At 67.4% G+C, this 57,104-nt stretch carries 49 protein-coding genes (2 of these 49 running past the window's edge); 18 read left to right on the top strand and 31 right to left on the bottom strand.

Annotated elements, in window-relative coordinates; translation table 11 throughout:
• From EV147_RS10900 to clsB, 5 genes are all read right to left on the bottom strand, one after another.
• Positions 1-583, bottom strand: the 5' portion of a protein-coding gene (locus tag EV147_RS10900; RefSeq protein ID WP_130391086.1) for an acetyl-CoA C-acyltransferase. Its footprint begins 617 nt before the window's first position; the window shows 583 of its 1,200 coding nt (coding positions 1-583); the start codon lies at positions 581-583; its stop codon lies beyond the left edge, outside the window.
• A 21-nt stretch (positions 584-604) separates the two neighbouring features.
• The gene (locus EV147_RS10905; RefSeq protein ID WP_130391087.1) at positions 605-3,031 is read right to left on the bottom strand and encodes a 3-hydroxyacyl-CoA dehydrogenase/enoyl-CoA hydratase family protein; all 2,427 of its coding nucleotides are present in this window, start codon (positions 3,029-3,031) and stop codon (positions 605-607) included.
• A gap of 109 nt (positions 3,032-3,140) precedes the next feature.
• Positions 3,141-4,928: an acyl-CoA dehydrogenase C-terminal domain-containing protein gene (locus tag EV147_RS10910; protein WP_130391088.1), complete on the bottom strand. Its 1,788-nt coding sequence runs from the start codon at positions 4,926-4,928 to the stop codon at positions 3,141-3,143.
• Between the two features lie 88 nt (positions 4,929-5,016).
• The gene (locus tag EV147_RS10915; RefSeq protein WP_130391262.1) at positions 5,017-5,607 is read right to left on the bottom strand and encodes a TetR/AcrR family transcriptional regulator; all 591 of its coding nucleotides are present in this window, start codon (positions 5,605-5,607) and stop codon (positions 5,017-5,019) included.
• Positions 5,608-5,973: 366 nt separating this feature from the next.
• Entirely contained in the window at positions 5,974-7,356 is a 1,383-nt protein-coding gene (gene clsB, locus EV147_RS10920) for a cardiolipin synthase ClsB (protein ID WP_130391089.1), read from the bottom strand.
• 93 nt (positions 7,357-7,449) lie between these two features.
• Between clsB and mobB the strand changes: the two genes are divergently transcribed.
• Complete coding sequence (mobB, locus tag EV147_RS10925) at positions 7,450-7,962, top strand: molybdopterin-guanine dinucleotide biosynthesis protein B (RefSeq protein WP_130391090.1); 513 nt, start codon at positions 7,450-7,452, stop codon at positions 7,960-7,962.
• A 22-nt stretch (positions 7,963-7,984) separates the two neighbouring features.
• Here mobB and EV147_RS10930 read toward each other — a convergent pair whose 3' ends face one another.
• From EV147_RS10930 to EV147_RS11005, 16 genes are all read right to left on the bottom strand, one after another.
• A complete protein-coding gene (locus EV147_RS10930; protein ID WP_130391091.1) occupies positions 7,985-8,740 on the bottom strand; it encodes an endonuclease/exonuclease/phosphatase family protein in 756 nt (251 codons plus the stop codon).
• The gene (gene nudB / locus EV147_RS10935; RefSeq protein WP_130391092.1) at positions 8,737-9,222 is read right to left on the bottom strand and encodes a dihydroneopterin triphosphate diphosphatase; all 486 of its coding nucleotides are present in this window, start codon (positions 9,220-9,222) and stop codon (positions 8,737-8,739) included. Before nudB ends, EV147_RS10930 begins: the two co-directional genes overlap by 4 nt.
• Before the next feature lie 86 nt (positions 9,223-9,308).
• Complete coding sequence (locus tag EV147_RS10940; RefSeq protein WP_235844650.1) at positions 9,309-10,283, bottom strand: hypothetical protein; 975 nt, start codon at positions 10,281-10,283, stop codon at positions 9,309-9,311.
• A gap of 180 nt (positions 10,284-10,463) precedes the next feature.
• Positions 10,464-12,272, bottom strand: coding sequence for an aspartate--tRNA ligase (gene aspS, locus EV147_RS10945; protein WP_130391093.1), 1,809 nt, complete (start codon positions 12,270-12,272; stop codon positions 10,464-10,466).
• Positions 12,273-12,322: 50 nt separating this feature from the next.
• Positions 12,323-13,018, bottom strand: a complete 696-nt coding sequence (locus tag EV147_RS10950) for a DUF502 domain-containing protein (protein WP_130391094.1) — start codon at positions 13,016-13,018, stop codon at positions 12,323-12,325.
• A gap of 13 nt (positions 13,019-13,031) precedes the next feature.
• Entirely contained in the window at positions 13,032-13,352 is a 321-nt protein-coding gene (locus EV147_RS10955) for an FmdB family zinc ribbon protein (RefSeq protein ID WP_130391095.1), read from the bottom strand.
• 201 nt (positions 13,353-13,553) lie between these two features.
• Positions 13,554-14,990, bottom strand: coding sequence for a sodium:solute symporter family protein (locus tag EV147_RS10960; protein WP_130391096.1), 1,437 nt, complete (start codon positions 14,988-14,990; stop codon positions 13,554-13,556).
• 270 nt (positions 14,991-15,260) lie between these two features.
• Entirely contained in the window at positions 15,261-16,838 is a 1,578-nt protein-coding gene (gene ubiB, locus EV147_RS10965; RefSeq protein WP_130391097.1) for a ubiquinone biosynthesis regulatory protein kinase UbiB, read from the bottom strand.
• 82 nt (positions 16,839-16,920) lie between these two features.
• Entirely contained in the window at positions 16,921-17,592 is a 672-nt protein-coding gene (locus EV147_RS10970) for a ubiquinone biosynthesis accessory factor UbiJ (protein WP_130391098.1), read from the bottom strand.
• A 118-nt stretch (positions 17,593-17,710) separates the two neighbouring features.
• Positions 17,711-18,718, bottom strand: coding sequence for a Tim44 domain-containing protein (locus EV147_RS10975; protein WP_130391099.1), 1,008 nt, complete (start codon positions 18,716-18,718; stop codon positions 17,711-17,713).
• 51 nt (positions 18,719-18,769) lie between these two features.
• Positions 18,770-19,501, bottom strand: a complete 732-nt coding sequence (ubiE, locus tag EV147_RS10980) for a bifunctional demethylmenaquinone methyltransferase/2-methoxy-6-polyprenyl-1,4-benzoquinol methylase UbiE (RefSeq protein ID WP_130391100.1) — start codon at positions 19,499-19,501, stop codon at positions 18,770-18,772.
• Between the two features lie 22 nt (positions 19,502-19,523).
• On the bottom strand, positions 19,524-19,940 hold the full coding sequence (locus EV147_RS10985; RefSeq protein WP_130391101.1) for a gamma-butyrobetaine hydroxylase-like domain-containing protein: 417 nt from the start codon (positions 19,938-19,940) through the stop codon (positions 19,524-19,526).
• A 21-nt stretch (positions 19,941-19,961) separates the two neighbouring features.
• Positions 19,962-21,839, bottom strand: coding sequence for an ABC transporter ATP-binding protein/permease (locus EV147_RS10990; protein ID WP_130391102.1), 1,878 nt, complete (start codon positions 21,837-21,839; stop codon positions 19,962-19,964).
• A 175-nt stretch (positions 21,840-22,014) separates the two neighbouring features.
• Entirely contained in the window at positions 22,015-22,458 is a 444-nt protein-coding gene (locus EV147_RS10995) for an HIT family protein (protein ID WP_130391103.1), read from the bottom strand.
• Positions 22,459-22,469: 11 nt separating this feature from the next.
• Entirely contained in the window at positions 22,470-26,444 is a 3,975-nt protein-coding gene (locus tag EV147_RS11000; protein ID WP_130391104.1) for a DUF3683 domain-containing protein, read from the bottom strand.
• 184 nt (positions 26,445-26,628) lie between these two features.
• Positions 26,629-27,207, bottom strand: coding sequence for a YqaA family protein (locus tag EV147_RS11005; protein WP_130391105.1), 579 nt, complete (start codon positions 27,205-27,207; stop codon positions 26,629-26,631).
• Between the two features lie 262 nt (positions 27,208-27,469).
• Between EV147_RS11005 and EV147_RS11010 the strand changes: the two genes are divergently transcribed.
• From EV147_RS11010 to EV147_RS11045, 8 genes are all read left to right on the top strand, one after another.
• On the top strand, positions 27,470-27,985 hold the full coding sequence (locus EV147_RS11010; protein WP_130391106.1) for a (2Fe-2S)-binding protein: 516 nt from the start codon (positions 27,470-27,472) through the stop codon (positions 27,983-27,985).
• A 12-nt stretch (positions 27,986-27,997) separates the two neighbouring features.
• Complete coding sequence (locus EV147_RS11015; protein ID WP_130391107.1) at positions 27,998-30,391, top strand: xanthine dehydrogenase family protein molybdopterin-binding subunit; 2,394 nt, start codon at positions 27,998-28,000, stop codon at positions 30,389-30,391.
• 10 nt (positions 30,392-30,401) lie between these two features.
• A complete protein-coding gene (locus EV147_RS11020) occupies positions 30,402-31,202 on the top strand; it encodes an FAD binding domain-containing protein (protein WP_130391108.1) in 801 nt (266 codons plus the stop codon).
• A gap of 78 nt (positions 31,203-31,280) precedes the next feature.
• Entirely contained in the window at positions 31,281-32,174 is an 894-nt protein-coding gene (locus EV147_RS11025; protein ID WP_130391109.1) for an AAA family ATPase, read from the top strand.
• A gap of 1 nt (position 32,175) precedes the next feature.
• Positions 32,176-33,483 carry a vWA domain-containing protein gene (locus EV147_RS11030; RefSeq protein ID WP_130391110.1) on the top strand — a complete coding sequence of 436 codons (1,308 nt, stop codon included), beginning with the start codon at positions 32,176-32,178 and terminating at the stop codon, positions 33,481-33,483.
• Positions 33,383-33,940: a CoxG family protein gene (locus tag EV147_RS11035; RefSeq protein ID WP_130391111.1), complete on the top strand. Its 558-nt coding sequence runs from the start codon at positions 33,383-33,385 to the stop codon at positions 33,938-33,940. Before EV147_RS11030 ends, EV147_RS11035 begins: the two co-directional genes overlap by 101 nt.
• Positions 33,913-34,968, top strand: coding sequence for an XdhC family protein (locus EV147_RS11040; RefSeq protein ID WP_130391112.1), 1,056 nt, complete (start codon positions 33,913-33,915; stop codon positions 34,966-34,968). Before EV147_RS11035 ends, EV147_RS11040 begins: the two co-directional genes overlap by 28 nt.
• On the top strand, positions 34,965-35,570 hold the full coding sequence (locus EV147_RS11045; RefSeq protein ID WP_130391113.1) for a nucleotidyltransferase family protein: 606 nt from the start codon (positions 34,965-34,967) through the stop codon (positions 35,568-35,570). Before EV147_RS11040 ends, EV147_RS11045 begins: the two co-directional genes overlap by 4 nt.
• A 65-nt stretch (positions 35,571-35,635) precedes the next feature.
• Here EV147_RS11045 and otsA read toward each other — a convergent pair whose 3' ends face one another.
• The 3 genes from otsA to otsB all read right to left on the bottom strand — a co-directional run bounded on the left by otsA (position 35,636) and on the right by otsB (position 39,724).
• Positions 35,636-37,030, bottom strand: coding sequence for an alpha,alpha-trehalose-phosphate synthase (UDP-forming) (otsA, locus tag EV147_RS11050; protein ID WP_130391114.1), 1,395 nt, complete (start codon positions 37,028-37,030; stop codon positions 35,636-35,638).
• Positions 37,031-37,061: 31 nt separating this feature from the next.
• On the bottom strand, positions 37,062-38,819 hold the full coding sequence (locus EV147_RS11055) for a glycoside hydrolase family 15 protein (protein ID WP_130391263.1): 1,758 nt from the start codon (positions 38,817-38,819) through the stop codon (positions 37,062-37,064).
• Positions 38,820-38,932: 113 nt separating this feature from the next.
• Positions 38,933-39,724, bottom strand: coding sequence for a trehalose-phosphatase (gene otsB, locus EV147_RS11060; protein ID WP_130391115.1), 792 nt, complete (start codon positions 39,722-39,724; stop codon positions 38,933-38,935).
• A gap of 189 nt (positions 39,725-39,913) precedes the next feature.
• Here otsB and ilvA point away from each other — a divergent pair, with 189 nt between their 5' ends.
• Positions 39,914-41,449 (top strand): threonine ammonia-lyase, biosynthetic, encoded by a 1,536-nt coding sequence (gene ilvA / locus EV147_RS11065; RefSeq protein WP_130391116.1) that lies wholly within the window; start codon positions 39,914-39,916, stop codon positions 41,447-41,449.
• A gap of 14 nt (positions 41,450-41,463) precedes the next feature.
• Positions 41,464-42,297 (top strand): NADPH-dependent 7-cyano-7-deazaguanine reductase QueF, encoded by an 834-nt coding sequence (gene queF, locus EV147_RS11070; RefSeq protein WP_130391117.1) that lies wholly within the window; start codon positions 41,464-41,466, stop codon positions 42,295-42,297.
• A 60-nt stretch (positions 42,298-42,357) separates the two neighbouring features.
• On the opposite strand, the gene EV147_RS11075 is transcribed toward queF, so the two are convergent.
• On the bottom strand, positions 42,358-43,722 hold the full coding sequence (locus tag EV147_RS11075; RefSeq protein WP_130391118.1) for a carbohydrate porin: 1,365 nt from the start codon (positions 43,720-43,722) through the stop codon (positions 42,358-42,360).
• Between the two features lie 194 nt (positions 43,723-43,916).
• Between EV147_RS11075 and EV147_RS11080 the strand changes: the two genes are divergently transcribed.
• The 6 genes from EV147_RS11080 to EV147_RS11105 all read left to right on the top strand — a co-directional run bounded on the left by EV147_RS11080 (position 43,917) and on the right by EV147_RS11105 (position 50,066).
• Entirely contained in the window at positions 43,917-44,591 is a 675-nt protein-coding gene (locus EV147_RS11080) for a TetR/AcrR family transcriptional regulator (RefSeq protein ID WP_130391119.1), read from the top strand.
• Positions 44,592-44,605: 14 nt separating this feature from the next.
• On the top strand, positions 44,606-45,565 hold the full coding sequence (locus EV147_RS11085) for an HlyD family secretion protein (protein WP_130391120.1): 960 nt from the start codon (positions 44,606-44,608) through the stop codon (positions 45,563-45,565).
• On the top strand, positions 45,562-46,527 hold the full coding sequence (locus EV147_RS11090; protein ID WP_130391121.1) for an ABC transporter ATP-binding protein: 966 nt from the start codon (positions 45,562-45,564) through the stop codon (positions 46,525-46,527). The genes EV147_RS11085 and EV147_RS11090 overlap by 4 nt, the downstream gene beginning before the upstream one ends.
• Complete coding sequence (locus tag EV147_RS11095; RefSeq protein ID WP_130391122.1) at positions 46,524-47,687, top strand: ABC transporter permease; 1,164 nt, start codon at positions 46,524-46,526, stop codon at positions 47,685-47,687. Before EV147_RS11090 ends, EV147_RS11095 begins: the two co-directional genes overlap by 4 nt.
• A 14-nt stretch (positions 47,688-47,701) precedes the next feature.
• Positions 47,702-49,159 carry an efflux transporter outer membrane subunit gene (locus tag EV147_RS11100; protein ID WP_130391123.1) on the top strand — a complete coding sequence of 486 codons (1,458 nt, stop codon included), beginning with the start codon at positions 47,702-47,704 and terminating at the stop codon, positions 49,157-49,159.
• A 211-nt stretch (positions 49,160-49,370) separates the two neighbouring features.
• Positions 49,371-50,066: a DUF3800 domain-containing protein gene (locus tag EV147_RS11105; RefSeq protein WP_130391124.1), complete on the top strand. Its 696-nt coding sequence runs from the start codon at positions 49,371-49,373 to the stop codon at positions 50,064-50,066.
• A 19-nt stretch (positions 50,067-50,085) separates the two neighbouring features.
• Here EV147_RS11105 and EV147_RS11110 read toward each other — a convergent pair whose 3' ends face one another.
• Together EV147_RS11110 and EV147_RS11115 are read right to left on the bottom strand one after the other, a co-directional pair.
• Positions 50,086-50,931 (bottom strand): BKACE family enzyme, encoded by an 846-nt coding sequence (locus EV147_RS11110; RefSeq protein ID WP_235844651.1) that lies wholly within the window; start codon positions 50,929-50,931, stop codon positions 50,086-50,088.
• Positions 50,932-50,944: 13 nt separating this feature from the next.
• Positions 50,945-52,270: an aspartate aminotransferase family protein gene (locus tag EV147_RS11115; RefSeq protein WP_130391125.1), complete on the bottom strand. Its 1,326-nt coding sequence runs from the start codon at positions 52,268-52,270 to the stop codon at positions 50,945-50,947.
• Between the two features lie 180 nt (positions 52,271-52,450).
• Between EV147_RS11115 and EV147_RS11120 the strand changes: the two genes are divergently transcribed.
• A complete protein-coding gene (locus EV147_RS11120; protein ID WP_130391126.1) occupies positions 52,451-53,359 on the top strand; it encodes a MurR/RpiR family transcriptional regulator in 909 nt (302 codons plus the stop codon).
• A 15-nt stretch (positions 53,360-53,374) separates the two neighbouring features.
• On the opposite strand, the gene EV147_RS11125 is transcribed toward EV147_RS11120, so the two are convergent.
• The 4 genes from EV147_RS11125 to EV147_RS11140 form a co-directional block, all read right to left on the bottom strand.
• Positions 53,375-54,289: a glutamate/aspartate ABC transporter substrate-binding protein gene (locus EV147_RS11125; protein WP_130391127.1), complete on the bottom strand. Its 915-nt coding sequence runs from the start codon at positions 54,287-54,289 to the stop codon at positions 53,375-53,377.
• 183 nt (positions 54,290-54,472) lie between these two features.
• Positions 54,473-54,670 carry a DUF2783 domain-containing protein gene (locus EV147_RS11130; protein WP_130391128.1) on the bottom strand — a complete coding sequence of 66 codons (198 nt, stop codon included), beginning with the start codon at positions 54,668-54,670 and terminating at the stop codon, positions 54,473-54,475.
• Between the two features lie 19 nt (positions 54,671-54,689).
• Positions 54,690-56,429 (bottom strand): FAD-dependent oxidoreductase, encoded by a 1,740-nt coding sequence (locus EV147_RS11135; RefSeq protein ID WP_130391129.1) that lies wholly within the window; start codon positions 56,427-56,429, stop codon positions 54,690-54,692.
• A 61-nt stretch (positions 56,430-56,490) separates the two neighbouring features.
• Positions 56,491-57,104, bottom strand: the 3' portion of a protein-coding gene (locus tag EV147_RS11140) for an MBL fold metallo-hydrolase (RefSeq protein ID WP_130391130.1). 346 nt of this gene lie beyond the right edge of the window; the window shows 614 of its 960 coding nt (coding positions 347-960); its start codon lies beyond the right edge, outside the window — the gene reads right to left on this strand; the stop codon is at positions 56,491-56,493.

The following is a 57,104-nucleotide window of genomic DNA, read 5'->3' on the forward strand; positions in this document are numbered from 1 at the left end:
CGTCGTTGAACTCGCCGGCCTGCTGCGCGGCGATGGCCTTCTGGTGCGATGCCAGCGAGAACGCGTCCTGATCTTCGCGGCTCACCTTCCACTGCGTCGCCACCTTCTCGGCGGTCAGGCCCATGCCATAGGCGATGCCCACGTTTTCGTCGCGCTCGAAGATCGACGGCGACATCGACGGCGAGTTGCCCATCATCGGCACCATGCTCATCGACTCCACCCCGGCGGCGATCATCACGTCTGACTCACCCACGCGGATGCGGTCGGCGGCCATCGCCACGGCCGACAGGCCCGAGGCGCAGAAGCGGTTCACGGTGATGCCGCCCACGGTATTCGGCAGGCCGGCCAGCAGCGCGCCGATACGGGCCACGTTCAGGCCCTGCTGCGCTTCGGGAATCGCGCAGCCAACGATGGCGTCTTCGATCAGCGCCGGGTCCAGGCTCGGCACCTGGGCCACGGCGGCCTTCAGGATGGTAGCCAGCAGATCATCGGGGCGGGTGTTGCGGAAGGCGCCCTTGGGAGCCTTGCCAATCGGCGAACGGGTAGCCGCAACGATATACGCGTCTTGCAGTTGTTTCATGATGTCGGTTCCTCGTTGGCGGGATTAGTTGCGCACCGGCTTGCCGGTCTGCAGCATGCGCATGACGCGCTCCTGCGTCTTGCCCGTGCCCAGCAGGTCGATGAACGCCTTGCGTTCCAGCGCCAGCAGCCATTCCTCGCTGACCAGCGAGCCCGCTTCCACGTCACCGCCGCACACCACTTCCGCGATGCGCGAGGCAATCAGGAAATCATGCGCCGAGATGAAGTTGCCGTCGCGCATGTTCACCAGCGACGCCTTGATCGTGGCGATTCCCGAACGGCCGGCCACCGGAATCAGCTGGCCCGGCAGCGGCGCGCGGTACCCGGCATTCGACAGCGCCCGCACCTCGCTCTGCGCCACGTAAAGCAGTTCGTGAACGTTGTAGACGATGGTGTCCGTGGGTTGCACGTAGCCGATCTTCTGTGCGTCCAGCGCCGAGGTCGACACCTTGGCCATCGCCGCCGCCTGGAAGCGGTTGGTCAGGAAGTTCAGGTAGTTCGTGCTGCCTGCCGCCTGCGCGGCCTTGGCCGCGGCAATCGCCGCTTCCTTGAGGCCACCGCCGGCCGGCACCAGGCCCACGCCCACTTCCACGAGGCCGATATAGCTTTCCAGCGCCACCACGCGCTTGGCCGAATGCAGCATCAGTTCGCAACCGCCGCCGAGCGCGATGCCCGACACGGCCGGGATCACCGGCACCGCCGCGTACTTCACGCGCATCAGCGTGTCCTGGAACTTCTTCACGAACGGCTCGATGCCCTTGGCGCCGCCCATCATGAACTGCGGCATGGCCGATTCGAGGTTGGCACCGGCCGAGAACGGACCGCCCGGCGCGCCAAGCTGCAGCGACGTCGGCTGCCACACCACCAGGCCCTTGTACTCGGCTTCGGCCAGTTCCACGGCACGCACGAGCGAGTCGAGTACGTCCGGGCCAATCGTGTTCATCTTGCTCTTGAACGAGATGACCAGCACGTCGTCGGCACCGTCGCTGGTCCAGATGCGCGCACCGTCGTTCTCTTCGATCGTCTTGCCCGACTTGCGCGGGTCGGCCGCGTCCGTGCCCTTGAGCGCGGCGCGGAACACCTGGCGCTCATACACGGGCAGCGCGGCGCGCTTGACGAAGCTGCTGGTCGCCGGCGACCACGAACCCTGCGCGCCATGCACACCGCCGTTGTCGGCCACGGCACCCTCGAACACCCATGCGGGCAGCGGCACGTTGGCCAGTGCCTTGCCGGCGTCGATATCTTCCTTGACCCACTCGGCCACCTGCTTCCAGCCGGCAGCCTGCCAGTCTTCAAACGGACCCGAGTTCCAGCCGAAGCCCCAGCGGATGGCCAGGTCCACATCGGCTGCCGAGCCGGCGATCTGCTCCAGGTAGACGGCGATGTACTGGAACACGTCGCGGAACACGCTCCACAGGAACTGCGCCTGCGGATTGGTGGATTCGCGCAGCAGCCTGATGCGCTCTGCCGGCTCCTTCTTGAGCATGCGCACGACGATCTCGTCGGCCTTCTTGCCCGATTCCACATACTGGCCGGTCTTGGCGTCGAGCACCTTGATGGCCTTGCCTTCCTTCTTGTAGAAGCCCGCGCCGCTCTTCTGGCCCAGCGCGCCTGCATCCACCAGACCCTTCAGCACGGCCGGCGTCTTGTAGACCGAGGCGAACGGATCGCCGCCCAGGCCGTCCTGCATCGTCTTGATCACGTGCGCCATCGTGTCCAGGCCCACCACATCGGCGGTGCGGAACGTGGCTGACTTGGCGCGACCCAGCTTGGTGCCGGTCAGGTCATCGACGATGTCGAACGGAATGCCGAACTTCTCGGCTTCGGCAAACACGGCCAGGATCGAGAAGATGCCGACGCGGTTGGCGATGAAGTTGGGCGTGTCCTTGGCACGCACCACACCCTTGCCGAGCGTGGTGGTCAGGAACGATTCCAGGCGGTCCAGGATGGCCGGCTGCGTCGTCGCAGTCGGGATCAGTTCCACCAGATGCATGTAGCGCGGCGGGTTGAAGAAGTGCACGCCGCAGAAGCGCGCCTTCAGCTCGGCGTCGAAGCCATCGGACAGCGCCGTGATCGACAGGCCCGACGTGTTCGTGGCGAAAATCGCGTGCGGCGCCAGATGGGCCGCCACCTTCTTGTAGAGGTCGTGCTTCCAGTCCATGCGTTCGGCGATCGCCTCGATCACCACGTCGCATTCCTTGAGCAGCTCGATATCTTCCTCGTAGTTGGCCGCGCGGATCAGGCCCGCCTCGTCCTTGATGCCGAGCGGCGCCGGCGACAGCTTCTTGAGGTTCTCGATGGCGCGAAGGGCAATGCCGCTCTTGGGGCCTTCCTTGGCGGGCAGGTCGAACAGCACCACGGGCACGCGGGCGTTGACCAGATGGGCCGCAATCTGTGCGCCCATGACGCCGGCGCCGAGCACGGCAACCTTCTTGACGATGAAATTGGACATGCGCGCTCCTTGGGTATCGTGAGCGTTTTGAGGAGAGAGAGTATCTATTTGCTACCGGTTTGCTCCCCTCTCCCGTGAAACGGGAGAGGGGAGCAAACCCACTGCAATATCAGAACAAATCCGCGTCCAGCGCCATCAGCGTGGCCGAGCCGGCGCGTGCCTTGCGGATTTCGCCGGCGGTTTCAGGCAGCAGCTTGGCGAAGTAGAAGCGCGCCGTGGCCAGCTTGGTCACGTAGAACTTGTCGCCGCTGTCCTGCTTTTCCAGCGCGATCTTGGCCATGCGGGCCCAGAAGTACGAGAACACCAGGTGACCCACCACGCGCAGGTACGGCACGGCTGCCGCGCCCACCTCGTCGGGGTTGCCCATGGCCTTCATGCCGATTTCCATCGTCAGCTTCTGCACCTTGTCGCCGATGTCGGCCAGCGGGTTCACGAACTCCTGCATCGCCTCGTTCGTGCCCTCCTCCTCAACGAACTGCTGCACGATCTTGCCGAACGCCTTCATCTTGGCGCCCATGTCGCCCAGGATCTTGCGGCCCAGCAGGTCCAGCGCCTGGATCGTGTTGGTGCCTTCGTAGATCATGTTGATGCGGGCGTCACGCACGTACTGCTCCATGCCCCACTCGGCGATATAGCCATGGCCGCCAAATACCTGCATGCCCTCGTTGGTCGACGTGAATGCGTTGTCGGTCAGGAAGGCCTTGATGACCGGCGTCAGCAGCGCCACGAGGTCGCCGGCTTCCTTGCGCACGGCGGCGTCGGGGTGCGACAGTTCGCGGTCGATCTGCAGCGCGGTCCAGTAGCTGAACGCGCGGCCGCCTTCGGCATAGGCCTTCTGCGTCAGCAGCATGCGGCGCACGTCCGGATGGACGATGATCGGGTCAGCGGCCTTCTCGGGCGCCTTCGGGCCGGTCAGCGCGCGCATCTGCAGGCGGTCCTTGGCGTAGGCCAGCGAGTTCTGGTAGGCCACTTCGGTCAGGCCCAGGCCCTGCGCGCCCACGCCCAGGCGTGCGGCGTTCATCATCACGAACATCGCGTTCAGGCCCTTGTTGGCTTCGCCAACCAGCCAGCCGCGCGCGCCATCCAGGTTCATCACGCAGGTGGCGTTGCCGTGGATGCCCATCTTGTGCTCGATCGAGCCGCACTTGATACCGTTGCGCTCGCCCGGGTTGCCGCTGGCATCGGGAATGAACTTCGGCACGACGAACAGCGAGATGCCCTTGGTGCCTTGCGGCGCGTCCGGCAGGCGGGCCAGCACCAGGTGGATGATGTTCTCGGCCAGGTCATGTTCGCCGGCCGAAATGAAGATCTTGGTGCCCGAGATCGCGTACGAGCCATCGGCCTGCGGCTCGGCCTTCGAGCGCAGCATGCCCAGGTCCGTACCGCAATGCGGCTCGGTCAGGCACATCGTTCCCGTCCATACGCCCGAGACGAGCTTGGTCAGGTAGGTCTGCTTCAGTTCCGGCGTGCCGTGCGCGTGCAGGGCCTCGTAGGCGCCGTGCGACAGGCCCGGGTACATCGTCCACGCCTGGCCGGCCGAGTTCAGCATCTCGTACAGCGCGTTGTTGATGATGATCGGCAGGCCCTGGCCGCCGTATTCCGGATCGCAGGCCAGTGCAGGCCAGCCGGCCTCCACGTACTGCTGGTAGGCTTCCTTGAAGCCCTTGGGCGCGCGCACCACGCCGTCGCCCTCGTACGTGCAGCCTTCGCGGTCGCCCGGCTGGTTCAGCGGGAACACCACGTCGGCGCAGAACTTGCCGGCTTCCTCGATGACCTGGTTGATGGTGTCCGCGTCGATGTCCGCGTGCTGCGGCATCGCCTTGAGTTCGGCTTCGGCGCCGAGCAGTTCATGGAGCACGAACTGCATGTCGCGCAACGGTGCGGTGTACTGGCCCATCAAAGACTCCTTGGAGGTTTTCAATGCCGCCACACGCGCATGCCGCACGCCCTGGAGGGGACGCGTGCGACCGTTGCCGGGGGGCGGCTCAGGTTCGGTAGGACTGAATCAGTTTGTTGAGCGCAACCATGGCAAGCTCGGCACTGTCCGGCAGGCGCAGGAAGCGGGCATCGTGATGCAAGCCTAGTTCAAGGCTGTACATCTCGAACAGCATCAGGCGCGGATCGCAGTCCGCGCGCAGGTGCCCTTCTTCCCTCGCCTGGTCGATCGCCCGCATCAGCGCGGCCCGCCAGATCGTGACGCTCTTGACGAGTTCGTCACGCACCGGGCTTTCCGCGCGATCGTCGTACTCGACCGCACCGCTGATGTAGATGCATCCCGTGGTCACTTCCTGGATGCGCTTTTCCATCCAGCGACGCACCATCGACCACAGGCGAGGCAGGCCGCGCGGCTCCAGCAGCGAGGGATAGAACACCTCCTGCTCGAACCGGCGGTGATACTCGCGCACCACTTCCACCTGCAGGTCTTCGCGCGAACCAAAATGCGCGAACACGCCGCTCTTGCTCATCTGCATGCGTTCCGCGAGCAGGCCGATGGTCAGCCCTTCCAGCCCGTCGCGGGACGACAGTTCCAGTGCGGCATCGAGAATCGCCACGCGCGTCATCTCGCCCTTGCGCAAGGGCGCGGGCGCGGCGGCGGATTCAAGACGAACTGACTGGTGTCGCATGGTTATCTCTCCATTCTCGGCAGCACCCACCTGGGTGCCGTTTTCAGCCCGACCCTGCCTGAGGCGAGCACCACGAACGCCACGGACGGCGTCGTAAATGCACGAAGTCTAAGCCAAAAAAGAACGGTCGTTCAGATTATTCTGGCGCGGCGGACTGGCATCAAGCTTTTAATTAGATCGCGGTTTCTAAACAGCCGGGGCGTTGCGCCCGGTCATCGCGGCGCAATGCAACATCGTGCTGGAAACCCCGCCCCGCGGGTGCGGCGCGGGGGTAGCCCGACCTCGCGTGCGGCAGGGCAGCATGTTACCGCGCGGCCCTCAATAACGCCCCGTCACGCCGGCAATCACGACGCCCAGACGCAACACGTAGTAGGCCGCCCAATTGGCAAACCGGCGCAGGCGCGGCAGGCTCGCGTGCGCCTCGGGCACCACGCGCGCGCTGCGCTGGGCCATCGCGCGCTCCAGCCGCTCGCGTAGCTCGCCCGCAAACCCGGCGTCGTAGACCGCCACATTGGCCTCGCGCGCCAGCAGCAGGCTGAACGGGTCCATGTTGCTCGACCCCACGGTGGCCCAGATATCGTCCACCACGGCCACCTTGGCATGCAGGAAGCTTTCCTCGTACTCGTAGATCTCCACCCCGGCCTCCAGCAACGTGGCGTAGAGCGCATGGGTGGCATAGTGCTGCAGCTTGTACTCGACCATGCCCTGCAGCAGCAGCCGCACCCGCACGCCGCGCTTGCGGCACGCCAGCAGCGCGCGGCGCATCTTGTTGCCGGGCAGGAAGTAGGCGTTGGCCAGGATCACGTCGCGGCGGGCGGCGCCGAGTGCGTACAGGTATTCGCGTTCGATGGTGCGGCGGTTGCGCAGGTTGTCGCGCATCAGCAGCGCGGCCGGCACGCCATCGGGCTGTACGTCGCCGCGCGCCTGGCGTGCCGCCTTCGTCAGCGTCTCCACTTCGGCAAACGCGCTCGCGGTCTCGCGCAGGCCACGGCGCTGGGCGATGCGGAACCAGAGCCGCGCCGCGGCCAGCGCGATCTGCGCCACCAGCGGGCCGCGCACGCGCACGGCGAAGTCGTAGCGGGGGCCAAGCTCGGGCAGGTCGAGCGGGCCGTGGTTGAAGTCGTCGATGATGTTGATGCCGCCCACGAAGGCCACGCGGCCATCGATCACGGCGAGCTTGCGATGCAGGCGCCGCAGGTGGCGGCGGGCCAGCTTGAAGCCCCGCAACGGACCGTAGACTTCCAGGTTCACGCCGCCGTCGCGCAGCCGCTGGATCAGTGCGGCTGGCATGTCGCCGGCCCCGAAGCCATCGACCACGAGCCGGGTATCGACGCCGCGCTGCGCCGCGGCAATCAGCGCGTCGCTGAGGCGCGCCCCGATCGCGTCATCGGCATAGATATAGGTCTCTACCACCACGTGCACCTCGGCCGCGTCGATGGCTTCGACCAGGGCGGGGAAGAAATCCGTGCCATTGCAGAGCAGGTCGACCTTGTTGCCCGGCACCGGACTGCCGCGCCGGCTGACCCAGTGCAGCAGCCGCGCCTTGGCGCGCGCACCGGCGGCGCCAATCTCCTGGACGGACGTGGGGATACCCGCCGGGGCCGGCGAGCCGGGAGCCTGCGCGTCGGGCAACGCGGGCGAGGTGGGCGGGGCCGCCGTCTCCGGGGAGCCGGGCTCGGCGCGATCGTAGATCCGTGACATGGCTCGATTATCGGCCAACGGGCGGCTCCTGCACATGGCCCGTGCCAACTCTGCTATTGTCAGCGCATTCTGACGCCCAAAAGAGAACGCATTGTGAAGGTATTCGGTATCGCCGGTTCCTCGGGCAGCGGCAAGACCACGCTGCTGGACCAGTTGATTCCCCGGTTCGTCGCGGACGGCCTGCGCGTGGCCGGTATCAAGCACACGCACCATGGTTTCGATCCTGATACACCTGGCAAGGATTCGTGGCGCATGCGCCAGGGCGGTTGCGAGAATGTCGTGCTCGTGGGGGCGCGCCATCTGACGCTGATGCGGCATTATCCCGAGGGCAAGCCGTCTCCCGAGATCGGCGAGGCGCTGGCCGTGCTCCCGCCCGACACCGACCTCGTAATGGTCGAGGGCTACAAGTGGAGCGATTTCCCCAAGCTGGAGATCTACCGGCCCGCCAACGGCAAGCCGCCGCTCTGGACCGATGTACCGGGTGTGGTGGCCGTAGCCACCGATGCGAAGGACCAGGTCATCGGGCAGACGTCGCTACCCGTGCTCGATCTGGCCGACGCGGACGCCATCTACCGCTGGGTCCGCGACTACCTGGCATCGCACTGACCGCAGGCGCCCCGGTGGGGCGCTATGCCTCCGGAATGGCCACGCGATGTGCCAGTTCCGCCATCAGCGGCACATGGTCCGACCGTTCGGCCCACTCGCGGCCGGTCAGCGCCTGTGTGCGCTCGATCTGGAAGCCACGCACATAGATGCGGTCGAGTTGCCACCACGGCATATGGCTCGGAAACGTGTGGATGCGCCCGTTCTTGGCATGGGCCGATTCCACCGCATTGAGCGTGTTGCAGATCTTGGCATCGAGCCGATGGTTCCAGTCGTTGAAATCGCCCGCGATCACCAGCGGCGCGTTGTCCGGCACCACGGCGCGCACCCGTTCCACCAGCGCGCTGGCCTGCCGCACCCGGCTGCGGGCGAACAACCCGAAATGCACGCAGATCAGGTGCGCCTCCACGCCATTGATCTCGGCCACCGCGTGCAGCAGGCCGCGCTGCTCGAAACGATGGTCCGAAATATCAAGATTTTCCGACATCAGGATCGGATGGCGCGACAGGATCGCGTTGCCATGATGGCCGTGCTCGTACACCGCGTTCCGGCCATAGACCGAATGCGGATAGGCATCGGTGGCCAGGTAGTTGAGCTGGGTATGATCGGGATCGAACAGTTCGGCGGCAATCAGGCGGTCGTTGCGGTCCTGCACTTCCTGAAGGAACACGATGTCGGCGTCCATGGCCTGCAGGCCGGAGCGCACGCTGTGGATGCGCGGCTTGCCCGAGAACCCCTTCACGCCCTTGTGGATGTTGTAGGTGACCACGCGCAGTTTCATCGTGCCACCCCGCCTGCCAGCGTCCGGTCCAACTGTCCGGCCTGGGTCCGCCAGGCCAGTTGCCGTACCGCCTCGGCATTGCTGCTGGAAAAACAGCGCTCGGCGGCGGCCTGCCACGGCAGCCACTCGAACCGGGTATGCTCGCGCGGCGCCAGCGTCACCGGCACCGGCTCTGGCACACACAGGCCGAACCAGTGCTCGGTATTGCGCGTGATGCCGGCCGCATAGCGGTGGCGCCACTGGGGGTAGATCTCGTAGTCGATCGTGTGTTGCCAGTCGGTCAGTTCGAAGCTGGCCGCCAGGATGCCCGTTTCCTCGGCCACCTCGCGGGCGGCCGTGACGGCCAGCGGTTCGTCATCGGCGTCGAGACTGCCCGTCACCGATTGCCAGAAGCCTGGCCGGTCGGCGCGCTCGATCAACAGGACTTGCAGGTCTGGCGTGTGGATCACGACCAGTACCGATTCAGGAATCTTGTAGCGCATGGGGCGGCGGTAGGAACAGACCCCAAGCATAGCGCAGCGGCGCCAGGCCGGTGTGTCGGAGCCCGTCCGATTACCGCGATGTGGAATCAGGCGACGGTCTGCTCGCCCGGCTGGCGCGGCGACAGGTAGTGATCGCGGGAAGATGCCTTATTCTGCACTTGCGAATCATCCTGCGCGGGGTGTCCGTCCGGCGCGCCGCGCAGCCAGGTATCGAAGACTTCCGGCGAATCGCCGTGGCCCCAGGCCGCACGCAACTGCTGCATCAGCGGGGTCAGGGTGCGCGTGTAGCGCTGCGCGGCCACATGGGCATGCTCGGCCAGCGCGTCAGTGCTCTCGCGGACCTGCGCGGCCAGTTCCTGGCGCTCCTGGGCGATTTCCTTCTCGCGCTGCCCAAGCTGGTTGTACTTCTGGATCAGAAAACGCTGGTAGTCACCCGCTTCCACGCCCTGCGCCGCCTGGGCGTTGACCTGCTCGAACCGCATCACGATGCTCGCCGTCTCGTGCTCCACGCGGGCCGCCTCGGTGTTCAGATCCTGCAGCACGTCGTTCAGGCGCAGCGCCTCGCGGCGATGGGTCTGCAGGCGCGTGGCTTCGTCGTCGAAGGTACGCTGGGCGTCGAGGTAGGCTTGCACCACGGGCTGGGGTGCCACCACCAGCAGCGGATCGGCGCCCCCGGCGCGGCGGCCGGAGATCAGCGCGTCCTCGGGCAGGCGGAGGTTGCCGACGTCTTCCAGCCAGCGGCCTCGCGCCATGACCGTGGCAACTGTTTCCAGTGCAAGCTTGCGCACGGCCTCGGCGCGCTGCGCCGCCACCGCGTCGCCATCGGCCGCAATCCCGGCCACGCCGGCTGGCTGGGCCTGGGCCGCATGGGCGATATCGGGCACGCAGGCGGCCACGGTGGTGGCCACCGATTCCGACATTGCCGTCACGGAGCGCCGCACCGCGCGGCGCAGTTCGAAGCGCGCCACCAGCATGACCAGCAGGCCGGCCACGAGCCAGGTCAGGATCGTCTCGGCGTGGGCCAGCAGGAAGGCCCGGATCAGTTCGGTATCGAGTTGCATTGGTGTTGTCCTCCCACGTCACGGCTGGCCTTTCGGGTGGGCCCGCTTCGCGCGTATCCGTGGAAAGACATTTCCGGCACCTGCTTCGTTCCGGCCGGTAACAAATCGAAACGCATCCTTGCGCCGGAAACAAAAAAGCCGCGCGTTGGCGCGGCTTTCCTGCTGACGGAAGAAACGACCTCAGGCCGTGGTCTTCGGCTCCTGGGCGCGCAGGCGGATATGCAGCTCGCGCAGTTGCTTCTCGTCGACCGAGCTCGGGGCCTGCGTCAGCAGATCCTGGGCGCGTTGGGTCTTCGGGAAGGCGATCACGTCACGGATCGAGTCGGCACCAGCCATCATCGTCACGATACGGTCCAGGCCGAAGGCCAGGCCGCCATGCGGCGGCGCGCCATATTGCAGCGCGTCGAGCAGGTAGCCGAACTTGGCGCGGGCTTCCTCGGCACCGATCTTCAGCGCGCGGAACACCTTGCTCTGCACGTCCTCGCGGTAGATACGGACCGAACCGCCACCCATTTCCCAGCCGTTCAGCACCATGTCGTAGGCCTTGGCGATGCACTTGCCCGGATCAGTTTCCAGGTACTGCATGTGCTCGTCCTTCGGGCTCGTGAACGGGTGGTGCATGGCCACCCAGCGCGCGTCTTCCTCGTCGTACTCGAACATCGGGAAGTCGATCACCCACAGCGGCTTCCAGGTGTCCTCGAACAGGCCCGTGCTCTTGCCGAATTCCGAATGGCCGATCTTCAGGCGCAGCGCGCCGATGGCGTCATTGACCACCTTGGCCTTGTCGGCGCCGAAGAAGATGATGTCGCCATCCTGGGCGCCGGTGCGCTTCAGGATCTCGGCAATCGCGGCGTCGTGCAGGTTCTTCACGATCGGCGATTGCAGGCCATCGCGGCCCTTGGCCACTTCGTTGACCTTGATCCAGGCCAGGCCCTTGGCGCCATAGATCGCCACGAACTGGGTGTAGGCATCGATTTCACCACGCGAGATGGCATGGCCACCCGGCACGCGCAGACCCACCACGCGGCCGTTCTCGCTGTTGGCCGGGCCCGAGAACACCTTGAAATCGACGTCCTTCATGACCTCGGTCAGCTCGGTGAACTCAAGCTTGACGCGCAGGTCCGGCTTGTCCGAGCCGAAGCGGGCCATGGCCTCGCGGAACTCCATGACCGGGAACCGGGCGTCCAGATCCACGTCGATGGCGTTCTTGAACACCGTGCGCATCATGTCCTCGAACAGGTCGCGGATCTCCTGCTCGGTCAGGAACGACGTCTCGCAGTCGATCTGCGTGAACTCGGGTTGGCGATCGGCGCGCAGGTCTTCGTCACGGAAGCACTTGGTGATCTGGTAGTAGCGGTCGAAGCCGGAGACCATCAGCATCTGCTTGAAGATCTGCGGCGACTGCGGCAGCGCGAAGAAGTGGCCCGGGTTCACGCGCGACGGCACGAGGTAGTCGCGGGCGCCTTCCGGCGTGCTCTTGCCCAGCATCGGCGTCTCGATGTCGATGAAGCCCTGGGCGTCCAGGTACTTGCGCACTTCCATCGCCACCTTGTAGCGCAGGCGCAGGTTGTACTGCATCTGCGGGCGGCGCAAGTCCAGCACGCGGTGCGTCAGGCGGGTGGTTTCCGACAGGTTGTCGTCGTCGAGCTGGAACGGCGGCGTGACCGACGGGTTCAGCACCGACAGCTCATGGCACAGCACCTCGATCTTGCCCGAGGTCAGGTTGCTGTTCTCGGTGCCGGCCGGGCGCGGGCGCACCTTGCCCACCACGCGGATGCAGAACTCGTTGCGGATTTCCTCGGCGGCCTTGAACATTTCCGGACGGTCCGGATCGCACACCACCTGCACCAGGCCCTCGCGGTCGCGCAGGTCGACGAAGATCACGCCACCGTGGTCGCGGCGGCGCTGCACCCAGCCGGTCAGGGCCACTTCCTGGCCGATCAGTTGTTCGGTCACCAGACCGCAGTAGTGAGTACGCATGGAGGACATAGGAGGAATTCCCTGTAAAGCACGGCCGCAAGGTGCGGGCCGCGCGCAATTCAATTGGTTTGCGTGTCGGCGATTTCGCCGCTGGCCGCTTCGGCATGCGCCACGCGCGCCTCGTCGGGGGCCTTGCGCGGCAGTTCCGTCGGCGCCACCACGCCCATCGACACGATGTACTTGAGCGCCGCGTCCACGGTCATGTCGAGCTCGATGGTGTCGGCCTTCGGCATCATCAGGAAGAAGCCCGAGGTCGGATTCGGCGTCGTGGGCACGTAGACGCTGACATATTCGCCCTGGAGGTGATTCTGCACGTCTCCGCCCGGCCTGCCGGTCAGAAACGCGATGGTCCACGAGCCCTCGCGCGGATACTGCACCAGCAGCGCCTTGCGGAACGCGTTGCCCGACGACGACAGCAGCGTGTCCGAGACCTGCTTCACGCTGGTGTAGATCGGGCCGACCACCGGGATATGGCCCAGCAGCGCCTCCCACCAGCGTACCAGCCGCTGGCCGATGAAGTTATGCGTCAGCACACCCACCAGCAGGATAAACAGCAGGGTGAGGATCGCACCGAGCCCCGGGATGCGACGGCCGAACAGGTTTTCGGGCTGCCATGCCACGGGCAGCAGCGCCATGCTCTGGTCCATCGTGCCGATGATCAGGTTGAGCACCCACAGCGTGATGCCCAGCGGCACGAGGACGAGCAGGCCGGTCAGGAACCAGGTCTTGACGGCGGAGGTTTTCTTGGCGACCACGTCTTGCCCGCGCTTATTGGCTGGCGGACGAGCCGGCGGCGGGGGCCGCCGGGGCTGCGGCCGGTGCCGGGGCAGGAGCGGCCGCGGGCGCCGCCGTGGCGGTCTCGCCCGAGGCGGACGACGCAGCCGGCGCGCTCGCGCCGCCGCTACCGCCACGGAAGTCCGTGACGTACCAGCCCGAGCCCTTGAGCTGGAAGCCGGCGGCCGTTACCTGCTTCTTGTAGGTTCCGGTGGCACCGCAGGACGGGCAGTCCGTGAGCGGGGCATCGCTCATCTTCTGCAGCACATCGCGCCCGTGGCCGCAGGCGTCGCAACGGTAGGCATAGATCGGCATGGTTCTTTCGTGGAATCGGGTACGTAAAGCGGGTAGATGGCACCGCCGCCGGAAACAGCAAGGGGCGGGAGGCCGAAATGGAGCCACGGCCCTGCGACGATGCAAAACCCCGGATTATAAACCGACGCCAGCACCGGCACCGGCCGGAATTGCGGTCATTCGGCGGCCTATTCGTGGCAAAGGGCTTTGCCGCCGCTTATGTTACGCAATATGCACTTCTTGCGTGGGCGGCCGGTCGCTGATCAGTTGCGGCAGCAGCGACCCGAACACCATGCCGCCGATCGAGAACAGCAGGCCCACCATCTGGGGCGGCACGGCGGCGTCGGCGAAGGCCACTTCGCAGGTCAGCCAGGACACCAGGCCTAGCACGATGGCCAGCAGGCCGCCCTGGCGCGTGGCCGGCTTCCAGAACAGCCCGAACGCCAGCGGCACGAACGACGACACCAGCGTCACCTTGTACGCGTTTTCCACCATGTGGAAAATGGACAGGTGCGAGTTCAGCGCGAACAGCGTGACCAGCACCGTGAACACCAGCACCACCGCCTGCATCACGCGCAGGAACTGCTTGTCGGTCAAATGGCGGAAATACGGTCTCAGGATGTTCTCGGCAAACGTGACCGACGGCGCCAGCAGCGTAGCCGACGCGCAGCTCTTGATGGCCGACAGCAGCGCGCCAAAGAACATTACCTGCGCGAACATCGGCGCGTGGGTCAGGATCAGTTGCGGCAGAATCAGTTGCGAATCGGTATTGATGTACTTTTCGACCATCTGCGGGTCGATCATCGTGGCCGAGTAGGCCAGGAACATCGGGATGAACGCGAAGAAGAAGTACAGCACGCCGCCCAGCACCGAGGCGCGGCCGGCAATCTGCTCGGTCTTCGACGAGGTCACGCGCTGGAACACGTCCTGCTGCGGGATCGACCCGAGCATCATCGTAAACAGCGCCGCCGCGAAGCCGATGATCTGCACGAGGTCCAGCGCCGGCCAGAACTCGAACTTGCCGGCTGCCGCCGCGTGCGACACCACCGCCGTGACGCCGCCGGCCTGGCCGCTGACCTCGTAGCCGATGTACAGCATGCCGATCACGATGATGATCATCTGGATGAAGTCGGTGACCGCCACCGACCACATGCCGCCGAACAGCGTGTAGACCAGCACGCTGGCCGCGCCGATCATCATGCCGGCGTCCTGCGACAGCGCGCCGTCGGATACCGTGTAGAACACCAGCCCCAGCGCCTTGATCTGCGCCGCCACCCAGCCCAGGTACGACACCACGATACACAGCGTGGTCAGCACCTCGGCCAGCCGGCCATAACGGTTATGGTAGTAGTCGCCGATCGTGAGCAGGTTCATCCGGTACAGCGGCCGGGCAAAGAACAGACCCACGAGAATCAGGCAGAGGGAGGAGCCAAACGGGTCGGACACCACACCCGACAGGCCCTCCTTGAGGAACACGGCCGGGATGCCAAGCACGGTTTCGGAGCCGAACCATGTGGCGAACACCGTGGCGGTAACGATGTAGAACGGCAGGCTGCGGCCCGCGACGGCGAAGTCGGCGGTGCCCTTGACGCGCAGCGCCGCCCACAGGCCGATGCCGACCGAGATGACCCAATAGACGATGACGAACCAGATCAGCATGCCGCTGCCCTATCCCAAAATGCCAGAAATGCCCTGGTGGCGAGAAACCGAATGCCGGCGGCGGCTGCATCGTGGCAACGGCCTGCCGGAGTCCAATTCATCGGTCGGGGCCGCGGGCGCCCGGCGGGGGGCATGAGCGGTCGTAGCCGAATCAAAACGCGGATTATAGCGACGGAGGCTGTCCGGGGCGAAAAAAAATCCCTCGGCGCGGAGAAATGCCCGTATTCGGGCACTTCCTGTTGTATCGCGGACGTTGCCGCGCCCGCCGCCTTACCAGTAGCCGGCCCAGGCCATCGCCTGGACGATCACGATGCCGGCCAGGAAACCACCCATCAGCATCAGTGCCGTCGTCAGCCGGCGGTTGGTGCGGCGCTGCTCCACCACCAGCTGGGCCAGCAGCCGCTCCTGGTCGCCGTTGTTCACCATGGCGCGGCGCTCCAGGAACTGGTGCGCCAGGCGCGGGAAGTCCGGCAGCATCTTGGCCCATTGCGGCGCCTCCACCTTGACGCGCTCCCAGGCGCCCTGCCAGCCCACCTGCTCGTACATCCAGCGTTCCAGGAACGGCTTGGCCGTCTTCCAGAGGTCGAGGTCGGGATCGAGTTGCCGCCCAAGCCCTTCAATATTGAGCAGCGTCTTCTGCAGCAGCACCAATTGTGGCTGAATCTCCACATTGAAGCGGCGCGAGGTCTGGAACAGCCGCATCAGCACCATGCCGAGCGAAATCTCGCGCAGCGGCTTGTCGAAGTACGGCTCGCAGCAGGCCCGCACCGCCGACTCCAGTTCCTCGACCCGCGTCTCGGCAGGCACCCAGCCCGACTCCACGTGCAGCAGTGCCACGCGGTGGTAGTCGCGCCGGAAAAAGGCGATGAAATTCTGCGCCAGGTAGTTCTTGTCGAACTCGGACAGCGCCCCGACGATGCCGAAGTCCAGCGCGATATAGCGCCCGAACGTCTCCGGCTGGATCGAAACCAGAATGTTGCCCGGGTGCATGTCCGCATGGAAGAAGCCGTCACGGAACACCTGCGTGAAGAAAATCTCCACGCCCTCCTCGGCCAGCTTGTGCATGTCCACGCCGGCCGCCTTGAGCGATTCGGTGCGCGAGATCGGGATGCCGTGCATCCGCTCCATCGTGAACACCGAGCTCGTGCACCAGTCCCAGAACACCTCGGGCACGCAGAGCAACTGGCTGTCGGCGAAGTTGCGGCGCAACTGGCTGGCATTGGCCGCCTCGATCATCAGGTCCAGCTCGTCGTGCAGGTACTTGTCGAACTCGCCCACCACTTCACGCGGCTTCAGGCGGCGGCCATCGACCCAGAAGCGTTCGAGCCACGTGGCCATGTCCGCCATCAGCGCCAGATCGCTGTCGATGACCAGCAGCATGCCGGGGCGCAGCACCTTCACCGCCACCTCGCGGCCATGGTTGGGCCCGCCGCGAAGCGTCGCAAAATGCACTTGAGCGATCGATGCACTCGCCACCGGCTGGTGCTCGAAGTTCTCGTAAAGCTGGTCCAGCGGGCGTCCGAGCGACTTTTCGATGATCCGGACCGCCAGCGCCGAATCGAACGGCGGCACCTGATCCTGCAGCATCGCCAGTTCGTCGGCGATATCGGGTGGCATCAGGTCGCGCCGCGTGGACAGAACCTGTCCGAACTTGACGAAAATCGGGCCCAGCGCGGTCAGCGCCAGCCGCAGCCGCACGCCGCGCGGTTGTTCGAGCTTGCGGCCGATGGTGATGACCCGGACCAGGAACTTGATGCGCCGGCTCTTGAAGCCGGACAGCACGAGTTCGTCCAGCCCGTAGTACAGGATGACAAAAATAATCTTGCAGAGTCGCAGCAGGCGGGTCATGCGGAGTCTTCAGGGTGTGCGCCGCACGCAGCGGCGACGGAAAGCGACAAGGTGCGACGGGGCGAGGGCATCGGCCGGGCGATCAACGGTGGGCCGAGGGCAGCGCGGCCGAACTGCCGGGGCCCGTGGACCGCTCCAGGCGCTCCAGGCGCTTTTCGAGCCGCGCCAGGTCATCGCGCAGGCGCGCCACATCGGCGCTGAAGCCGTCGAGCGCGGCATGGCGAACCAGCGTCGGCTGCTCGTCCAGCAGGTATTCGGTCACGTTGTCGAGCAGCGCCCGGCCCACGCGCGTGGCGCTTTCATGCGCCTGCCGCGCGCCATCGACCACGCGTTGCGCCACGCTGTCGCTGACCGGGCCGCCCATCACGCCGCGCAGGGCACGCGACAGGTCTTCGGCAGCATCCCAGCGCAGGTTGCGCGCCAGCGTGGAGACAGCATTGGCCAGTTCGGCATCGCCCTCGATCCGTACGTGGCGCATGGCGGCCGCCTGCCCGCCTTCGGCCACGTCCGCCACCACGAGCGGCCACTGCTGCAGCGGCACCAGCAACGTCACCGCCGCCAGCTCGGCCGGGGGCGCAAGTTCGATGCAGCCCTGCCCGGTCACGCGCAGCGACAGCGCGAAAGCGGCCGCGTCGAAAACGATCACGCGGCCGGCAAACGGCGCCAGCAGGCTGCACGCCCAGGGTTCCTGTTCGATCAGGTGGTTCAATGCGGCGACGATCGGTGCGGCCAGCGGGGTCGGCAAGGCGTTCATGGCGTCCGGGGAGTTCGGGCTTGGCCCAACAAAAAAGGCCCACGCGTACGTGGGCCTCCATTCTAAGCTACTCGCCCGCCGCTTCCTGTCATCGAAGCGGCCGAGAGCGTGTCAGCGATCAGGACTCCTGCTGGATACCAGCCAGTTGCCAGCCACCGCTGCCCGCCGTCGACTTGGCCAGGTTCCAGACTTCGCCGAACGGCTGCGCTGCTTCGTCGGCCTTCTCGCGGATCATGCCCGAGAAGCGCACGCTGGCGATGTACTGGGTGTCGGTCGTCTCGATCCCGAGCAGTTGCGCGTCGAGCGTCACCACATCGGTCTTGTTGACCTCGCCTGCCGGGCGCTCGGCCAGATCCATCTTCAGCTCGGCGAACATTTCCGGCGTCGAGAACTCGCGGATATCGTCGAGGTTGCCGGCATCCCAGGCGGCCTGCAGGCGCACGTAGTGGACCTTGGCATTGCGCACGAACGAGTCGACGTCGAAGTCGGCCGGCACGCCCCACGGCTGCTGGGCCGCTACGGCGCCCGCTGCGGCGGCACCACCCATCACGGGATTGGCTGCCGCGCCACCATAGGACGGCGCGTTCGACACCGGGGTATCGGCCTGACGGAAAGTCGGCTCCGCGTCACGCGCGGCGCCACCGAACGGCGAGTTATTGCCGCTGGCGTTGCCCATGCCCGCGAAGGCCGGCTGGCGCGAGGTCTTCGAGCCGCCGCGGAACTTGCGGATCAGCCAGACGGCGACCAGTGCGATCAGGCCGAACAGGATGATGTTGCTCAGGATGCTGGCGGCTGCGCCGCCGAGACCGAAGTGCGAGAGCAGGTAGCCGATACCCAGGCCAGCCGCGAGGCCGCCGAGCATGCCGCCCCAGTTACGCTTCGGCGCCGCGGCCGCTGCGCCACCGGCAGCGCCGGCCGCAGCCGGAGCCGCCGCGTTCTGCGCGGGCTGGCCCGGCGCGGCGTTCTGCTGCGGCGGCGTGGCCTGGCGCTGCTGCGTCACGTTGGACGACTGCTTGCCGACGCTGCGCGAACCGCCCATGCGCTTGGCTTCCGCATCCATTGCCGCCCCGAATGCCACCGTCGCGATCAGCGCGATGGTAAGGAATTTTCCACGAAAAGAAGTCATATGCAGTGATCCCCTGTCATTTCCGGCTTATTTTTGTCCGGATATGGCGAATTAGTACTTTCTACCGACGTGGAGCGCCACGACTCCGGCCGTCAGATTGAAGTATTCGACCTTTTCGAGGCCCACTTGTTCCATCAAGCGTACAAGTGAACCCTGGTCTGGATGCATTCTGATCGATTCCGCGAGATAGCGATAGCTAGGGGCATCCCCGGCGACGCGTTCGCCCAGCCACGGCAACACCTTGAACGAGTAAACATCGTAGGCTTTTTCCAGCGGCTTCCAGACCTTGGAGAACTCCAGCACCATGACCTTGCCGCCCGGTTTGGTTACCCGGCGCATCTCCGCCAGCGCCCGGTCCTTGTGGGTCATGTTGCGCAGGCCGAAGGCCACCGTGACCAGATCGAAATAGTTGTCCGGGAACGGAATCTTCTCGGCGTCGCAGAGCGCCACCGGCGTGACCACGCCCTTGTCGAGCAGGCGGTCGCGGCCCACACGCAGCATCGACTCGTTGATGTCGGTCAGCCAGACTTCGCCGGTCGGCCCGGCCTTCTTCGCGAACGCCTTCGCCAGATCGCCCGTGCCACCGGCGATGTCCAGCACCTTCTGGCCCGGCCGCACATTGGCCTGGGCGATGGTGAAGACCTTCCAGAGCCGGTGCATGCCGCCGGACATCAGGTCGTTCATCACGTCGTACTTGCTCGCCACCGAATGGAAAACGCCGGCTACCTTGCCGGCCTTTTCCGTTTCGTCGACTTTTTCGAACCCGAAGTGGGTTTCGCTCATTCTCTGACTCCAGGTACTGAATTCAATGGTGATGGCCGCACGCGTGGCCGCCCGGGGCGGCCATCGGGGTGTCGCGGTCCGCCCCGGCGGCCTCCAGCCGCTTCAGGTAGTCCGCCCAGAGCGCGTCCTGCTCGTCGCCCAGCCGGTAAAGCAGTTCCCACGAGTAGATGCCGGTGTCGTGGCCGTCGTCGAAGCGGATCAGGATCGCGTAGTTGCCCACGGGCTCCACGGCTGCGATGCCCACGCCGCGCTTGCCGGTCTGCAGCGTTTCCTGGCCCGGGCCGTGGCCCTTTACTTCCGCCGAGGGCGAATACACGCGCAGCAGCTCGAACGGCAGCCGCCAGGTGCGGCCGTTGTCGAAGCCGACTTCGAGCACGCGCGACTGCGTGTGCACGGTCAGCGCGGTGGGGTGCGGGGTGTCTTTGTCCAGGCCGGCCATGTTACGGGCGCGACGTCGCCGTCACGCATCTTGTACGACCCGATAGCTTACTCCACCGTCTCCGGCTTGCCCATCCGCCGCCCGCACATAGCGCAGGCGCCGGTCGTGGAACGCCGCCACGGTGCTGCGGTGGGCAATGCTGACGATGGTCGCGTCGGGCAGCGTCTCGACCATCAGCCGGTACATGGCCGCCTCGGTTTCCTCGTCAAGCGCGCTTGTGGCTTCATCGAGGAACAGGAAATCGGGCTTCTGCAGCAGCGCGCGGGCAAACGCCAGCCGCTGCTGCTCGCCCGGCGACAGGCGCAGCGACCAGTTGTCGAACACGTCCAGGTGCCTGACCAGCGCGCCAAGCCGCGCCTGCTCCAGCACCCGCGCCAGCGCGTCGCGCGAATGGGCGGTGCCCGCGTCGGGGTAGGACAGCGCATCGGCCAGCGTGCCGATCGGCAGGTAGCTGCGCTGCGGCAGGAACAGCACGCGTGCCTGCGGCGTGGTGATGCGCCCGGCGCCGTACGGCCAGATGCCGGCCAGCGCGCGGAACAGGACACTCTTGCCGCAACCCGAAGGCCCGTTCACGAGCCAGCGCTCGCCCGGTCCGATCGTCAGCGAGAACGGCGCCACCAGCGGCAATTGCGCCGGCTGTGCCTGCGGATCGACGCCCTCTTCGTCCACGTCGAGGTCGGCACGCACCGGCAGTGCCAGCGCGAGGTCGGAAATGGCGATATGGCGATCCGCCGGGTTGGCCGAAGGGGCCACCTCGATATCGCCGGCGCCGCCCGGCGCCAGGTCCTCGCGCTCGGCCACGCGCATCGCTTCCTGGAAATCGATCAGGCGGTTGGCGGCGGCCTTCCAGCCGACCAGCGTCGCGTAGCTGTCGACGAACCACGACAGTGCGCCCTGCACCTGCCCGAACGCCGAGTTGATCTGCATGAGCCCGCCGAGCGTGAGCTTGCCGGAGAAGTAGCGCGGAGCGGCCACCAGCAGCGGGAAGATGATGGCGAACTGGCCGTAGCCCGAATTCACGAACGTCAGCCGCCGCGTGTAGCGCATCAACTGGTTCCAGTTCGCGCGGATGCGTTCGAAGCGCGCGCGCAGGCTGGCCTCCTCGGTTGGCTCGCCGCGATAGAGCGCCACGGGCTCGCTGTTCTCGCGCAGGCGCACCAGCATGAAACGGAAATTTGCCTCGTACTGTTCCTGCTGGAACGACAGGCCGATCAGCGGCCGCCCGACAAAGTGGGCAATCAGCGACCCCACCACCGCGTAGGCGATGGCGAACCAGACCATGTAGCCGGGGATCGTCACGTCCACCCCGCCCAGCATGAAGCTGATCGGGCCGGACACCACCCAGAGGATGCCGATGAACGAAACCAGCGTGACCACGGAGTTCAGCAGCCCCATCGACAGCGTCAGCGCCCCGTCCGTGAACTGGCGCAGGTCGTCGGCCAGGCGCTGGTCGGGGTTGTCGGTGGAGTGGGTCTGCTCGATGCGGTAGTACGCCTGGTGGCCGAGCCAGCGTTTCAGGAACGTGCCGGTCATCCATGTGCGCCAGCGCATCTGGAGCATCAGCTGGTAATACTGCCGGAAGATGGCCAGCACGATGAAACAGGCGGCGATCCACGAGAACCGCAGCAGCAGCGCCTTGAACGAGACGAAATCGCGCTGCTCGATCGCGTTGTAGAACACGCGGTTCCACTCGTTGAGCAGCACGTTGATGTAGACGATGCCGAGGTTGAGCGCCACCACCAGCACCAGCAGCCCGAGCCCCGCCTTGCGGTCCTCGGACTTCCAGTACGGCTTGATCAGCGCCCAGGTGGCGCCGAGGCGCAGCCGGCTTTGCTCTTTGAGTGCCTGGGCGGGGACGGCCGGGCCGGGCACGGTGACGGATGACGGGGTGGAAGACATGGCGCCAGCGGGTTGGCCCGCCGCATCAGGCCGGCAGGCATGTTGTTGTTCGACCGGAGTCAGACGCCCCGCCGCGCGGGCGGGTTCCGTACCAGACCGTTACGGCACTTTACCAAGCCACGGAAAACCGTGCGCCGACGCAACGATCCGCGCGATTCCGCCGGCGCCCGGCCTGTCAGTCCGCGCTTCCCGGTTCGGACAGTGCCGACAGCGCCAGCCGCAGCGCCGGCAGCCGGCCCGCCAGCTCGGCGATCCGGTCCGGCTCGGCCGCCCGCTGGGGCGCCGCCCAGACTGCCTCGGGGAAGTGGGTGTCCCAGCGGTAGCGCGGGATGATGTGCCAGTGCAGGTGCGGCACCATGTTGCCGAAGGCCGCCAGATTGACCTTGTCCGGCGTCATGATCTCGCGCACCAGGCGCTCGACGCGCGCCACCAGGCGCATCAGCCAGGCCTGGTCGGCCTCGTCGAGGTCGGTCAACTCGGCTGCGTGCTCGTTCCAGACCACGCGGCAAAACCCGGGAAAGCGGTCCTGCTCGACCAGGATCACGCGCGCACGGTCGCCCATCCAGACCAGCTCGCCGCCGTCGGCTTCGCAGAGGGGGCAGTTGGGATGTCGGTGCATGGCTGGCGGCTTCAGACCAGCACCCGCTCGATCCCGCCCGAATTCGCCTTGGCCACGTACTCCGGCATCCAGTTCTCGCCAAGCAGGTGCCGGGCCATCTCCACGACGATGTAATCGGCGGTTACCGTTGCGTCCTCGTTGTAACGCGACAGGCCCTGCAGGCACGACGGGCAGCTCGTCAGGATCTTGACGTCGCCATTGAATTCCCCGGTGCGCAGTTTGTCGGCACCCTTGCGCATTTCCTCTTCCTTGCGGAAGCGGATCTGCGTGGAGATGTCCGGCCGCGTCACGGCCAGCGTGCCCGATTCGCCGCAGCAGCGGTCGTTCTTCTCGATCTTGCCGGCGCCCTGGTTGCCGCCCATCAGGTCGTTGACCAGCTTGGTCGGGTCCATCGTCTTGATCGGCGTGTGGCAGGGGTCGTGGTACATGTAGCGCGTACCGGTGACGCCTTCGAGCTTGACGCCCTTTTCCAGCAAATATTCGTGGATGTCGATGATGCGGCAGCCCGGGAAGATCTTGTCGAATTCGTACCCGGCAAGCTGGTCGTAGCACGTACCGCAGCTCACCACCACGGTCTTGATGTCGAGGTAGTTCAGCGTATTGGCCACGCGGTGGAACAGCACGCGGTTGTCGCTGACCATTTTCTCGGCCTTGTCATACTGGCCGGCGCCGCGCTGCGGATAGCCGCAGCACAGGTAGCCCGGCGGCAGCACGGTCTGCACGCCCACATGCCACAGCATGGCCTGCGTGGCCAGCCCCACCTGCGAGAACAGCCGCTCCGAGCCGCAGCCCGGGAAGTAGAACACGGCCTCGGTCTCGGCCGTGGTCGTCTTCGGGTTGCGGATGATCGGCACGATCTCGTTGTCCTCGATATCGAGCAACGCGCGCGCCGTCTTCTTGGGCAGGTTGCCCGGCATCTTCTTGTTGATGAAGTGGATTACCTGCTCCTGCACCGGCGGCTTGCCAACCGTGGCGGGCGGATGCTGGGTCTGCTTCTTCGCGAATTTCTTGAGCACCTCGTTGCCCAGGCGCTGCGCCTTGTAGCCCACGCCCATCATCGCGGTGCGCGCGAGGTTGATGGTCTGCGGGTTGGTCGCGTTCAGGAAGAACATCGACGCGGCGGCACCGGGGTTGAACTTCTTCTGGCCCATCTTGCGCAGCAGGTTGCGCATGTTCATCGACACGTCGCCGAAGTCGATCTTGACCGGGCACGGCGTCACGCACTTGTGGCAGACCGTGCAGTGGTCGGCCACGTCCGAGAACTCGTCCCAGTGCTTGATCGAGACACCACGGCGCGTCTGCTCCTCGTACAGGAACGCTTCCACCAGCAGCGACGTGGCCAGGATCTTGTTGCGCGGGCTGTACAGCAGGTTGGCGCGCGGCACGTGCGTGGCGCACACCGGCTTGCACTTGCCGCAGCGCAGGCAGTCCTTGACGCTGTCGGCAATCGCGCCGATATCGCTCTGCTGCATGATGATGGACTCGTGTCCCATCAGGCCGAACGACGGCGTGTACGCGTTGCGCAGGTCGGCGCCCGGCAGCAGCTTGCCCTTGTTGAAGCGGCCCTGCGGGTCCACGCGCTGCTTGTACGCGCGGAACTCGCCGATCTCTTCCTCGGTCAGGAACTCCAGCTTGGTGATGCCGATGCCGTGCTCGCCCGAGATCACGCCGTCCAGCGAACGCGCGAGATCCATGATGCGGGCCACCGCGCGGTGGGCCTCCTTCATCATGTCGTAGTCGTCGGAGTTGACCGGCAGGTTGGTGTGCACGTTGCCGTCGCCCGCGTGCATGTGCAGCGCCACGAAGACGCGGCCGCGCAGCACCTGCTTGTGGATCTTCTGCGCCTCGTCGAGGATGGGCTTGAACTCGCCGCCGTTGAAGATCTTGCGCAGTTCGGCGCGCAGCTCCTGCTTCCAGCTCACGCGGATCGTGCGGTCCTGCAGCAGATGGAACACCGTGGCGTCCGGCTGCCCCTGCAGGCGCTGCTCGAAGGCCGGGCCCAGCAGGCCCAGGCCGTGGCCGATCAGTGATGCCCTGGCCGTCTGCAGCGGCGTGTCGAGGTGGTCCTGCAGGTAGAGCCAGCGCTGGCGGATCTCGCGCAGCAGCGTCAGCGCGTGCTGCACGCGGTCTTCGAGCAGTTCGGCGCTGGGAATCTCGTTGGCGTCGTCGCTGCGGCCCAGCGGCAGGTTGCCACGGGCGAAGAACGCTTCGAGTTCGTCGGTCAGCTTGAGCTTGTTCTTGATCGACAGCTCGATGTTGATGCGCTCGATGCCATCGGTGTACTCGCCCATGCGCGGCAGCGGAATCACCACGTCTTCGTTGATCTTGAAGGCGTTGGTGTGGCGCGCGATGGCGGCGGTACGCGAACGGTCGAGCCAGAACTTCTTGCGCGCCTCGGGGCTCACGGCAATGAAGCCTTCGCCGCTCTTGCCGTTGGCCATGCGGATGACCTCGGACGTGGCGCGGGCCACGGCGTCCTCGTCGTCGCCGACGATATCGCCGATCAGCACCATCTTCGGGAACGCGTTGCGCTTGCTCTTGGTGGCATAGCCCACCGCGCGCAGGTAGCGTTCGTCCAGATGCTCCAGGCCAGCCAGGATGGCGCCGCCCTCGCGCTTCGACTCGCTATCGAGGAAGTCCTTGATCTCGACGATGCTGGGGATCGCGTCGCGCGGCTGGCCGAAGAACTCCAGGCAGACCGTGCGCACGTGCTTCGGCATGCGGTGCAGAATCCAGCGCGCGCTCGTGATGATGCCGTCGCAACCTTCCTTCTGCACGCCGGGCAGGCCGGCCAGGAACTTGTCGGTGACGTCCTTGCCGAGACCTTCCTTGCGGAACTTGCGCCCTTCGATGACCAGCGTCTCGGTGCGCAGCACCTTCTCGCCCGGGGCGCGGTTACCGTCCGACCACGTCAGTTCGAACGTGGCCACCGGCACATCGTGGATCTTGCCGAGGTTGTGGTCCATCCGGGCGATCTCGAGCCAGTTGCCCTCCGGATCGACCATGCGCCACCAGGCCAGGTTGTCGAGCGCGGTGCCCCACAGCACGGCCTTCTTGCCGCCCGCGTTCATCGCCACGTTGCCGCCGATGCACGAGGCATCGATCGAGGTGGGGTCCACCGCGAAGACCAGCCCGGCGCGGTCCGCGGCATCGGCCACGCGGCGCGTGACCACGCCGGCGCCCGAGAAGATCGTCGCCACCTTGTGCGGCACGCCGGGCAGGTCGGTCATCTCGACCGCATCGAGGCGTTCGAGCTTTTCAGTATTGATGACGGCCGAAAACGGCGTCAGCGGCACGGCGCCGCCGGTGTAGCCGGTACCGCCTCCGCGCGGAATGATCGTCAGGCCGAGTTCGAAGCAACCCTTGACCAGGCCGGCGATCTCTTCCTCGGTGTCCGGGGTCAGCACCACGAACGGGTATTCCACGCGCCAGTCGGTGGCGTCGGTCACGTGCGAGACGCGCGACAGGCCATCGAACTTGATGTTGTCCTTCTGCGTCACGCGGCCCAGCACGCGCTGGGCGCGCTTGCGCAGCGCGTAGGCATCGGCGAATTCCTGCTTGAATGCCTCGATCGCCTGCTTGGCGAACACCACCAGTTGCTCCACGCGGTGCGAGCGGTCCTCGGCGGCCGGTTCGGCATGCTCGGCGCGGTCGGCAGCGCGGCGCTTCTCGATTTCGGCGAGGCGGTGATGCAGCGCATCCACCAGCATCTGGCGGCGCTTGGGATTTTCGAGCAGGTCGTCCTGCAGGTAGGGGTTGCGGCGGACCACCCAGATATCGCCGAGCACCTCGTAGAGCATGCGGGCGGAGCGGCCGGTGCGGCGTTCGCCGCGCAGTTCGTCCAGGATGCGCCAGGCTTCCTCGCCCAGCAGACGGATAACAATCTCGCGGTCCGAAAACGACGTGTAGTTATAGGGGATCTCGCGCAGGCGCGGCGGGGCGTCCTGCGCTGCGAGCTTGGCGTCGAGCACGAGTGGGGCGTTCATGGGCGGGACCGCTTTTGAAGCAGCGCACGGGGACGGTGCGCAATTTTTCGTCATTAAAGGGCGATTGTACTGCAACGCCCCGTTTTGCCGCACTGCAACAAGACCACTTCGTGGCAATAACCACCAGCTTTGTCAGGGATTCGCCCCGTTTCGGGCATTTTCCTGCTGTATCTGGCGCCGAAGCTCAGAACCACTGCCGGATGGCCTCGCCCACGCCGCGCCAGAACGAGTCCGGAATCCACAGCAGGCTGGCCGTCATGATCAGGTAGCGCGCGAACTTTCCGATCGCCATATAGAAGACGCTCTGCCAGAACGGCAGCCGCAGCCAGCCGCCTAAAGTGCACAATGGATCACCAATGGCAGGCAGCCACGACAGCAGCATGGTCGGCGGCCCCCAGCGCTTCATCCAGCGGAAGTATTTCGCGTCGAGCTTGGGCTTGTGGGGCTTGCGCGGGTGGGGACGGTGCTGGGCGTGCTCGATCTCGTGCTCGTGGTGCTGGCGCCGCTGGCGGTAGCGCACCACGGCCAGCTTGGCGGCATAGCCCAGCCACCAGTCGATGGCGCCGCCCACGGTGTTGCCCGCCGTGGCCACCAGCACGGCCGGCCAGAACATGTCCGGGTTCAGCTTGACGTAGCCGAACACCGCCGGCTCCGAGCCCAGGGGCAGCAGCGTGGCGCTGATCAGGCTGACCACGAAGATCGCCGGCAGCCCCACCTTGGGCAGGGCCACCGTGTCGAACAGCCAGTCGGTAAAAGCTTCCATACGAGAAGGGGCGCGGGGCTGCCGGCAGGGGAAACCGCATGGCGAGCCCGGGGGATTTGTGATTAACTGTTAGAGCCTGTTGCGGCGATTCGTTCATTGCGCCGCCACCACCGGGCATCAACACCGACAGTACCCGGCAGCACCAATATCACGAAATAGCCGTCCCAACCAAGCGGCAGTACCGCGTCGTGGCCAGTCCCGCGCAGTGTCAATTCGGGATTCGGCGGAGCTTGCCATGCGCGCACCCACAATGGAGACAAGCATGGCGATTTCCCTCCGCCTGACGGTCAATGGCAAGCCCGTTGACGTCCAGGTCGAACCCCATACCCTTCTGGTCCAGTTCCTGCGCGAGCAATTGCGCCTCACGGGCACCCACGTGGGCTGCGACACCGCGCAGTGTGGCGCCTGCACCGTCCATCTTGACGGCCGCGCCGTGAAATCCTGCAACATGCTGGCCCTCCAGGCGGAAGGTGCCAGCATCACCACGATCGAGGGGCTGGCGCGCAACGGCGAGATGCACCCGATGCAGCAGGCGTTCCGCGACTGCCACGGCCTGCAGTGCGGCTTCTGCACGCCGGGCATGGTGATGGCCGCCACCTCGCTGCTGGCCCAGCAGCCCGACGCCGACGCCCACGCCATCCGCGATCAGCTCGACGGCAACCTGTGCCGCTGCACCGGCTATCACAACATCGTGCGTGCGGTGCAGCAGGGCCAGGCCGCGATGCAGGGCAAGGGCACCGCGCAGCAGAGCGACCTGGCCACGGCCAGCGCCGAATAACGGAGGCCCGCCATGAACGCACCCGAAACCCAATCGCTGATCGGCGCATCGGTCAAGCGCAAGGAAGACTACCGCTTCCTGACCGGCAACGGCCAGTACACCGACGACGTCACGCTGCCCCACCAGAGCTACGCCTGCTTCGTGCGCTCCCCGCACGCCCATGCGCGCATCCGTTCGGTCGATACCGCGCAGGCACTGGCTGCCCCGGGCGTGGTGGCCGTGCTGACCGGCGCCGACATGGCCGCCGACAAGGTGGGCGGCCTGCCGTGCGGCTGGCTGATCCACAGCATCGACGGCACGCCGATGAAGGAGCCGCCCCACCCTGCCCTGGCGCATGACCGCGTGCGCCACGTGGGCGACCAGGTGGCGCTGGTCATTGCCGAATCGCTGCAGCAGGCGCGCGATGCCGCCGAGCTGGTCGATGTCGATTACGAGGAGCTGCCCGCCGTGGTCAGCCCGGCCGATGCCGCGTCGGCCTCGACCATGGTCCACGATGACGTCCCCGCCAACACCTGCTACACCTGGGGCCACGGCGACAAGGCCGCCACCGATGCCGCGTTCGCCGGCGCCGCGCACGTGACCACTCTGGAGATCGTCAACAACCGGCTGATTCCCAACGCCATCGAGCCGCGCGCGGTCAACGCCAGCTACACGCGCCAGGACGACGGCTACACGGTCTATGTCTCGAACCAGAATCCGCATGTGGAGCGCCTGCTGATGGGCGCGTTCGTGCTCGGGCTGCCCGAGTCGCGGCTGCGCATCATTGCGCCCGATGTCGGCGGCGGGTTCGGCTCGAAGATCTTCCTCTACCCCGAGGACGTGGCGCTGACCTGGGCCTCGAAGAAGATCGGCCGCCCGGTCAAGTGGACGGCCGAGCGCAGCGAATCGTTCCTGACCGACGCCCACGGCCGCGACCACGTGACCAAGGCCGAACTGGCGATGGACGCCGACGGCAGGTTCCTCGCCATGCGGGTGCACACGGTGGCCAACATGGGCGCGTACCTGTCCACGTTCGCCAGCAGCGTGCCAACCATCCTCTATGCCACGCTGCTCGCCGGCCAGTACGCCACGCCGGCCATCTACGCCGAGGTCAAGGCGGTCTTCACGAATACCGCGCCGGTCGACGCCTACCGTGGCGCGGGCCGGCCCGAAGCCACCTACGTGGTCGAGCGGCTGGTCGAGGCCGCCGCGCGCGAGCTGGGCACCGATCCCGCCGCGCTGCGCCGCAAGAACTTCATCCGCAACTTCCCGTACGCCACGCCGGTGGGCCTGACCTACGACACCGGCGACTACGAACCCTGCCTGGCACGCGCCCAGGAACTGGCCGACGTGGCCGGCTTTCCGGCCCGGCGCGACGAGGCGAAGCAGCGCGGCAAGCTGCGCGGGCTTGGCTACTCGTGCTACATCGAGGCATGCGGGCTGGCGCCGTCGAACATCGCCGGCGCGCTCGGCGCACGGGCCGGCCTGTTCGAGGTGGGCGAGATCCGCGTGCACCCCACGGGCACCGTCACGGTGTTCACGGGCTCGCACAGCCACGGGCAGGGCCACGAAACCACCTTCGCGCAGATTGTGGCGCAGCGGCTCGGCATCGCGCTGGACGCCGTGGAGATCGTGCACGGCGACACCGGCCGGGTGCCGTTCGGCATGGGCACCTATGGCTCGCGCTCGCTGGCCGTGGGCGGCTCGGCCATCATGAAGGCGCTCGACAAGATCGAGACCAAGGCGAAAAAGATTGCCGCGCACCTGCTGGAGGCGTCGGACACGGACATCGAGTTCAGCGACGGCGTGTTCCGCGTGGCCGGCACCGACCGCACCAAGACGTTCGGCGAGGTGGCGCTGACCGCCTACGTGCCGCACAACTACCCGCTCGACAAGCTGGAGCCCGGCCTCAACGAGAACGCGTTCTACGACCCCACCAACTTCACCTATCCGTCGGGCGCCTATATCTGCGAGGTCGAGGTGGACCCCGACACCGGCCGCTCCGAAGTCATCAAGTTCACGGCCGTGGACGACTTCGGCAACGTGATCAACCCGATGATCGTCGAAGGCCAGGTGCATGGCGGTATCGGCCAGGGACTGGGCCAGGCGATGTACGAGCAGTGCATCTACGACCCCGACAGCGGCCAGTTGCTGACCGGCTCGTACATGGACTACGCGATGCCGCGCGCCGGCGACCTGCCCGACTTCACGGTGGAAACCTCGTCGGGCACGCCGTGCACGCACAACCCGCTTGGCGTGAAGGGCTGCGGCGAGGCTGGCGCCATCGGCTCGCCGCCGGCCTTCATCAACGCGCTGGTCGACGCGCTGGCGCCGCTCGGCGTGCGCGATATCCAGATGCCCGCCACACCGCACCGCACCTGGCAGGCCATTCAGGCCGCACAGGCTTCGCAGGGCGCCACTGCCTAGGGGACACCACATGTACGCATTCCAGTTCGAACGCGCCACCGATGCCCAGGCAGCGGTGGCCAAACTGAAGTCCGATGGCGACGCCAAGTTCCTGGCCGGCGGCCAGAGCCTGCTCGCCGCCATGAAGCTGCGCCTGGCCGCGCCCTCGATGCTCGTCGACGTGGCGCGCATTCCCGGCATGGCCGACATCAAGGTCCAGGGTGATGCCGTGGTGATCGGCGCCGCCGCCTGCCATGCCGACGTGGCCGCCAACGCCGAGGTCAAGGCCCGTATCCCGGGGCTGGCCGCGCTGGCGCTCGGCATCGGCGACCGGCAGGTGCGCGCGCTGGGCACGCTGGGCGGCTCGCTCGCCAACGACGACCCGGCAGCCGATTACCCGGCGGCGGTGCTGGCGCTCAACGCCACGGTCATCACCGACCGCCGCGAGATTGCCGCCGACGACTTCTTCAAGGGTCTCTATGAAACCGCGCTGGCGCCCGACGAGCTGATCACGGCGGTGCGCTTCCCGGTGCCCGAGCAGTCCGGCTACGTCAAGTTCCGCAACCCGGCCTCGCGCTTTGCGCTGGTGGGCGTGATGGTGGCCCGCACCGGCCAGACCGTGCGCGTGGCGGTCACCGGCGCGGCAGACAGCGTGTTCCGCGCGCCGGCGCTGGAACAGGCGTTGGCCGCAAGCTTCACGCCGGCAGCGGCGCGCGCGGTAAAGATGGACGCGTCCGGGCTGAATACCGATCTCCATGCCTCGGCGGCGTATCGGGCGCATCTGATTCCGGTGCTGGCGGCAAGGGCGGTGGAGGCGGCGTTGAGGGGTTGACGCGGTAGTGGTTGGTTGCTCCCCTCTCCCACTTCATGGGAGAGGGGAGCGCATAGCGAAGGGTATTTGCACTGAACAATGCTTCCAGACTCCATCGACACCACCCTCACACAACTCGCCGCGCAGCAATATTTCGCCGACCGCGAAACCGCTACCGTGCTCTATCTCGCCCTGCGCATGCAGCGGCCGCTGTTTCTGGAAGGCGAACCCGGGGTAGGCAAGACCGCGCTGGCGCAGGCGATGGCCGCCATGCTCGGCACGCGGCTGCTGCGGCTGCAGTGCTACGAGGGGCTCGATGCCGCCAGCGCGCTGTACGAATGGGACTATCCGCGCCAGATCATGGCGCTGCGGCTGGCCGAGGCGCGCGGCGAACGGCCCGGGGAACAGTCGCTCTACCGCGACGAATTCCTGCTCAAACGCCCGCTGCTGGAGGCACTGCTGCCCGACCCCGCCGCGCCGGGCGTGCCGCGCGTGCTGCTGATCGACGAGATCGATCGGGCCGACGAGCCGTTCGAAGCCTTCCTGCTGGAAGTGCTGTCCGAGTACCAGGTGTCGATTCCCGAGATCGGCGTGTTGCGGGCCGAGCGGCCGCCGCTGATCGTCATCACGTCCAACCGTACGCGCGAGGTACACGACGCGCTCAAGCGCCGCTGCCTCTACCAGTGGATGGGCTATCCGGACCGCCAGCGCGAACTCCAGATCGTGGCCGCCCGAGCGCCCGAGGCGGCCGCCGCGCTGCAACGGCAGGCCGTCGATTTCATCCACCGGCTGCGCGGCATCGACCTGTTCAAGGCACCCGGCATTGCCGAGGCCATCGACTGGAGCCGCGCGCTGGCCGCGCTGGGCGTGACCGAACTCGATCCCCAATCGGTACGCGACACCCTCGGCGTGCTGCTCAAGTACCAGGACGACCTGGCACGCGCCGATGGCCCGACCATCGCCGAACTGCTGGCCGGCCCCACCCCCGCCTGACATGCTGACCGCCCCGCTGCCGATGCTGGCGCGCAACGTCACCCATTTCATGCGGCTGCTGCGCGACGCGGGCTTCGGGCTCTCGCCGGCCCATGCCGTCGATGCGCTGACCGCGCTGCACCACGTCGATATCGGCCAGCGCGACGAAGTCCGCGCCGCGCTGGCCGCGCTGGTGTTGTCCGGGCCCGACCAGCGCCCGCTGTTCGACGCCGCGTTCGACCTGTTCTGGCGCGACCCCGACTGGGAGGGCAAGCTGCGCGCGATGCTGCTGCCGCGTGTCGATGCTGGCGCGCCGCCGCCGAAACGCAGCAACCGGCTGGCCGATGCACTGGCCGCGCGCCAGCCCGCGCCGCCGACACCTGCGGAACCGCCGCGCGAGGAGCGCTTCACCGCGCCGCTGACGTTCTCGGATCAGGAGCGCCTGGCGAGCCGCGATTTCGAAACCCTGACCGCCGACGAGTGGCGCGCGCTGCAGCATCTGGTGCGCACCCGCCGCGCGCATCTGGCGCTGCAGCGCACGCGCCGCCTGAAGCCGTCCGCTACCGGTACCCATGCCGACCTGCGCGCCAGCGCCCGGCTGGCGGTACGCCAGCACGGCGAGTGGCTGCGCTGGAAGTTCCGCCGCCACGCCCGCCGCAAACCGCCCGTGGTGCTGCTGCTCGATATCTCGGGCTCGATGAGCCAGTACTCGCGCGCCGTGCTGTACTTCTGCCACGCGCTGATGCAGGGCCGCGAGCGCATGCACGTCTTCCTGTTCGGCACGCGCCTGACCAACGTGACCCGCGCGCTGCGCGAGCGCGATCCCGACGAAGCGGTCACGCTGATCACCGAACAGGTGCGCGACTGGGCCGGCGGCACGCGCATCGGTGCCGCGCTGGCCACGTTCAACCGCCAATGGGCCCGCCGCACGCTCTCCGGGCGCGCCACGGTGCTGTTCGTCAGCGACGGCATCGACCTCGAACAGATCGACCTGCTGGCCGACGAGATGGCGCGCCTGCGCCGCTTCGCGCACCGCATCGTCTGGCTCAATCCGCTGCTGCGCTACGCCGGCTTCACGCCGCAGGCGCGCGGCATCCAGGCCATCCTGCCCCATGTGGATGCCCTGCATCCCGCGCACAACCTCGACAGCCTGTTCGCGCTCGAGGCGCTGCTGGCCGACACCCCGGCCGCCGCCGTTCCACCCATGAACCAACGCCAAGGACGCCCCCATGGAAATGACCCAGACCCAGCGCCTGCCCGTGCCGCAGCAGGTAGCGTGGGAAGCGCTGAACGACGTGGCGCTGCTCAAGCAATGTATCCCCGGATGTGAGAGCATCGAGCCCGACGGCGAGAACGCGTACCAGTTGGCGCTGACTGCCGCGGTGGGCCCGGTCAAGGCGCGCTTCAAGGGGCGCATGGCCCTGCTCGATATCGCGGCGCCCGACAGCTACACGATCCAGTTCGACGGCCAGGGCGGCGCGGCGGGCTTCGGCAAGGGCTCGGCAAAGGTCACGCTGGCGCCCGAAGGCGACGAGACGCTGTTGACCTACGCCGTGCAGGCGCAGGTCGGCGGCAAGATCGCGCAGATCGGCTCGCGGCTGGTGGATGCCGCCGCGCGCAAGATGGCGGACGCGTTCTTCGCACGATTCACCGAGGCCGTGAGCGGCCCGGACGGCAATGACGAAACCCAGGGCAACGAGTCCGCCGGCGATGCGGATGGCGATGCCGGTGGCGATGAAGACAGGAAGCGGAAACGATCATGGACAGCGTGGATCTCGAAGTCCTGAAGAGCAGTGTCAGGTGGCAGCAGGAAGGCCACGGCGTACTGCTGGTGACGGTGGTGCGCACGTGGGGCTCGTCGCCCCGGCCCGAAGGCGCGATGCTGGCGGTGCGTGACGATGGCCTGGTGGCGGGCTCGGTGTCGGGCGGCTGCATCGAGGACGACATCATCTACCGCGTGCACCGGGAAGGCATCCGGGCAACCGTGCCCGAGGCGATGAAGTACGGCATCAGCGCCGAGGAGGCGCATCGCTTTGGCCTGCCCTGCGGCGGGACCATCGAACTGGTGGCCGAGCCGCTGGCCGCGCACAGCGGCATCGACGCGCTGCTGCGTGCCGTCGAAGGCGGCCGGCTGGTGGCCCGCACGCTGGACATGGCCACCGGCCGCGCCACGCTCGGGCACGCCGAGGCGGCCGACGGGCTGTCGTTCGACGGTGCGACGCTGCAGACCATCCACGGCCCGCGCTACCGCATGCTGGTGATCGGCGCCGGGCAGTTGTCGAAGTACCTGTGCCAGATTGCCGTGGGGCTCGGCTTCCAGGTCACGGTCTGCGATCCGCGCGAGGAGTACACCGAGACCTGGGACATTCCCGGCGTGACGATGGTGCGGACGATGCCCGACGACACCGTCGAGGCCATGAAGCTCGACGAGCGCTGCGCCGTGATCGCGCTGACCCACGACCCCAAGCTCGATGACCTGGCGCTGATGGAGGCGCTGCGCACGCCGGCGTTCTATGTCGGCGCGCTCGGTTCGCGCCGCAACAACCAGGCGCGCCGCGAACGCCTCAGGGAGTTTGACCTGACCGACCAGCAACTGGCGCGGCTGCATGGCCCCGTGGGCATCTATATCGGCAGCCGCACGCCGCCCGAGATCGCCATTTCGGTGCTGGCCGAGGTCATCGCGGCCAAGAACCATGTCTCGCTGCCGGACATCCTCCAGGTGGAGGGCGCCAAGGCCGCGCGCGAGATCGCGGCCGGCGAGTCCGAGTGTCCGATCCTTCCCCAAGGCCAGACCATCACCGCCGCCCAGCCATGACGAAGCCCGCCCGCGCCCCGCTCACGCAGACCGACCTGCCCACCGGCATCCTGCTGGCTGCCGGCTTCGGCCGTCGCTTCGATCCCGCCGGCCTGCGCAACAAGCTCATGGAGAAGATGCCAGATGGCCGCACCGTGGCGTGGCGCAGCGCCCGCACGCTGGCGGCGGGCCTGCCGCACTCGATCGCCGTGGTACGGCCCGGCCATCCCGAACTGTCGGAGGAACTGCGGCGCGGCGGCTGCAAGGTGGTGGAAGCCGCCGAAGCGGAGGCTGGCATGGGCGCGGCACTGCGTGCCGGCGTGGCCGCGAGTCCCGATGCACGGGGTTGGGTCGTGGCGCTCGCGGACATGCCGTGGCTGTCGATGGAACTGGTGCGTGCGGTGGCACTGACAATCACCGCGCGCAACACGATTGCCGCGCCGTGGCGGGACGGCAGGCGCGGACATCCGGTGGGATTTGGCGCCGCGTGGCGCGATGAACTGTTGAAGCTCGATGGCGACGAAGGCGCGCGCGAGTTGCTGAAGACGCAGCCCGTGACGCGGATTCTGACAGAGGACGATGGGCCGTTCCGGGATGTGGATTTGCCGGGAGATCTGGTTTAGGTCGGGTTCATGCGTGATGGGCTGTTGACGCGCCAGCCGTTCAACAGCCAACCACATCGAACGCATCAACCCCCATCCAGCTCCATCAGCGTGCGCAGATACTCGCTGCTCCACCAGTGCACGTCCTGCTGGCGAATGCGTTCCAGCAGCTTCTGGTGCCGCGTGCGCCGTTCGGCCAGCGGCATGTGCAGCGCCTGCTGCACGGCCTGCGCCGTGGCGCGCGTGTCGTACGGGTTGACCAGCAGTGATTCCTTGAGCTGCTCCGCCGCCCCGGCGAACCGTGACAGCACGAGCACGCCGGGATCGTCCGGATCCTGCGCGGCGATGTACTCCTTTGCCACCAGGTTCATGCCATCGCGCAGCGGCGTGACCAGCGCCACGCTGCTGGCGCGGCACAGGCCCGGCAGCCGCTTGCGCGACGTGGAGCGGTGGATGTAGCGCACTGGCATCCAGTCCAGCTCACCATACTCGCTGTTGATCGCGCCGGTGATGCCCTCCATCTCGCGCCGCAGGTCGGCGTAGGCATCCACCGATTCGCGCGACGGCGCGGCGATCTGGATCAGCGTGGCGCTGGAGCGGTTCTCCGGATACTCGGCCAGCAGCGTCTGGAACGCCTTGAGCCGCTGCGGCAGCCCCTTCGAATAGTCGAGCCGGTCGATGCCGAGCAGCAGCCGGCGCCGCGCGTACTGGCCGCGCATCATCTCGTAGGTCTCGCGCGCCTCGTCCTGCTGGCCAAGGCCGATGAACTCGTCCACGTCGATGCCGATCGGGAACGCCTGCGCGCGCACCGTGCGGTGGAACGCGCGGAAGCGGTACTCGCCCATCGGCTCCGCCCCGGCCTCGCCCTGCACGTAGCGCGAGAAGTGGTCGAGGTCGGCCTGGCTCTGGAAGCCGAGCAGGTCGTACGCAAACAGCGCGCGCATCAGCCATTCGTGCTGCGGGATGGCCGCCAGGATCAGCGGCGGCGGCAGCGGGATATGCAGGAAGAAACCAATCTTCTGCGTGCAGCCGATGGCGCGCAGTTCCGCCGCGAGCGGGATCAGGTGGTAATCGTGGATCCAGATCACGTCATCCGGCTTCAGCAGCGGCGCCAGCTTGCGCGCGAACAGCTGGTTCACGCGCCGGTAGGCGTTCAGGTTGCCGCCGGCGTCGAAATCCGCCAGGTCCACGCGGTAGTGGAACACGGGCCAGAGCACGCCGTTGCTGTAGCCAAGGTAATACTGGTCATAGTCGTCGCGGCTCAAATCCACCGTGGCCAGCGTCACGTTGCCGGCCTGGGTCTGGTGCAGCTCGCCCTCGCCCGGCGTGCCGCCGTGCGCGGCATCCACCACCTTGCCGCTCCAGCCGAACCAGAGGCCGCCCGTCTTGTTCAACGCCTCGGAGAGCGCCACGGCAAGGCCGCCCGCCGCATGGTTGCGGGGGTCCGCCACCCGGTTCGATACTGCTACTAGTCTGCCCATATATCGCTTCTTGTTGTGGCCAATCCTTTCCTCAGATCACGGTGTCCCAGGGTGCCGACAGCCGCATGGCACCGTTGATCAGCCCGACCATCGAGTAGGTCTGCGGGAAATTGCCCCACATCTCACCGGTGACCGGGTGGGTGTCTTCCGACAGCAGCCCCAGCGGGTTGCGCGCGGCGAGCATCGACTCGAAGATCTCGCGCGCTTCCTCGCGGCGGCCGATGCGTGCCAGCGCGTCGATGCGCCAGAACGTGCAGATGTTGAACGCGGTCTCGGGCTTGCCGAAATCGTCGGGCGCCTCGTAGCGCCGCATGTAGGGGCCGTCGCACAGGGTCTCTTCGAGCGCCTTGACCGTGGAGACGAAACGCGGGTCCTTCGGGTCGATGAAGTTGACCTCGGCCATCAGCAGCACGCTGGCATCCAGTTCCTTGCCGCCGAAGCTCTCGGCAAACGCCTGGCGCTGCTCGTTCCAAGACTCCTCCAGGATGCGCCGCTTCATGCGGTGCGCATGGTCGTGCCAGTAGGCGGCGCGCGCCGGCTGTTCGAGCTTCTCGGCGATCTTGGCCAGGCGATCGCACGCCACCCAGCTCATCAGCGCCGATGACGTATGGATGCGCGCCCGGGTGCGCAGCTCCCACATGCCCGCGTCGGGCGTGCCGAACACGCGCACGGCCTGCTCGCCCACGTCTTCCAGCTTGGCGAACTCGGCCGGGCCGCCGCGATGCAGCAGCCTGTGGTCATGGAACGCCTGCGCGGCGGCCAGCACCACGTTGCCGTACACATCGTGCTGGAAGTGCTCCTGCGCCTGGTTGCCCACGCGCACCGGCCCCATGCCGCGATAGCCGCCCAGATGGTCGAGCATGCTTTCCGGCAGCTCGCGCTCCAGGCCGATGCCGTACAGCGGCTGGATGTGGCCGTCCTGCGACTGCATCACCACGTTCGAGAGCCAGCGCAGGTAGTCTTCCATCGTGCCGACTTCGGACAGGCTGTTCAGCGCGCGCACCACGAAGAACGCGTCGCGCAGCCAGCAGTAGCGATAGTCCCAGTTGCGCTGGCTGCCCGGCGCCTCGGGGATGCTCGTGGTCATGGCCGCCACGATGGCGCCGGTTTCCTCGTACAGCGACAGCTTCAGCGTGATGGCCGCGCGGATCACCGCCTCCTGCCACTCGCGCGGCACGGCCAGGCGGCGGCTCCAGAGCTTCCAGTACGACGTGGTTTCCTGCTCGAAATCGCGGGCGATCTCCTCCACCCCGGCCGACAGCGTCTCGTCCGGGCCCAGGATGAAGTTGTAGCCGCGCGTGACCAGGAATGGCGTGTGCGACAGCACGTAGGCCAGCGGCGCGTCGGTGGTCAGGCGCAGCGTCTGGTCCTCGCCCACGTAGCGCGCGTGGCTGCTGCCGCGCGTGATCTTCGGCTCGGCGCGCCCCCAGTTGAAGCGCGGCGCCAGCGTAACGCGCACGCGCGGGGCGCCCCGCACCGGCTTGATCCGGCGCACCAGCGTCAGCGGCCGGAAGTAGCGGCCCAGCCGGAAGAAGCGCGGGCAGAAATCGGTGATCTCCAGGATGCTGCCGTGGCTGTCGATCAGGTGCGTGCGCAGGATGGCCGTGTTCGGCTCGTACCACTGGGTGGCTTCCTGGAAGTCCTCGATCTCGATATTGAAGTGGCCGGCGTTGTCGCTGGGGTCGAGCAGCGCGTTGAAGACCGGGTCGCCGTCGAAGCGCGGCATGCAGCACCAGACGATGCGGCCCCGGCCGTCCACCAGCGCCGAGAAGCCGCAGTTGCCGATCATGCCGAGCGACAGCGACGGATTGGCGTGGCGGCTGGCGGCGTTGGAATCGGTGTTGACGGCGGGCGCTTCGCGCGCGATGGATGGCGGCACCTGGGCAGAGGTGGCGAGGTCACTCACAGCGGGTCCTCCCTGCGTGGCTGTTGGGGGTTGGCGGTGTCGTCCCGCTGCGCCATCAGATGGGTCAGCGCATGGGCCGATTGATGGAGCCAGTCGCGCAGCACGTGCGGGGCCGGCACGCTGAGGGTGGCGGCCGTGGCACGGTTGCCTACCAGCACGCCCACGCCGCCGAGCTCGCGCACGACCGAGAAGCCGGCCTCGTCGGTCACGTCGTCGCCGGCAAACACCGGCAGGCGGCCCGCGAACGGCGCCGAGCGCATGAACGCGGCGATCGCGTCGCCCTTGTCCACGCCGGCCGGCTTGATCTCGATGACCATCTTGCCGGGCAGCGCATCCAGCCCGATGGCATCGCGCAGCGCGTCGGCCACGGCAGCCCGCACCAGCGGCTCCAGCTCCGGCGCCTGGCGGTAGTGGATGGCCACGGCCACCGACTTGCGTTCCAGCATCAGGCCCGGATGGCGGGCCACCAGCGCTTCGAGCCGGGGCAGCAGCGGGCCGATGCCGGGCGCCGGCGGCGTGACGATGCGCTCGGCGCCGTTGCGGAATTCCGCGCCGTGCACGCCGGCGGACGGCAGCCGCAAAGGCTGGAGGAAATGGTCGAGTTCGGCCACGGGCCGTCCCGAGACGATGGCCAGCGCGCCGTCCAGGCAGGTGTGCAACGCCCGCAGCGTGCCCACCAGGCCCGACTCGACCTGCACCAGCTCGGGGCTCGGGGCCAGGTCGGCCAGCGTGCCGTCGAAGTCCAGGAACAGCGCGGCATGGGGTTCGATAAGAGGTAGGGGGTGCATCGCGTAAAACCGTAACACGTCGTTTTGACAGGCGTCCACCGGGCGCTGTCCTACAGCAGTGGCTTTCCCGGCACCCGGCGGCAGGCGGAGCGGTGGCCGGGGCCCGCCTGGGCGCCATCCATTATCATTGGCGGTTTCCGCCGATTTTTCCGGCTTTTTTTGCCACCGCCCCGTGGCAACCGCAGACCCATGACCCGCACCCCCGCCAAGCCCGACTACCTGAAGAAGATCCTGACCGCCAAGGTGTACGACGTGGCCCAGGAGACCGAGCTGACCTACGCCGCCGCCCTCTCGGCGCGCACGAACAACGCGGTCTGGTTCAAGCGCGAGGACACCCAGCCGGTGTTCTCGTTCAAGCTGCGCGGCGCGTACAACAAGATGGCGTCGCTGACGCAGGAAGAGCTCAAGCGCGGCGTGATCGCCGCCTCGGCCGGCAACCACGCCCAGGGCGTGGCGCTCTCAGCCGCCCGGCTGCAGTGCAAGGCCATCATCTGCATGCCCACCACCACGCCGCAGGTCAAGATCGACGCCGTGCGCGAGCGGGGCGGCGAGTGGGTCAGGATCGTGCTGCACGGCGACTCCTACAGCGACGCCTACCTGCACGCCGCCGAACTGGAGGCCAGGCAGAAGCTGACCTTCATCCACCCGTTCGACGACCCCGAGGTCATCGCCGGCCAGGGCACCATCGCCATGGAGATCCTGCGCCAGCATCCGGGCCCGATCCACGCGATCTTCGTGGCCATCGGCGGCGGCGGGCTGATTTCGGGCATCGCCTCCTACGTCAAGGCCGTGCGCCCCGACATCAAGGTGATTGGCGTGCAGACGCTGGACTCCGACGCCATGAAGCGCTCGGTGGACGCCGGCAAGCGCGTGGAACTGAAGGACGTGGGCCTGTTCTCGGACGGCACCGCCGTCAAGCTGGTGGGCAAGGAAACCTTCCGCATCACGCGCGAACAGGTCGACGAGATCATCCTGGTCGATACCGACGCGATCTGCGCCGGCCTCAAGGACGTGTTCCAGGACACGCGCAGCATCCTGGAGCCGGCCGGCGCCATGGCCGTGGCTGGCCTGAAGGCGTACGCCGAGCGCGAGAAGCTCAAGAACCAGCACCTGGTGGCGATTGCCTGCGGCGCCAACATGAACTTCGACCGCCTGCGCTTCGTGGCCGAGCGCGCCGAGGTGGGCGAGGCCCGCGAGGCCGTGTTCGCCGTGACCATCCCCGAGGAACGCGGCAGCTTCAAGCGGTTCTGCGAGCAGGTCGGCACGCGCAGCGTGACCGAATTCAACTACCGGATCGCCGACAAGGGCGTGGCGCACATCTTCGTGGGCCTGCAGATCGCCTCGCGCAGCGAGAACGACAAGATCGCCGCCAGCTTCCGCCGCCACGGCTTCGACACGCTGGACCTGTCCAACGACGAACTGGCCAAGCAGCACATCCGCTACATGGTGGGCGGCCACTCGCCGCTGGCGCACGACGAACTGCTGTACCGCTTCGAGTTCCCCGAGCGCCCCGGCGCGCTGATGCGCTTCCTGTCGAGCATGAGCCCGAACTGGAACATCAGCCTGTTCCACTACCGCAACCAGGGCGCCGATACCTCGAACATCCTCGTCGGCATCCAGGTGCCGAAGAACGAGAAGCGCGAGTTCCGCACCTTCCTTTCGACGCTCGGTTACGTACACTGGGATGAAACCGACAACCCCGTCTACAAGCTGTTCCTGGCCTGAACCCGAATCCGATCATGACGCTTCCTGAGCACTCGCCGCTGGGCAAGCCCTCGGCCTACAAGACCGAGTACGACCCGTCGCTGCTGTTCCCGATCCCGCGCCAGCCCAAGCGCACCGAGATCGGGCTGGCCGAGGGCAAGCCGCTGCCGTTCTTCGGCGTGGACCTGTGGAACGCCTACGAGCTGTCGTGGCTGAACCTCAAGGGCAAGCCGCAGGTGGCGCTGGCCGCCTTCGTGATCCCGGCGGACACCCCGAACATCATCGAGTCGAAATCGTTCAAGCTGTACCTGAACTCGTTCAACCAGAGCCGCATTGCCTCGCCCGAGGCCGTGCAGCAACTGCTGCACCACGACCTGTCCGAGGCCACGGGCGGCACCGTGCAGGTGCGGCTGGTGACCGAATCCGACCTGGCCGGGCAGAAGATGGGCGAGCTCGACGGCCTGCTGCTGGACCGCCTGGACATCGAAACCGACATCTACGAGCCGGACCCGACGCTGCTGAAGGCCGACCAGGACGAGTCGCCGGTGGAGGAGACGCTGGTCTCGCACCTGCTGAAGTCGAACTGCCTGGTCACGGGCCAGCCCGACTGGGGCAGCGTGCAGATCCGCTACGTGGGCGCCCCGATCGACCAGGAAGGGCTGTTGAAGTACCTGATCTCGTTCCGCAACCACAACGAGTTCCACGAGCAATGCGTCGAGCGGATCTTCACGGACGTGCTGCGCATGTGCAAGCCGGTCAAGCTGGCGGTGTACGCCCGCTACACCCGGCGTGGCGGGCTCGACATCAACCCGTTCCGCACGAACTACAACACGCCTTGGCCGGATAACCGGCGGAACGCGCGGCAGTAAGCGAATGTGAGACGTTTGAGCAAGAAACCACATGTTTTCTTGCTCAAACGTCTCACCCGTTCAAAACTCCGCGTGCGCCCGCACCCCGATGAACTTTGCCGGACCCCGGTCGCGGTTGTAGCCCGGGTTCCGGATGTACTGGAAGTCCGGGCTCAGGCTCAGCGTCTTCCAGACCGCGAAGCTGTAGTAGACCTCGAACACCTGCTCGGGCCCGTAGCGTAGCGCGCCATCGCCGAGGAAGGCGCCGAGCCCACCCGCGGCCAGATAGCTGCGGTGGGCCGGGCCGAGCATGTTCACCGCCACCGCCAGCCCCAGTTCGTCGTTCGGACGCCCCCAGGCACGGCCCTTGACCGTACCGCCGCCGGCCACCTGCCGGCCGATCTCGGTGAAGGCGTAGGTCTCGGTCTTGTCGTCCGACCAGTTGGCGCGCAGGAACACCCCGGCGTCGTTGCTGACCTCCTGCACGAACGCCAGCCCCACCCCCATCTTGGCGTGCTCGCGGCGCACATCGGCCAGGTCTGGCGTGACGCCGTTGGCCTGCCCGAACGCAATGGCGTCGTTGTAGGCGCCCATCTTCGCCTTGTTGCGCCAGAGCAGCAGCCGCGCCTGGCCGGGGCGGCCCGCCAGCGCGTAGCGCTTTTCCAGCTCCAGCATCTGGCCGTAGTGCTCGAACAGCCGGGTATCGAGTTCGCGCCCGTTCGATTCCAGCGGCTGCAGGAAGTGGCCGAAACGGGCCGACCAGCCATCGCCGATGTATTCCAGCGCCGCCCCCCAGTTGTAGCCGCGCGAATCGGCCGGATAGTCCCACGACCCATGCGTCATGAACGACCAGTTCATGAACTGCGTGCGCGGGTCGGAGCCGTACGGGTTCTGGTCGAACACGTCGATCACGCCGAAGTTGCCGGCCGTCAGCACCACGCGCTGCTTGTCCACGGTGCGCGCGAACTGGTTGAAATCCGATTCCAGCGTTTCCTCGCCGCCGCCCATGCCCCAGTACTGCCGCACGAACGCCCGGGCCCGGTAGAACTTGGGGCTCGTGCTGGCCGTCTTGGCCAGTTCGCCGTTCGACAGGCCGCCCAGGCCGTGCAGGTCTGAAAACGGCACGCCCTGCGCCACCTCGGGGTTGAAGTGGAACTCCGCGCCGCGCCAGAGCCGCAGCCCCAGGTCCAGCGTGCTGGTGAACGAATAGCTTTTGGCGCGCTCGGGCGTGAGGCTGTTCTCGCCCGAGTAGGCCGCGCCGAACGACGGCTTGCGCTGCCACGCCCAGGTGGCCTGGCCGTGGATGGCAAACGGGTTCTCGGTATCGGGCCCGGCCGGGGTGGCTTGCGCCACCGCGGCGGCCGGCAGGACCAGGCCGGCGGCGGCCAGCAGCGGGGCAAGGCGGCGCAGCCGCTTCGATGGAGCCGGAAAGCAGGAACGCAGCATAGGAAAAAAGGGAAGGATCGGCGGCGCGGGACGCGCTCCGGGGCGTTGGCGCGAAGCATAGCCAAGCCCACATGACATGTCCACCGGCCTTGTTGCAGCGCAGCATCGACAGCCCCACCCTCAATTTGTAACCGGCCTTGATTTAATTAATTCAAAAATTAATATTGGTTCTGCCCATACCCACCGCTTGTGCCATGCCCAACCAGCCGCCGTCCGATCCCAAGCGCCGCCCCGGCCGCCCCTCCGCCCGCACCGACGATCCGGGCCAGCGGGACCGGCTGGTCGAAGCCGCCGTGATGCTGTTCGCGCGGCATGGCGTGGCCGCCACCTCGACCAAGGCCATTGCCGCCGAGGCCGGCGTGACACCGGCCCTGGTGCACTACTACTTCCGTGACCGTGAAATGCTGCTCGACGCCGTATTCGACGAACGCCTGCAGCCGCTGATCGACCACGTCTTCGGCGCGATCCAGTCTGAATCGCTCGACCCCGTGGTGCGCCTGCAGACGCTGGCCGGGCAACTGATCCGTACCGCTGCCGCCACGCCCTGGTTCCCGGGCCTGTGGATCCGGGAAATCGTCGGCACCGACGGCCAGTTGCGCGAACGGCTGCTGCAGCGCGTGGCCGTGCAGCGCGCGCAGTTCATCGCCGGGCCGCTGGCCGCCGCGCATGCCGGCGGCCAGCTCAATGCCGACCTCGAACCCGCGCTGATCATGGTCTCGCTGATCGGCCTGACGCTGCTGCCGCTGGCCACCACCCACATCTGGCGGCACCTGCCCGGTGCGGCCGATATCGACACCGAGACGCTGGTCCGCCACGTCACCGCCCTGCTTGGCCACGGCCTGTCCGTGCCGCCCGCCGCTCAACCGTGAAATCCGGAGACTCCATGTCCTACCCCCATCGCACCTGGCCGCTGCCGCTGCTGGCCACCCTGCTGCTGGCCGCCTGCAGCAACGACCGGCCCGCCACGTGGCAGGGCTATGTCGAAGGCGAATTCGTCGCCGTGGCGTCGCCGTTCGCCGGCCGGCTCGACAAGCTCTCGGTCGAGCGCGGCCAGCAGGTTGCCGCCGGCGCCCCGCTGTTCGCGCTCGAATCCGACGACGAGCGTGCCGCGCGCCAGCAGGCCGCCGAACAGGTGCGCGTGGCCGAGGCCCAGCTGGCCGACATCCAGACCGGCAAGCGCCCCGTGGAAGTGGCCGTGAACCAGGCGCAGCTGAGCCAGGCCCGGGCCCAGGCGGTGCGCAGCGCGGCCCAGAGCAAGCGCGACGAGGCCCAGTTCGGGATCGGCGGCATTTCGCGCGCCCAGCTCGACGAGAGCCGTGCCACCGCCGAGGCCGATGCCGCGCGCGTGCGCGAGCTGCAGCGCGATATCGACGTGGCGCGCCTGCCCGGCCGCAAGGACCAGCTTGCCGCGCAGACCGCCCAGATCGAAGCCGCCCGCGCCGCGCTGGCGCAGGCCGAGTGGAAGCTGTCGCGCAAGGCCGTCAGCGCCACGGCGGCCGGCCTCGTCTACGACGTGCCGTTCCGCGCCGGCGAATGGGTACCCGCCGGCAGTGCCGTGGTGCGCATGCTGCCGCCCGGCAACGTCAAGGTGCGCTTCTACGTACCCGAGGCCGTGGTCGGATCGCTGAAGGCCGGCCAGGCCATCACGGTCCGCTGCGACGGCTGCGCCGCGCCGGTGCCGGCGACCATCACCTATGTCTCGAACGAGGCCGAGTTCACGCCGCCGGTGATCTACAGCAACGAGACGCGCAACAAGCTCGTGTTCCTGATCGAGGCGCGCCCCAGCGCCGACAACGCGCCGAAGCTGCGCCCCGGCCAGCCCGTCGAGGTGGCGCAATCATGAGTGCGGAACTCGTCATCGACGTACACGGCCTGAACAAGCACTTCGGCGCCAAGCACGTGGTCAACGACCTGACCATGCAGGTGGCGCGCGGCGAGATCTTCGGCTTCCTCGGCCCCAACGGCAGCGGCAAGACCACCTCGATCCGCATGATGTGCGGCCTGCTGACGCCGGACTCCGGCTCGGGCACCTGCCTCGGCTACGACATCCTGACCGAGGCCGCCGAGATCAAGCGCAACGTCGGCTACATGACCCAGCGGTTCTCGTACTGGGAAGACCTGTCGATCCGCGAGAACCTCGACTTCGTGGCCCGCGTCTACGAGATGCCGGACCGCAAGGCCGTGGTGGACCGCGCGCTGGAAGACCTCGGGCTGCAATCGCGCGCCGAGCAGCTGGCCGGCTCGCTGTCCGGCGGCTGGAAGCAGCGCCTGGCGCTGGCCGCCTGCCTGCTGCACGAGCCGCGCCTGCTGCTGCTCGACGAACCCACGGCCGGCGTGGACCCCAAGGCGCGCCGCGACTTCTGGGAGCAACTCCACCAGCTTGCCGCACGCGGCATCTCGGTGCTGGTCAGCACGCACTACATGGACGAGGCCGAGCGCTGCCACAAGCTCGCCTACATCGCCTACGGCAAGCTGCTGGCGCAGGGCACGGCCGACGAAGTGGTGGCGGGCCAGCATCTGAGCACATGGAGCATCGAGGGCGGCAACCTGGCCGACCTGTCGGCGCGCCTGCAGGGCCAGCCCGGCGTGGACCAGACCGTGGCGTTCGGCACCGCGCTGCACGTGACCGGCCGCGACGCGGGCCAGCTCGAACAGACGCTGAAACGGCTCGCCGGGGCCGACCAGCGCCTGGCCGAGACGCAGACCAGCCTGGAGGACGTGTTCATCCACATGATGGGCGGCGCGCAGGACAACATGGCCGCCACGCCGCCGCAGGCCGCCGCACCAGGCAAGGGGGCCGCATGAACGCCACCTCCCGCCGCCAGGGCGCGCGCCACGGCTTCTCAGCGCAGCGCTGGTGGAGCATCGTGCTCAAGGAATTCCTGCAGCTACGGCGCGACCGGATCACGTTCGGCATGATCGTCGGGCTGCCGATCGTCCAGCTGCTGCTGTTCGGCTTCGCCATCAACAGCGACCCGCGCCACATGCCCACGGCCGTGATCGTGGCCGAGCACAGCGATTTCTCGCGCACGTTCATCGCCGCGCTGGAGAACACCACGTATTTCAAGGTGGTGCGCACCATGCCGGACGAGGCCGCCGGGCGCGAGGCGCTGGAACGCGGCGACGTGCAGTTCGTGGTCAGCATCCCGGCCGATTTCTCGCGCCGGCTGCTGCACGGCGACCGCCCGTCGATCCTCGTCGAGGCCGACGCCACCGATCCCTCCGCCACCGGGCCGGCCATCGGCGCGCTGGCGCAACTGCCTGCGAGCGTCGCGCGCATCGACCTGAAAGGCGCGCTGGCGCCGCTGGCGGGCGGCAAACCGGCCTTCGACGTCAATGTCCACCGGCTCTACAACCCCGAAGGCATCACCCAGTACAACATCGTGCCCGGCCTGATGGGCGTGATCCTGACCATGACGATGGTGATGATGACCGGCCTGGCGATGACGCGCGAACGCGAGCGCGGCACGATGGAGAACCTGCTGGCCACGCCCGTGCAGCCCATCGAGGTGATCTCGGGCAAGATCGTGCCGTACATCTTCATCGGCCTGATCCAGGCCACCATCATCGTGCTGGCCGCGCACTTCGTGTTCGCGGTGCCGTTCCTCGGCTCGGTGGTGGCCGTCTATATGGCGGCGCTGCTGTTCATCGCCGCCAACCTGACGGTGGGCATCACGCTGTCGTCGCTGGCCAGCAACCAGCTCCAGGCGGTGCAGCTGACGTTCTTCTACTTCCTGCCCAACATCCTGCTGTCCGGGTTCATGTTCCCGTTCGCGGGCATGCCGGCCTGGGCGCAGTGGATTGGCAACGTACTGCCGATGACGTATTTCAACCGCATGATCCGCAGCATCATGCTCAAGGGCAGCGGGTGGGTGGAACTGTGGCCCAACGTCTGGCCCGTGCTGCTGTTCACGGCCATCGTCATGACCATCGCGGTGCGCTTCTACAAGCGCACGCTCGACTGACCGGAGGGCATGCCATGCTCAACGCTTCGAAACTGGTGCCGCTGCTGGCGACTCTGCTGGCGGCGGGCTGCGCGGTCGGCCCCGACTTCCGCGCACCCGATGCCGTACCCGATGCCCGCTACACGGCGGGCCCGCAGCCTGCGCAACTGGCGGCTGCCGGCTACCCCGCCCAGTCGCTCGCGCCGGGCGACGTGCCGGCGCAATGGTGGACGCTGTTCCGCAATCCGCAGCTCGACGAAACCATCCGCCTGGCGCTCACGGCCAGCCCGACGCTGACCCAGGCCAGCGCACGGCTGCGCGAGGCGCAGGAGAACCTGGCCGCGCGCACCGGCGCCACGCAGTTCCCGCAGGTCGATGCGAAGTTCGACGCCACGCGGCAGCAGGTCAACCTGCAATCCGTCGGCATCACGCAACTGCCGAGCCCCGGGCCATTCACGCTCTACAACGCCAGCGTCCAGGTCTCCTACGCGCTCGACCTGTTCGGCGGGCAGCGCCGCGAACTGGAGGGGCTGCAGGCCGCCGTGGACTACCAGCGCTTCGAGCTTGAGGCAGCGCGGCTGTCGCTCGCGGCGAACGTGGCGACCACTGCCATCCGCGAGGCCGGGCTGCGCGCCCAACTGGCCGACACCACGGCCATCGCCGAGGCCCAGCGGCGGCAGCTCGGCATCCTGCGCCAGCGTTTCGACCTCGGCGGCGTGGCGCGCGTGGACGTGCAGCGCCAGCAAGCCGAACTCGCGCAGACCGAGGCGCTGATCCCCGGCCTCTCGCAACAGCTCGACGCCACGCGCCACCAGCTCGCCGTCTACACCGGCCAGACGCCCGCCAGCGCGCAGCTTCCCGAGTTCCGGCTCGACACCCTGCAACTGCCCGAGTCACTGCCGGTCAGCCTGCCCTCCGAGCTTGCACGCCGGCGCCCCGACATCCGCGCCGCCGAAGCACTGCTGCACCAGGCATCGGCAAACATCGGCGTGGCCACCGCCAACCTCTATCCGCAGATCACGCTGACCGCCAGCGGCGGCACGCAGGAGATGCGCATGCGCGACCTGTTCGGCAGCTTCAACATCTGGAGCCTGGCGGCCGGCGTGGTGCAGCCGGTGTTCCACGGCGGCGAACTGCGCGCCCAGAAACGCGCCAAGGAGGCGGCGTACGAGCAGTCGCTCGGCGCCTACCGGCAGGCCGTGCTGCAGGGCCTGCAGAACGTGGCCGACACCCTGCGCGCCCTCGACGCCGACGCCGCCACGCTCCAGGCCCGCGCCGTCAACGCGAAGCAGACCCGCGACACGCTTGCCATCGTCAGCGAGCAATACCGCCTCGGCGGCGTCAGCCAGTTCACCGTGATCGACGCCGAACGCCAGGCCCGCCAAGCCGCCCTCGACCTCGCCCAGGCCCGCACCGCAAGACTGGCAGACTCGGCGGCGCTGATGCAGGCGCTGGGCGGCGGCTGGTGGCAGGAGGAGGTGGCGGCGCGGTGATTTGAGACAAATCTGAAAGCGCTCCGCGCATATTGACGGACCACCGGTGAACGGCCAATATCGGTCCTGTAGCGACGCGGCGGTTTAAACTGCTTCGACGGCCCAGGGCCCCTGCGACAAATGGCGTCGTAATCGTAAGCGTACTTTGAGTGCGTCAGACCTGGGTACCGCATCCCTTTCGGTAGCCTCCCTTTGGGGAGGCTATTTTCATATGGCCATCACGATCTATCTCGACGAGTGCGGCTGCCTCGGCTGGCAGCTCGACAAACCCTATCAGCAGGGTGGCTCCAGCCGGCACTTCACGCTGGCCGCCGTTGTCATTGCGGATGGCGATGAAGCCAATCTCAGCCGCCCTGTACGCGGTCTGTACAAGAAGCGCGGCCGGGCCTTGTCAAACGAACTCAAGGCCGTACAGATGTCGGCCACCGAGCGCTGCCGATTCGCCAGCGATATCGCCAAAGCTGCCTCGGCCGGTCACACTATCCAGCTCCGGGCAATCACGGCCCGCAAGACCAACGTTTCCGACGCGTTCCGCGCGCACCCCAATGGCCTGTATCACTACATGACACGGATGCTTCTGCTTGATGTCATGGCCGACCATAGATCGGTGTCGTTCATTCCCGACGCCCGCTCGATGAAGGACCAACTAAAGCATTTCATGCATGATTACCTCCGGCTGGAGCTAGCTGTGCGAGACGCTGCCACGTCGCTCCAGACAACGCCGTGGGAGAGCAATATATGCCTGCCGCTACAGTTCACGGACATCATTGCGAGCATCGTCTGGGCACATCACGAGTTCAACAATAGCATTCCGTTCCGGCATATCGAGCACGTTATCTCCCAGCGCACGCTCTTCTTTCAGCACAAGAATCGCCATTCCGCATCGGACACCAGCATGCCCGGCTGAATGGCGCGCCAATCCTCACTCAATCAAACCACCCCCGCATCCCCTCCGCCGTCACCGCCGCGTACCCCAAGCCCTCCAGCGGGCGGCGGACCGCTGCCAGCAGTGCCGCGTTGTCCGGGGCCATCGCTCCATCGGGCAGGGCCATGTTGTTCTCGAAGCCGATCCGGGCGTGTCCGCCAAGTAGTACGGCCGCTGCGGCGCAGTCGGCTTCCTGCTTGCCGAAGGCGCACACGGCCCATTCGATGCCGGCGCTGGCGAGCCCCGTTTCCTGCCAGGCGGCCAGGAACGGCAGCAGGTCGGCGGGCGCAGACTTCTGGCCGGCCGAATAGCGGCCCAGCACGAACAGCACCCAGTGGCGCCCCTCGGGGATCACGCCGCTGGCGCGCAGCGCGGCGTAGCGGTGCACGTCGTTGGCGTCGTAGAGGATGTACTGCGCTACCACGTGCTCGCGGTGCATCCAGTGGAAGAACGCTTCGGCGGCCGGCAGCGCGGCGGCGTCGGGCGCCAGCTCGCGCACGGCGACCGACGCTGCCTCCGGGCGCAGCGCGCGGATGGTGGCGATCTGCTGGGCGGGCTGGTAGATGCCCACGGCTTCGGTGGTCAGCTGGAGTACCAGCGCGTTGCCCACCGCCTGGCGCACGGCGGCAATGGCCGGCTCGTAGTCGGCAACTTCGAGGCTGTGCGTGGCGTCGGGCCGGCGCACGTGCAGGTGGATCATTGCGGCGCCGGCGTCCACGCACTCGCGGGCGCAGCGGGCCAGTTCGGCCGGCGAAACCGGCAGCCGGGCATGGTCGGCGTGAGTCTTGCGCGCGCCGTTCGGCGCCACCGCCAGCGCAAAGGGGCGGCGAATCGTGTCGTTCGTCATGGTGATCTTGTCCTCAGGCCGGCAGCACCGCGTGCACGGCCTGCGCGAATCGGTCGACGATATTGTCGATGTCGGCTGCCGTGCAGATGAACGGCGGCGCAAACAGCACGTGGTCGCCCCGCACGCCGTCGACCGTGCCGCCCATCGGATAGACCAGCAGCCCGTGATCCATGCACGTGCGCTTGAGTGCTGCGTGCGTCCTGCGCGCCGGGTCGAGCGGCGCCTTGGTGGCACGGTCGGCGATGAACTCCACGCCGACGAACAGCCCGCGCCCGCGCACGTCGCCCAGATTGGGATGGTTGCCGAGCGCCTCGCGCAGCCGGCCGCGCAGTTGCTCGCCGCGCGCCAGTACGTTTTCGAGCAGCCGGTCCTCGGCAATCGTCCGCTGCACCGCCAGCGCCGCCGCGCAGGCCGTGGCGTGGCCGATATAGGTATGGCCGTGCTGGAAGAAGCCGCTGCCCGAGACGATCGTCTCGTAGATGCGCGCCGTCGACAGCATCGCGCCAATCGGCTGGTACCCCGCGCCGAGGCCCTTGGCGATGGTGACGATGTCGGGCACCACGCCGTCTTCCTCGCAGGCGAACAGGTAGCCGGTGCGGCCCATGCCGGACATCACCTCGTCCAGGATCAGCAGCACGCCGTACTTGTCGCAGACCGCACGGATGCGCTTGAGGTAGTCCGCCACCGGCGGCACCGCGCCGGCCGTGGCGCCCACCACCGTCTCGGCCACGAATCCGGCCACCGAATCCGGGCCGAGTTCGAGAATCTTCGCTTCGAGTTCGTCGGCCAGCCGCTGGACGTATTGCTGGTCGCTCTCCCCGGCGGCCTGGTCGCGGTAGGCGTAGCACGGCGCCACGTGGTGCGCGGGCACCAGCAACGGCAGGAACGGCTCGCGGCGCCAGGCGTTGCCGCCAATCGCAAGCGCGCCGAGCGTGTTGCCGTGGTAGCTCTGCCGGCGCGCGATGAAGTGGCGGCGCTGCGGCTGGCCGGCTTCCACGAAATACTGACGCGCGAGCTTCAGCGCGGCCTCCACGGCCTCGGAGCCGCCCGAGACGAAGTAGACATGGTTCAGGTCGCCGGGCGCGGCGTCGGCCAGCGTCCGCGCCAACGTCTCCGAGACTTCGGTCGTGAAAAACGAGGTATGGGCATAGGCCAGCGTATCCACCTGCGCCTTGATCGCCTCGATCACGCGCGGATGGCCGTGGCCCAGGCACGACACCGCCGCGCCGCCCGAGGCGTCGAGGTAGCGGCGACCCTCGCTGTCGAACAATTCGATACCCCGGCCGCCAACGGCAACGGGCAGTGCTTGCTTGGGATTACGGTGGAATACGTGCGTCATGGCGAGGAATGTGGGAATCGCCGGCGCGCTGCCGGCTGAGGCCAGTATAGGAACGGACGGGAATTAATGCAACAATCGTTTCATGTTTTGGGCTTAACGATACAAATGCACCAAAGATCAGGGGACCCGGCTCCTCCGACCTGTGCAACAATCGTTGCAACTCCTGTCTTTCGCCGCCAGATGTCCGCCCATCCCGCATCCCCGCCGCAAACCCTCGACGCCCTGCTCACGCAGTTGCGCAATGACTTCCCGAACCTGAGTGTGCAGTTCCAGGGCGGCGTGCGCTATCTGCTCGACCATCCGCGCGACATCGCGCTGCAGTCGATGCGCAAGGTTGCCGCCAACGCCGGCGTGCAGCCGGCCACGCTGGTACGGCTGTCGCAGTCGCTCGGCTTCGAGGGCTGGCAGGCGCTGCGCGAACTGTTCGTCGAAGCAGTGCGCGACGATGGCCGCCAGCCGTACGCGCGCCGGGCGCGCAAGGTGGTGCAGGCATCGGACAAGCCCAGCGGGCCGGGCCGCATGCTGGCCGAAATGGTCGAGATCCAGCATCACAACCTCGACGCGCTGCTGGCCAACAATGCCGACACGCTGCCGCTGGCCGCCGACGTGCTCGCCGCCGCGCCCACGGTGCACGTGGCGGGCTTCCGCTCGTGCTTTCCGATTGCCTTCACCTTCCACTATATCTATGGGCTGTTCCGCAGCTCGGTACGGTTGATCCGGGGCGATGCCGGCACGCTGGAGATGGAACTCCGCGCGCTCGGCCCCAGGGATGCCGTGCTCGTGGCCGGCTTCGCCCCGTACTCGCACGAGAGCCTGCGCGTGGCCACGGCGGCGCGCGAGGCGGGCTGCAAGGTGGTGGCGCTGACCGACAGCACCGTGGCGCCCATCGCGCTCCAAGCCGATGTGACGCTGCTGTTCGCCGTGGACAGCCCGTCGTTCTTCCCGTCGATCACGTCTGGCGTGACGATGGTCGAGGCGCTGGTCGAGCAACTGCTGGCGCGCAAGGGCAAGGGCGCGATCCGCGTGCTGGAGCAGACCGAGGGCCAGCTCCAGCGCACCGGCGCCTACCTGCCCGAGCGCGGGGGCTGAGGCGCCGGTCGGCGCCTATTCGAACGCCTCGTCGCCCGGGTTCGAATAGGCCTTCCTGACCTGTTCGTTCTGCGGCAGGTCGAACGACAGGTTCTTCGGCGGCACGGGCTTCTGGAACCACTTGGCGTACAGCGCGTTGATCTCGCCGCTGCGCATCAGGCCGCTCATCGCGCCGTCCACCACCTGCTTGAAGCCCGGATCGTCCTTGCGCATCATGAAGCCGTAGGCTTCGAACGACTGCGGCGTGCCGACCACCGCCCACTCGTCGGGCCGGGGCGCCAGCGTGCGGGCGCCGGACAGCAGCACGTCATCCATCATGAACGCCGCGGCGCGCCCCGACTGCAGGATCAGGAACGATTCCCCGTAGTCCTTCGCGCTCTGGATCGTCATGTTGGCGCCCTTCTCGTCGTTGAGCCTGCGCAGGATGCGCTCGGACGTGGTGCCGGCATTGGTCACCACGCTCTTGCCCGACAGGTCGCCGAAATCGCGGATCGGGCTGCCCTTCTTCACCAGCAGCCGCGTGCCGGCCACGAAGTACGTGGTCGAGAACGCCACCTGCTGCTGGCGCGCCTTGAGGTTGGTGGTGACGCCACATTCGAGGTCCACCGTGCCGTTCTGCACCAGCGACATGCGGTTCTGCGACGTCACCGGCACCATGCGCACCTGCAGGTTCGGCGTGCCGGTCTCCTTGCGCACCGCATCCACCACGCGGTCGCAGATGTCCTGCGCGAAGCCGACCACCTTCTGGTTGGCGTCGTAGTACGAAAACGGGATGGACGAGGTGCGGTGCCCGATCGAAATCGCCCCGGCCTGCCTGATCTTGGTCAGCGTGGGACTGGCGGCCACGGCTGCGGCATCGGCGGCAAGCGCCTGTCCGGCGCCCACGGTGGCGGCCAGCAGGACGGCGGAACGGATTGCGGACGGGATCATGGCATCACTCCTCTCGATGGAAAGCATCAACTGTTGCAATGCTAGTCATTGAGCAACAAGTGTTCCATCATGGATAACCATGAAACAAATGGATTTTCGCCGCCGGTGCACAGCCGGCGGGCGTCGATGCGCCAGGTTGGGGATGCGCCGCGCCGCTGTGAAGCATCCGGCCCGGCGTGACGGTCAGGTCGCCGCGGCCTCGCGGGCCAGCCGCAGTGCGTCGAGCAAGGTCTCGTGATCGCCGATATGGTTGGCCAGCAGCAGGATCAGGCGCGCATTGGCGGCCTGGCTGCGGGCCTCGTCGAGGTCGCGGTGCATCTCGATCAGTGCCTCGTAGAAGTCGTCGGGGCGCGCGAGATTGGGGGCGGTATTGAGCGGCATGGGTGTCTGTGCGGGTCGGTCAGGCCAGGGCCGGGGCGGCCGGGGCGGACGGTGCAGACCGTGCCGGCACGGCCACCGGCTGGCCCGTGGCCCGCGCCAGCGCCTCGCCGAGTGGCGCAACGTCCACCTGGCGCCAGCGGGCGCAGACGTGCTGGTCAGGGCGGATCAGGTAGCAGGTGCCCGCGCGGGCGTCGTAGCGGCGCGCCGCAAGGCCCTCGGCATCGCGCAGCACCGTGGCGCCGGGCCAGGCCGGCACCGACGCCGAGATGGCCGCGTCGGTCACGAACACCACGCGCAGCGGGATGCCGCCGTGCTGCAACTGCCGCAGCGCACCGACCGTAGACGTATCGAGCCCGGCCGGCGCGCCGAAGATCAGCACCACGAAGCCATCGCCCAGATGCTGCAGCAGCCACGGCCGGCCGCCCGCATCGGCCACCGGTGCGTCCACGCAGGCCGCGCCGGGCGCCATCGCGCCGGCAAACCCTTCCGCATCGGGCGTATTGAGCGGTGAGTCGTGCAGCACGGCCGGCACCGACAGCCGCCCGCTGTTGACCAGTTGCCGCGCGAAGGCATGGTCGCGCGCCAGCGTCAGCACGGCATCGCGGAACACCCGGCTCACTGCGCTCTTGGGCGTGATGAAATCAGTCGAACGCGTGGAGTGGCGGATGTTCTCGTCGGCGGCGGCCTCGCGCTCGCTGGCGTAGGTATCGAGCAGGCTGTCGGGCGCCTTGCCCTGCAGCACGTAGGCCAGCTTCCAGGCCAGGTTCTCGGCATCCTGCACGCCGCTGTTGGCCCCGCGCGCGCCGAATGGCGACACGCCGTGGGCGGCATCGCCGGTGAACAGCACGCGGCCATGCCGGAAGGTGTCCATGCGCACGCACGAGAACGTGTAGACGCTGACCCACTCCAGCTCGAACTGCGCATCGGCGCCGAGCAGCGCCCGCACCCGCGGAATGACCTTCTCGGGCGCCTTCTCGGCCACCGGGTCGGCGTCCCAGCCTAGCTGGAAGTCGATGCGCCAGACGTTGTCGGGCTGCCGGTGCAGCAGCACCGACTGGTTGGGATGAAACGGCGGATCGAACCAGAACCAGCGCTCGGGCGGGAACGGCGCGTCCATCTTCACATCGGCAATCAGGAAGCGGTCGCGGAAGGTATGGCCGTGGCTCTCCAGCCCCAGCATCTTGCGCAGCGCGCTGCGGGCGCCGTCGGCGGCCACCACGTAGCGGGCACGCAAGGGGTAGCAGCCGTCCGGCGTCTCGATGGTCAGCGCCACGTGGCCGGCGTGCTGGCTGGCGGCCACCGCGCGGCTCTTCCAGCGTATCTCGATGTTCGGCAACGACCGCGCCAGATCCAGCAGGTAGCCCTCCACGTAATACTGCTGCAGATTGATGAACGCGGGGCGCCGGTGGCCCGATTCGGGCAGCAGGTCGAACTCGTAGACTTTCTGGTCGCGCAGGAACACCTTGCCGACGTGCCAGCGCACGCCCTTGTCCACCATGCGGTCGCCGCAGCCGAGCCGGTCGAAGATGTCGAGCGTGCGCTTGGCGAAGCAGATCGCCCGCGAGCCGGTGGACAGCGTGCAGTCATCGTCCACAAGGATCACCGGCACGCCCTGCCGCGCGAGGTCGATGGCCGTGGCAAGCCCCACCGGCCCGGCACCGACCACCACCACGGGATGCGGTGCCTCCGCGCACCGCCCCGGCTGCTGTTCGGCGCACGGCGCGTAGGCGTAGGTCTGCCGCTGGTAATCGGTTTCCATGCTGTCTCCGTGCCGCTGTGTCTTGTTATCTCTTGTTCTCTGCTAATCTTGCTGCCCGGTCCTACCCCTGCAGCGCCGTCCACATCTCCTGGTCCCGCTGGGCCGTCCAGATGCGCGGATGCGTGATCCCGGCCGCCTCGTCGAACGCACGCGACACATCGAACGGCAGGCAGTGTTCGTAGATGAACACCTGGCCGAACTTCGGGTCCATCGACTTGCGCGTATGGGCCATGGCGGCCTTCAGGTCCATCTTGCCTGCCACCGCCTCGCGCCCGGCCTGCAGCAGCGTGGTGACGAAATCCTTGGTGTAGGCCAGGCCCTTGGCCACCTCGCCAGGGTTGGTCAGCGCCGGCCCCCGGCCCGGTACGAGCTTCTCGGGCGCCAGCGCCGCCAGCGCGTCGAGCGTGGCCGGCCACTGTTCGAGCTGTGCATCGCCGCAGTAGCACGCGGCGTCGTATTCCACCAGGTCGCCCGAGAACAGCACCTTCTGCTGCGGCAGCCAGACCACGGTGTCGCCCTTGGTGTGCCCGGCGCCCAGATGCGCGATCCGTACCTCCAGCTTGCCCAGGAACAGCGTGATTTCCTTCTCGAACACCAGCGTCGGCCAGGTCAGGCCCGGCACCGTCTCCACGCCGGCGAACAGCCGCGGAAAGCGCTCGATCTCAGATTTCATGT

Source organism: Cupriavidus agavae (genome assembly GCF_004217045.1).
GTDB lineage: Bacteria > Pseudomonadota > Gammaproteobacteria > Burkholderiales > Burkholderiaceae > Cupriavidus > Cupriavidus agavae.

What these genes read in the sequence shown, in the direction of transcription:
- ubiE (WP_130391100.1), bottom strand. Translation starts at nt 19,501, where the DNA reads ATGAGCGAAACCCACTTCGGGTTCGAAAAAGTCGACGAAACGGAAAAG.
- queF (WP_130391117.1), top strand. Translation starts at nt 41,464, where the DNA reads ATGACGCTTCCTGAGCACTCGCCGCTGGGCAAGCCCTCGGCCTACAAG.
- EV147_RS11035 (WP_130391111.1), top strand. Translation starts at nt 33,383, where the DNA reads ATGGAAATGACCCAGACCCAGCGCCTGCCCGTGCCGCAGCAGGTAGCG.
- EV147_RS10930 (WP_130391091.1), bottom strand. Translation starts at nt 8,740, where the DNA reads ATGAAACTGCGCGTGGTCACCTACAACATCCACAAGGGCGTGAAGGGG.
- EV147_RS11115 (WP_130391125.1), bottom strand. Translation starts at nt 52,270, where the DNA reads ATGACGCACGTATTCCACCGTAATCCCAAGCAAGCACTGCCCGTTGCC.
- otsA (WP_130391114.1), bottom strand. Translation starts at nt 37,030, where the DNA reads ATGGGCAGACTAGTAGCAGTATCGAACCGGGTGGCGGACCCCCGCAAC.
- ilvA (WP_130391116.1), top strand. Translation starts at nt 39,914, where the DNA reads ATGACCCGCACCCCCGCCAAGCCCGACTACCTGAAGAAGATCCTGACC.
- otsB (WP_130391115.1), bottom strand. Translation starts at nt 39,724, where the DNA reads ATGCACCCCCTACCTCTTATCGAACCCCATGCCGCGCTGTTCCTGGAC.
- EV147_RS11020 (WP_130391108.1), top strand. Translation starts at nt 30,402, where the DNA reads ATGTACGCATTCCAGTTCGAACGCGCCACCGATGCCCAGGCAGCGGTG.
- EV147_RS10940 (WP_235844650.1), bottom strand. Translation starts at nt 10,283, where the DNA reads ATGCAACTCGATACCGAACTGATCCGGGCCTTCCTGCTGGCCCACGCC.
- EV147_RS11090 (WP_130391121.1), top strand. Translation starts at nt 45,562, where the DNA reads ATGAGTGCGGAACTCGTCATCGACGTACACGGCCTGAACAAGCACTTC.
- EV147_RS11030 (WP_130391110.1), top strand. Translation starts at nt 32,176, where the DNA reads ATGCTGACCGCCCCGCTGCCGATGCTGGCGCGCAACGTCACCCATTTC.
- EV147_RS11125 (WP_130391127.1), bottom strand. Translation starts at nt 54,289, where the DNA reads ATGATCCCGTCCGCAATCCGTTCCGCCGTCCTGCTGGCCGCCACCGTG.
- clsB (WP_130391089.1), bottom strand. Translation starts at nt 7,356, where the DNA reads ATGTCACGGATCTACGATCGCGCCGAGCCCGGCTCCCCGGAGACGGCG.
- EV147_RS11025 (WP_130391109.1), top strand. Translation starts at nt 31,281, where the DNA reads ATGCTTCCAGACTCCATCGACACCACCCTCACACAACTCGCCGCGCAG.
- EV147_RS11010 (WP_130391106.1), top strand. Translation starts at nt 27,470, where the DNA reads ATGGCGATTTCCCTCCGCCTGACGGTCAATGGCAAGCCCGTTGACGTC.
- EV147_RS10995 (WP_130391103.1), bottom strand. Translation starts at nt 22,458, where the DNA reads ATGCACCGACATCCCAACTGCCCCCTCTGCGAAGCCGACGGCGGCGAG.
- EV147_RS10905 (WP_130391087.1), bottom strand. Translation starts at nt 3,031, where the DNA reads ATGTCCAATTTCATCGTCAAGAAGGTTGCCGTGCTCGGCGCCGGCGTC.
- EV147_RS10990 (WP_130391102.1), bottom strand. Translation starts at nt 21,839, where the DNA reads ATGTCTTCCACCCCGTCATCCGTCACCGTGCCCGGCCCGGCCGTCCCC.
- EV147_RS10955 (WP_130391095.1), bottom strand. Translation starts at nt 13,352, where the DNA reads ATGCCGATCTATGCCTACCGTTGCGACGCCTGCGGCCACGGGCGCGAT.
- EV147_RS11095 (WP_130391122.1), top strand. Translation starts at nt 46,524, where the DNA reads ATGAACGCCACCTCCCGCCGCCAGGGCGCGCGCCACGGCTTCTCAGCG.
- EV147_RS10975 (WP_130391099.1), bottom strand. Translation starts at nt 18,718, where the DNA reads ATGACTTCTTTTCGTGGAAAATTCCTTACCATCGCGCTGATCGCGACG.
- EV147_RS11085 (WP_130391120.1), top strand. Translation starts at nt 44,606, where the DNA reads ATGTCCTACCCCCATCGCACCTGGCCGCTGCCGCTGCTGGCCACCCTG.
- EV147_RS11055 (WP_130391263.1), bottom strand. Translation starts at nt 38,819, where the DNA reads ATGATCGGCAACTGCGGCTTCTCGGCGCTGGTGGACGGCCGGGGCCGC.
- EV147_RS11000 (WP_130391104.1), bottom strand. Translation starts at nt 26,444, where the DNA reads ATGAACGCCCCACTCGTGCTCGACGCCAAGCTCGCAGCGCAGGACGCC.
- EV147_RS10910 (WP_130391088.1), bottom strand. Translation starts at nt 4,928, where the DNA reads ATGGGCCAGTACACCGCACCGTTGCGCGACATGCAGTTCGTGCTCCAT.
- EV147_RS11120 (WP_130391126.1), top strand. Translation starts at nt 52,451, where the DNA reads ATGTCCGCCCATCCCGCATCCCCGCCGCAAACCCTCGACGCCCTGCTC.
- EV147_RS11075 (WP_130391118.1), bottom strand. Translation starts at nt 43,722, where the DNA reads ATGCTGCGTTCCTGCTTTCCGGCTCCATCGAAGCGGCTGCGCCGCCTT.
- EV147_RS11080 (WP_130391119.1), top strand. Translation starts at nt 43,917, where the DNA reads ATGCCCAACCAGCCGCCGTCCGATCCCAAGCGCCGCCCCGGCCGCCCC.
- EV147_RS11005 (WP_130391105.1), bottom strand. Translation starts at nt 27,207, where the DNA reads ATGGAAGCTTTTACCGACTGGCTGTTCGACACGGTGGCCCTGCCCAAG.
- EV147_RS10985 (WP_130391101.1), bottom strand. Translation starts at nt 19,940, where the DNA reads ATGGCCGGCCTGGACAAAGACACCCCGCACCCCACCGCGCTGACCGTG.
- nudB (WP_130391092.1), bottom strand. Translation starts at nt 9,222, where the DNA reads ATGCGCTACAAGATTCCTGAATCGGTACTGGTCGTGATCCACACGCCA.
- EV147_RS10970 (WP_130391098.1), bottom strand. Translation starts at nt 17,592, where the DNA reads ATGAACGCCTTGCCGACCCCGCTGGCCGCACCGATCGTCGCCGCATTG.
- EV147_RS11130 (WP_130391128.1), bottom strand. Translation starts at nt 54,670, where the DNA reads ATGCCGCTCAATACCGCCCCCAATCTCGCGCGCCCCGACGACTTCTAC.
- ubiB (WP_130391097.1), bottom strand. Translation starts at nt 16,838, where the DNA reads ATGACCCGCCTGCTGCGACTCTGCAAGATTATTTTTGTCATCCTGTAC.
- EV147_RS11015 (WP_130391107.1), top strand. Translation starts at nt 27,998, where the DNA reads ATGAACGCACCCGAAACCCAATCGCTGATCGGCGCATCGGTCAAGCGC.
- EV147_RS11105 (WP_130391124.1), top strand. Translation starts at nt 49,371, where the DNA reads ATGGCCATCACGATCTATCTCGACGAGTGCGGCTGCCTCGGCTGGCAG.
- EV147_RS11135 (WP_130391129.1), bottom strand. Translation starts at nt 56,429, where the DNA reads ATGGAAACCGATTACCAGCGGCAGACCTACGCCTACGCGCCGTGCGCC.
- aspS (WP_130391093.1), bottom strand. Translation starts at nt 12,272, where the DNA reads ATGTCCTCCATGCGTACTCACTACTGCGGTCTGGTGACCGAACAACTG.
- EV147_RS11100 (WP_130391123.1), top strand. Translation starts at nt 47,702, where the DNA reads ATGCTCAACGCTTCGAAACTGGTGCCGCTGCTGGCGACTCTGCTGGCG.
- EV147_RS11110 (WP_235844651.1), bottom strand. Translation starts at nt 50,931, where the DNA reads ATGACGAACGACACGATTCGCCGCCCCTTTGCGCTGGCGGTGGCGCCG.
- EV147_RS11040 (WP_130391112.1), top strand. Translation starts at nt 33,913, where the DNA reads ATGGACAGCGTGGATCTCGAAGTCCTGAAGAGCAGTGTCAGGTGGCAG.
- EV147_RS10960 (WP_130391096.1), bottom strand. Translation starts at nt 14,990, where the DNA reads ATGCTGATCTGGTTCGTCATCGTCTATTGGGTCATCTCGGTCGGCATC.
- EV147_RS11045 (WP_130391113.1), top strand. Translation starts at nt 34,965, where the DNA reads ATGACGAAGCCCGCCCGCGCCCCGCTCACGCAGACCGACCTGCCCACC.